Source organism: Streptomyces sp. NPDC020875 (genome assembly GCF_040641415.1).
Classification (GTDB): Bacteria; Actinomycetota; Actinomycetes; order Streptomycetales; family Streptomycetaceae; genus Streptomyces.
The window spans coordinates 1-57,671 of the sequence record NZ_JBFADP010000050.1 but is presented as its reverse complement, the minus strand read 5'-3'; the positions used below and the strand labels follow the sequence as shown (position 1 = coordinate 57,671).

The window sequence follows — 57,671 nt, the reverse complement described above, 5'->3', positions numbered from 1 at the left end:
ACGGCCTGCGGGCCGTCGTGGGCTTGTCGCGCAGTTCCGCCCCCTACGCCTTCGGCGGTGGGGGGACCCCCAGCGCCACCTGGGGTGCCCTCCTCGTCGTCCTTGTAGGGAGGCGGGCCCCTTCCCAGGGGCGGGGCCGGGGAGAGCATTTTAGGGGCGCGGGGAACTGCGCGACCAGCCACAGGCGGGCCGCAGGCCGCCGACAACATCAGGCTGCCGGGCGCGGCCCGGGTCTTTCGGCGATGCCGTGGAGGGCCAAGGCGCTGGGGGTCCCCCCATTGCCGGAGGCATAGGGGGCGGAACTGCGCGACAAGCCACGACGGTGGTGCGGACCGCCGACAACATCAGGTTGCCGGGCGGGACCCGGGTAGTTCGGGCGGTGCCCCGGAGGGGCGAGGCGCTGGGGGATCCCCTTCGGCAATGGCGCGGCCCGGGAGAAGGCGTCGCGGCGCCTCGCGTGAGGGCCTAGAGAAGGGTCGGGATCTCCGACAGGGAGACCGCGCGGCGTTCCGCGCGGGAGCGTTCGCACGCCTCCGCGACGCGGAGTGCCTCCAGGGCTTCCCGGCCGTCGCAGGGGTTGGGCGCCTCACCCCGGGCCAGCCGGAGGAACGCGGTCAGTTCCGCCTCGTACGCGGGGGCGAACCGCTCCAGGAAGCCGGGCCAGGGGCGTTCCGGGGCCCCGGGGCCTCCCGGTTCCACGGATGTCAGGGGTGTACGGTCCGTCAGGCCCACCGCGATCTGGTCCAGTTCGCCCGCCAGTTCCAGTCGTACGTCGTAGCCCGCGCCGTTCATCCGGGTGGCCGTCGCCGTCGCGAGGGTGCCGTCGTCGAGGGTGAGTACGGCGGCGGCCGTGGCCACGTCGCCCGCCTCGCGGAACATCGGGGGGCCCGCGTCGGATCCGGTGGCGTACACCTCGGTGATCTCCCGCCCGGTCACCCAGCGGATGATGTCGAAGTCGTGTACCAGGCAGTCCCGGTACAGGCCGCCGGAGAGCGGCAGATATCCGGCGGGCGGCGGCGCCGGGTCGGACGATGTCGCCCGGACCGTGTGCAGCCGCCCCAGCCGTCCCGTGCGCAGCCGCTCCCGCGCCGCCGCGTAGCCCGCGTCGAAGCGCCGCATGAAACCGAGCTGGAGCTGGGTGCCCGCAGCGGCGACCGCTTCGAGGGCCCGGATCGTGCCGGGCAGGTCGAGTGCGATCGGTTTCTCGCAGAACGTCGGCAGGCCCGCCCGCGCGGCGCGGGCGATCAGCTCGGCGTGCGAGGCGGTGGCCGAGCAGATCACCACCGCGTCCACGCCCCAGGCGAAGATCTCGTGCGGGCCGGGTGCGGCCGTGGCGCCGACGCTCCGCGCCACGGCGGCCGCCCGTTCGGTGTCCGTGTCGGCCACGACCAGGGATCCGACCTCCGGGTGACGGCCGAGTACCTCCGCGTGGAAGGTGCCGATACGTCCGGTACCGATGAGTCCGATGCGCATGCGCCAAAAATGGGGCCGGGCGCCGACGCTGTCAAGACTTTGTCCTGACAACCGGACTTCACGACTTCCCGTCAACTTGAGAGCCGATTACGCTCGCCCCGTGCCCAAGCAGCCCGGTCCGGAGACGGACCCGAACCCGTCGCTTCAGCTGAGTGTGGACCGCACCAGCCCGGTCCCCCTCTATTTCCAGCTCTCCCGGCAGCTGGAGGCCGCGATCGAGCGGGGCGCGCTCACCCCCGGCACCCTGCTCGGCAACGAGATCGAGCTGGCCGCGCGGCTCGGCCTGTCCCGGCCCACGGTCCGCCAGGCCATCCAGTCCCTGGTCGACAAGGGGCTGCTGGTCCGCAGGCGCGGCGTCGGCACCCAGGTGGTGCACAGCCAGGTCCGCCGCCCGCTGGAGCTGAGCAGTCTGTACGACGATCTGGAGGCCGCGGGCCAGCGGCCCGCCACCGTCGTCCTCGCCCTGACCGGCGGCCGGGCCACGGACCGGGTCGCTGCCGCGCTCGGGGTCGCGGAGGGCGGCGAGATCCACTCGGTCGAGCGACTGCGGTACGCCCATGGGGAGCCGATGGCGCTGCTGACCAACGCCCTGCCCGCCGGGCTGCTGGCCCTGGACGCGGCGAGCCTGGAGGCGACCGGTCTGTACCGGCTGATGCGGGCCGCCGGGATCACCCTGCACAGCGCCCGTCAGACGGTGGGTGCCCGGGCGGCCACCGAGGCCGAGGCCGAGCTGCTGGGGGAGCGGCCGGGGGCGCCGGTGCTGACCATGGAGCGCACCACGTTCGACGACACGGGGCGGGCGGTCGAGTACGGCTCCCATATCTACCGGGCCTCCCGCTACTCCTTCGAGTTCCAGCTGCTGGTCCGTCCCTGAGCGGCGGCCGGGGCCGTCCCAAAGCCCCCGGGGCCGGTGCCGTACCCCCGCATGTCAGCCCGGTAAGAATGTTCGGACAAAGTCTTGACGGGGTCGCGTCATCATCGTAGAAACTCACCCAGCCGCAACGGGGCGGCCCGGGAGAGAAGGCGGGACCCACCATGCGCAGCCATCGCACGGCAGCGGCACTGCTCGCCGCGAGTGCCCTGCTCGTCACCGCCGGATGCAGCGGCTCCGGGGGCAAGGACGCCGATGAGAAGGCCGACGGCGGCGGAACGACCGCCGGCACCCCCCGGATGAAGATCGCGATGGTCACCCACTCCGGCGAGGGCGACACCTTCTGGGACATCGTCCAGACCGGCGCGAAGGCCGCCGCGAAAAAGGGCAATGCCGAGTTCCTGTACGCCGCCAACAAGGAGGGCAAGGAACAGGCGCAGCTCGTCCAGACGTATATCGACCAGAAGGTCGACGGCATCGTGGTCACCCTGGCCAAACCGGAGGCCGTCCGGGACGTGGTGAGGAAGGCCGTCGCCGCGGGCATTCCCGTGATCACCATCAACTCCGGCGGCGAGTTCTCCCGAGCCTTCGGCGCCCTCGCCCATATCGGGCAGGACGAGTCCGTCGCCGGTGAGGCCGTCGGCGCGGAGCTGACCGCACGGGGGAAGAAGAAGGCCGTCTGCGTCATCCACGAGCAGGGCAATGTGTCCCAGGAGGCCCGCTGCGCCGGGCTGCGGAAGACCTTCACCGGCAGTGTCGAGAACCTTCAGGTGGAGGGCGTCAACATGCCCGCCACGACCTCCACGGTGCAGGCCAAGCTCCAGGCCACCCCCGGGATCGACGCCGTCGTCACCCTCGGCGCCCCCTTCGCCGCCGCGTTCGTCCAGGCGAAACGGGCCGCGAAGTCGTCGGCCGAGATCGACACCTTCGATCTCAACGCGGAGGTGATCAAGCAGCTCAAAGCCGGGGAGATCGGCTTCGCCGTCGACCAGCAGCCCTATCTCCAGGGCTATCTCGCGGTCGACCAGCTCTGGCTCCACCGGGTCAACCGCAATGTCACCGGCGGCGGGAAACCCGTCCTCACCGGCCCCGCCCTGGTGCGCCAGAACGACGCCGACGCGCTGGCGGAGCTGACCGCCGCCGGGACCCGATGACCGCCCCGGCGTACCCGATGCCCACCCTCCGACCTGCCGTGACCCATACTTGGGCGGCTGGGGCACGACATTTCGCCCCGCCGCCGCGCCACCGGGCGCGGCGGACCGGCGGACGAGTGGTACGGCGAGAAGGGCACGGGGTCGTGGCAAGGGCAAGGACAGGGGTACGCGCGCTCGGCGCGTTGCTGGCGGCGGTGCTCGGGGCGTCCCTCGTCGGCTGCAGCAGCACCGGCGGCAAGCGCGCGGCGGACGCCCGCAAGGCCCAGGCCGAGGCGGCCGGGAAGGCCACGGTCAGCACGCCCCGCTGGACCTTCGCCATGGTCACCCACTCGGGCGACGGCGACACGTTCTGGGACATCGTCCAGAAGGGGGCCCAGGAGGCCGCCGAGAAGGACAACATCAACTTCCTCTACTCCAAGAACGACGAGGGCCAGCAGCAGGCCCAGCTCGTCCAGGCCGCCATCGACAAGAAGGTCGACGGCCTGATCGTCACCCTTGCCAAGCCCGACGCCATGAAGGACGTGGTGAAGAAGGCCGTCGCCGCCGGAATCCCGGTGATCACCATCAACTCCGGATCGGCCCAGTCGAAGGAGTACGGCGCTCTCACCCATATCGGGCAGGACGAGACCATCGCCGGTGAGGCCGTCGGCGAGGAGCTGAACGAGCGGGGCCGCAAGAAGGCGGTCTGCGTCCTGCACGAACAGGGCAACGTCGGCCATGAGCAGCGCTGCGCCGGGACGCGGAAGACCTTCGACGGCGAACTGCAGAACCTCTACGTCGACGGCACCAACATGCCCGACGTCCAGGCGTCCATCGAGGCCAAGCTGCAGACCGACCGGGCCATCGACGCCGTCGTCACCCTCGGCGCCCCGTTCGCGGACACCGCCGTTCGGGCCAAGGAGAGCGCCCGCAGCAAGGCCGAGATCGACACCTTCGACCTCAATCCGAAGGTCGCCGCCGGACTGAAGGACGGCACCCTCGGCTTCGCCGTCGACCAGCAGCCCTACCTCCAGGGGTACGAGGCCGTCGACCTGCTCTGGCTCTACCGCTACAACGCCGACGTCCTCGGCGGCGGACGGCCCGTACTCACCGGGCCGCAGATCATCACCGAGGACCAGGCGGCTCAGCTGGAGGACTACACGAGGCGGGGGACCCGATGAGCTCGACCGCGCCACCACCGGCGGACCTCGCGAAGGGGCCCGCCGGGGACGAACGGCTGCTGCGGACCTCACCACTGCGCCGGCTGCTGGGCCGCCCCGAGCTGGGTTCCGTCGTCGGCGCCGTCGCCGTCTTCGTCTTCTTCTCGATCGTCGCCGACTCGTTCCTCCAGACGTCCAGCTTCTCCACCGTGCTGTACGCGGCGTCCACCATCGGGATCATGGCCGTCCCGGTCGCCCTGCTGATGATCGGCGGCGAGTTCGACCTCTCGGCGGGCGTCCTGGTCACCAGCTCCGCCCTGGTCTCCTCGATGTTCAGCTACCAGATGACGGCCAATGTCTGGGTCGGCGTCCTGGTCTCCCTGCTGGTCACCCTGGCGGTCGGGGTCTTCAACGGATTCCTGCTGACCCGGACGAAGCTGCCCAGCTTCATCATCACGCTCGGTACGTTCCTGATGCTGACCGGGCTGAATCTGGGCTTCACCAAGCTGATCACCGGCCGGGTCTCCACCGACTCCATCAGCGATATGGAGGGCTTCGCCTCGGCGAAGAAGGTCTTCGCGTCCGAGCTGGTCATCGGGGACGTCAGCCTGAAGGTGACGATCCTGTGGTGGCTCGGCCTGGTCGCCGTCGCGACCTGGGTCCTGCTGCGGACCCGCTTCGGCAACTGGATCTTCGCCGTCGGCGGCGGCGCCGACGCGGCCCGCGCGGTCGGCGTCCCGGTGATCAAGACCAAGATCGGCCTCTATATGGGCGTCGCCTTCGCCGCCTGGATCTCCGGCCAGCACCTGCTCTTCTCCTTCGACGTGGTGCAGTCCGGCGAGGGCGTCGGCAACGAGCTGATCTACATCATCGCGGCCGTCATCGGCGGCTGTCTGATCACCGGCGGCTACGGCTCCGCCATCGGCTCCGCGGTGGGCGCCTTCATCTTCGGTATGACCAGCAAGGGCATCGTCTACGCGGAGTGGAACCCCGACTGGTTCAAGTTCTTCCTCGGGGCGATGCTGCTGCTCGCCACCCTGCTCAACGCCTGGGTACGGAAGAGGGCGGAGGCCACCCGATGAGCCCGCTGAACGCCAATCCCGATCCCGATGCCGCCCCCGGCACAGGGGACGACCGGCCGCCGCTGGTCGCCCTCGACCGGGTCAGCAAGTACTACGGCAACATCCGGGCCCTCGAAGGGGTGTCCCTGGAGGTCAGGGCCGGGGAGATCACCTGCGTCCTGGGCGACAACGGCGCCGGGAAGTCCACCCTCATCAAGATCATCGCCGGGCTGCACCAGCACGACTCCGGCACGTTCGCCGTCGAGGGCGAGGAGACCCGGCTGGTCAACCCCCGCGACGCCCTCGACCGGGGCATCGCCACGGTCTACCAGGATCTCGCCGTGGTCCCCCTGATGCCGGTCTGGCGGAACTTCTTCCTCGGCTCCGAGCCGGTGAAGGGCTCGGGACCGTTCCGCCGGCTCGACGTCCGGACCATGCGCGAGACCACCCGGTCCGAGCTGCTGCGGATGGGGATCGACCTGCGCGACGTCGACCAGCCCATCGGCACCCTCTCCGGCGGCGAGCGGCAGTGCGTGGCGATCGCCCGCGCCGTCCACTTCGGGGCCAAGGTCCTGGTCCTCGACGAGCCCACGGCGGCGCTCGGCGTCAAGCAGTCCGGAGTGGTCCTCAAGTACGTCGCCGCCGCCCGTGACGCGGGCCTGGGCGTCGTACTGATCACCCACAACCCGCACCACGCCTATCTGGTCGGCGACCGGTTCGTGCTGCTCAAGCGGGGCACCATGACCGCGAGCCACACCAAGGACTCGGTCACCCTGGACGAGCTGACCCGGCAGATGGCGGGCGGCTCCGAGCTGGACGACCTCCGGCACGAACTGGAGCGCCCCGGCCCCGGCGACCCGCCGGAGGAGTGACGTACGACCCCGGGCGGGGCCGCTGCCCCGCCCGGACGGCGGCGGTACGCGGGCCCGCGAACGGCCCGCTCCCGAGGGGCGGCCCCCCCCGGGGGTGCCGTGAAAGAATCGGTACGGCGGACCGTTCCGCCACCCGCAGTGACCCCTTGACCCCGAGCACCCGCAGGGACATGAGCACCTACCGCGATTTCGCGCACCGCGGCTCCGCCCGCGCCACCGTCCTGCGTACCGTCGGCACCCGTGAGCGGCGCTCCCATCTGACCGCCCCCCGGGTCCCCACCGTCGGGATCGACATCGGGGGTACGAAGGTGATGGCGGGCGTCGTCGACGCGGACGGCGTCATCCTGGAGAAGGTCAGGACCGAGACCCCGGACAAGTCGAAGAGTCCCAAGGTCGTCGAGGACGTCATCTGCGAACTCGTCCTCGACCTCTCCGACCGGCACGATGTCCACGCCGTCGGGATCGGTGCCGCGGGCTGGGTCGACGCCGACCGCTCCACCGTCCTGTTCGCCCCGCACCTCGCCTGGCGCAACGAACCCCTGCGGGACGCCCTCTCCGCCCGGCTCGCGGTCCCCGTCCTGGTCGACAACGACGCCAACACCGCCGCCTGGGCGGAGTGGCGGTTCGGCGCCGGGCGCGGCGAGGACCATCTGGTGATGATCACCCTCGGTACCGGGATCGGCGGCGCCATCCTGGAGGACGGCCGGGTCAAGCGGGGCAAGTACGGCGTCGCCGGAGAGTTCGGCCATATGCAGGTCGTCCCGGGCGGCCACCGCTGCCCGTGCGGCAACCGGGGCTGCTGGGAGCAGTACAGCTCCGGCAACGCCCTGGTCCGCGAGGCCCGGGAGCTGGCCGCCGCCGACTCGCCCGTCGCCCATGTACTGATCGACCGGGTCGGCGGCTCCGCCGCCGACATCACCGGCCCCCTGATCACCGAGCTGGCCCGCGAGGGCGACGCCATGTGCGTCGAGCTCTTCCAGGACATCGGCCAGTGGCTCGGCGTCGGGATCGCCAATCTCGCCGCCGCCCTCGACCCCTCCTGCTTCGTCGTGGGAGGCGGGGTCAGCGCCGCCGACGATCTGCTGATCGGACCCGCCAGGGACGCGTTCCGCCGCCATCTCACCGGCCGCGGCTACCGGCCCGAGGCCCGGATCGTCAAGGCCCAGCTCGGTCCCGAGGCCGGTATGGTCGGCGCCGCCGACCTGGCCAGACTGGTCGCCCGCCGCTTCCGCCGGGCCAACCGGCGCCGGGTCGAACGCCATGAACGGTACGAGCGGTACGCCCAGGCCCTGCGGAACTCCGGCACGGGCCGACCCCCGCGCGAGGTCTGATCCGGGCCCGCCCGCACCCTCCCGATGATCTTGATTTTCCGGGCTTTCACGCATGTGTCGGTGGCGAACCGTAGACTTCAGGTCCGCCCACCCACCAGGAACCCGCAGTCATGAGTGTCGTACCCAGACCGACCCAGCGGCCGGACGAACCGGCCTTCCGGCCGCCCGAGGGCCGCCGCCGCATGATCGTCCGGCGTGCCGTGACGCTGCTCGTCATCCTGCTGCTGATCGGCGTTCCGGCGGGCTATCTGGTGGTCTCCGCCGAGCAGAGCCGGGCCAGCGGACGGGACAAGGTCGCGGAGTCCTCCGGCAAGGGCCTGCGGGAAGCCTGGCCCTCCCAGATGAAGCGCCGGATCTTCGAGGTACCCGTCCCGGACAACGCCTGGAGCGTCGCGTACTACGAGACGAGCAACTGGAAGACCAGCAGGCTCTACGTCCAGTTCAGCACCACCACCGACGGGCTCGACCGGTTCCTCGCGGACATCGGCGCCGACCGGTCCGCCCTCCAGCCCGGCGTCCCCGCCATCAGCGCCAAGGACGCCGCCACCGCGGGCTGGCGCTTCACCCCCGGCGAGCGGGAGTGGACCGGACTCACCCATCTGCGCGACTCGCCCCGGCCCGACCAGCACATCGTCGTCGACACCACCCATCCCTACGCCGTCGGCGTCTACGTGGTGTCGACCACCACCCCCTGAATCACTCCCCGAACCACCCGCCGGGGTGAGAGGAGGGGGGTCGCCCACCGCCGCCCCGGGCGGTCACTACGGTGGACCGGGTGAGTGAGACGCAGACCCCCGACCAGAGCCCCGAGCAGAGCACGGAACCGAGCCCGAGCCCCGGGGACCACCCCGGCGCCGACCCGGAGCCGGGCCCCGGCCGGAGCCCTGAGCACGGCGCTGAATCCGGCCCCGACCCGAGCCCCGCCCCGCTCCCCGCCTCCGGCGCGGAAACCGGCGCGGAACCGGGCCCCGACCGGAGCCCCGAGGAGGCTCCGCCCACCCTCCAGTACCGGATCGACGGACCCGACGACGCGCCCGTACTCGTCCTCGGCCCGTCCCTGGGCACCACCTGGCACATGTGGGACCGGCAGATCGCCGAACTCTCCCGCGAGTGGCGGATCCTCCGCTACGACCTCCCCGGCCACGGCGGCGCCCCCGCCCTGCCCGCCGAATCCGTCGGCGAACTCGCCGACCGGCTGATCGCCACCCTCGACGGCCTCGGCGTCCAGCGGTTCGGCTACGCGGGCTGCTCCATCGGCGGCGCCGTCGGCCTCGATCTGGCCCTCCGCAGGCCGGACCGGGTCGGGTCGCTGGCGCTGGTCGCGGCGTCACCCCGGTTCGAGACCGCCGACGAACTCCGCGGCCGGGGTGTGATCGTCCGGACCAACGGGCTCGACCCGGTGGCGCTGGCCGCCCCCGAAGCCTGGTTCACCCAGGGCTTCGCCGCAGCCCAGCCCGCGATCGTGGAATGGGCCGTCCAGATGGTCCGCACCACCGACCCCGCCTGCTACATCGCCGCCTGCGAGGCGCTGGCCGCCTTCGACGTCCGGACCGAGATCGGCCGGATCTCCGTCCCCGCCCTCGTCCTGGTCGGCTCCGAGGACCAGGTCACCGGCCCCGCCGAGGCCCGCACCCTGGTCGCCGGGATACCGGACGCCCGGCTGGCCCTGGTCCCCGGCGCCGGTCACCTCGCCCCCGTCGAGCAGCCCGCCGCCGTCACCGACCTGCTGGTACGCCACTTCTCCTCGGTACCGCAGGACACCCTCACGGCCATCCCCCTCCAGGCCGTGGCGGCCGTCGCCCCGGCCGGCGCCCCGCCCGCCGACCCCGAGACCGGCCCCGCGCCCGGCACACCGGAGGAGACCGGGCGCCCCGACCCGTACGAACCCGGCCTGCGGACCCGCCGGGAAGTCCTCGGCGACGCCTATGTCGACGGCGCCACCGGCGACGGCGAGCACTTCGCCGCCGACTTCCAGGAGTTCGTCACCCGCTACGCCTGGGGCGAGGTCTGGAACCGCGACGGCCTGGACCGCCGGACCCGCAGCGCCGTCACCATGACGGCACTGGTCGCCCAGGGAAGGCCGGAGGAGTTGGGCGCGCACGTCCGGGCCGCCCTGCGGAACGGACTCACCCCCGACGAGATCAAGGAGATCCTGCTCCACACCGCCGTGTACTGCGGCCTGCCCGCCGCGAACGCCGCGTTCAAGGTCGCGGGAGCCGTCGTACGGGAGGAGACCACGCCCCGGCCGTAGCAGGATGGGCCCATGAGGCTCACCAAGAAGAAGCACTCCTGCGTACGGCTGGAGAAGGACGGCGCCACCCTCGTCGTGGACCCCGGCGCGTTCTCCGAGGAGGACGCCGCCACGGGGGCGGACGCGGTGCTGATCACCCACGAGCACCCCGACCACTACGACGAGGGACGCGTCCGCGCCGCCCTGGCGGCCGGGGCCGAGGTCTGGACCCTGCGGAGCGTCGCCGACACCCTGAGCGCGGCGTTCCCCGGGCGGGTCCGGACCGTCGGCCACGGCGACACCTTCACCGCGGCGGGCTTCGAGATCGAGGTACACGGCGAACTGCACGCCGTGATCCACCCGGATCTGCCGCGCGTCACCAATGTCGGCTTCCTGCTCGACGGCACCGTCTTCCACCCCGGGGACGCCCTGACCGTCCCCGAGCGGCCCGTCGACACGCTGATGCTGCCGGTGATGGCGCCCTGGAACAAGCTCTCCGAGGTCGTCGACTACGTCCGCGAGGTACGCCCCCGGCTGACGATCGACATCCACGACGCGCTGCTCACCGACCTGGCGCGGCCGATCTACGACGGCCATCTGGCGAATCTGGGCGGCGCGCCCCGCGAACGCCTCTCCCCGGGCGCCGCGCACCTCTTCTGACCGGCCCGCCGGGGCGGGGCCGGGGCGGCTCACGGGGAGGCGGGGGCTCCGGCGGCGGGAGCGATTAGGGTGGCGGGTATGCGCATCGCGACCTGGAACGTCAACTCCGTCACCGCCCGGCTGCCCCGCCTCCTCGCCTGGCTGGAAGCCACCGGCACGGATGTGCTCTGCGTCCAGGAGACCAAGTGCACCGCCGAGCAGTTCCCCGCCGCCGAGCTGCGCGAACTGGGGTACGAGTCCGCGGTGCACGCCGACGGCCGGTGGAACGGTGTCGCGCTGATCTCCCGGGTCGGCCTGGACCAGGTGGTCCTGGGGCTGCCGGACGGACCGGAGTACGACGGCGCCGCCGAGCCCCGCGCGGTCTCCGCGACCTGCGGCCCGGTCCGGCTCTGGTCGGTTTACGTACCGAACGGGCGCGAGGTCGACCATCCCCACTACGCGTACAAGCTGCGCTGGCTCGACGCGCTGCGGACCGCCGTCGCCGATGACGCGGCCGGGAGCCTGCCCTTCGCGGTGCTCGGCGACTACAACATCGCGCCCGCCGACGACGACGTATGGGACCTGTCCGCCTTCGAGGGCGCCACCCATGTCACCGAGCCGGAGCGGGCGGCCCTGGCCGGGCTGCGGCAGACCGGGCTGACCGATGTGGTGCCCCGGCCGCTGAAGTACGACCACCCGTACACCTACTGGGACTACCGTCAGCTCGCCTTCCCGAAGAACCGCGGCATGCGGATCGACCTGGTCTACGGCAACGCGCCGTTCGCCGCCGCGGTGAAGGACGCCTATGTGGACCGTGAGGAGCGCAAGGGCAAGGGCGCGTCGGACCACGCCCCCGTCGTGGTGGACCTCGACGTCTGAGTCCGCCCGGAAGGACCGGGGGGAACAGATGAGCGGTCGCACCTTCTTCCGGGGGGTGCGCCGATCTCCCGGTGATATCGCGGGGATCTTCGGCGCGCGGCGGCTGTCCCCGGCTCGGGGAAGGTGCCAGTCTCGGTGGTATGAACATCCCTTTCCTGGACAGCTGGCTCAAGCGGCAGGGTTCCGGTTCCCGGGGCGGCCTCGACGACCCCGTGCGCGCGTCGGCGATGGCCGAGTTGTTCGCGGAGTGCGAGCTGCTGCGGGTGCGGATCGGGCGGATGGGTCTCGAACTGGACGACACCCCGGCCTCCTTGGCCGCCCTGGACCAGTTGCCGCCGCGCTGGCGGGACGATCCGGATGAACTGCCGTGGATCGGCAACGACGCGGGGCTGTATCTGGGTACGGTGATCGTACGGACGGTCCCGGGCGCGGAGTGGCACGTCTGGCCCGCCGGGCAGCCGGTGGTGCGGCTGGCGTCCGGCCGGGAGATCGGGGTCGTGGAGGCGGGGCTCGACTGGGCGGTGCACGGGGCGCCCGAGCTGTCCCGGGTCTATGCCGAGGCCGCCGAGGCGTGATACCGCCCGCCCCCGGTGTTCCGGCCGCGGTGGAGCGCCCGTACGGCCGCCCGGGACGACTGCGCCGCCCCGGCTCGTACATGAGCTGATATATAGCCAATAAATACGGCTTATGCCCTTTTTATGCGTGTCGCGCGCGAAGTCCCTTTCCGGGGTGGATAGTTTGCGCAGACCTCGACACAGCAACCAGTGGGTAGGGCAGCGTATGGCCGTCGTCGATCCTTTGATCGAGCTGCGGGACGTCAATAAGTACTACGGGCAGTTGCACGTCCTGCGGGACATCAACCTCTCCGTCGGCCGCGGGGAGGTGGTGGTGGTCATCGGCCCGTCCGGCTCGGGCAAATCCACCCTGTGCCGGACGGTGAACCGGCTGGAGACCATCGAGTCCGGAACGATCACCATCGACGGTGAGCCGCTCCCCGAGGAGGGCAAGGGGCTCGCCCGGCTCCGTTCCGATGTCGGCATGGTGTTCCAGTCGTTCAACCTCTTCGCCCACAAGACGGTCCTGGAGAACATCTCCCTCGCCCCCCTCAAGGTCCGCGGGCGGCGCAAGGAGGAGGCCGAGCGGCGCTCCCGGGAACTCCTCGACCGGGTCGGACTCGCCTCCCAGGCGGACAAGTACCCGGCGCAGCTCTCCGGCGGCCAGCAGCAGCGGGTGGCGATCGCCCGGGCGCTGGCGATGGAGCCCAAGGTGATGCTCTTCGACGAGCCGACCTCGGCCCTCGACCCCGAGATGATCAACGAGGTGCTGGAGGTCATGCAGCAGCTCGCCCGGGACGGCATGACCATGGTTGTGGTCACCCACGAGATGGGCTTCGCCCGCTCCGCCGCCAACCGGGTCGTCTTCATGGCCGACGGCAGGATCGTCGAGGACCGGGCCCCCGAGGACTTCTTCACCCATCCGGAGAGCGACCGGGCGAAGGACTTCCTCTCCAAGATCCTCAAGCACTGACCGGGGGACCGTCGATGCCGCGCACCCGGAAGATTCCCACCGCCCACCGCCCGCCCCGCCCGGCCACCGGGTCCCGCCCCCGGCGGGACCGGCGGCGGACGACCCGCGCCCTGACGGCGCTCCTGCTCGCCCTGACCGCCGTCGCCGCCACCGCCTGCGGCAAGGAGGGCAGCCCGCCCGTCAAGGGCCCGCAGACCGACCGACTCCCCGTCTACCGGGTCAACACCGGATTCCAGCTCCCCGAATCCCCGACCTGGCGGCGGGCGAAGAGCCGCGGCCATCTCACCGTCGGCGCCAAGGAGGACCAGCCCTATCTCGGTGAGAAGGACCCGGCGACCGGCCGCTACTCCGGCTTCGACATCGAGATCGCCAGAATGGTCGCCGCCTATCTCGGCTTCGACCCGGCGGGCATCCACTTCCGCACCATCGCGTCCGCCAACCGCGAGACGGCCCTCCAGAACGGCCAGATCGACTACTACGTCGGCACCTACACCATCAACGACAAGCGCAAGAAGCTCGTCGGCTTCGCCGGTCCCTACTACCTGGCGGGCCAGTCCCTGCTGGTGCGAACCGACGAGAACGACATCCACGGCCCCCAGGACCTGGCCGGGAAACGGGTCTGCTCCGCCACCGGCTCCACCCCGTACCAGCGGATCAAGGCGGACTATCCCAAGGCGACCCTGGTCGGCTACGACACCTACTCGGTCTGTGTGGACAATCTGCTCACCTATCAGGTCGACGCCGTCACCACCGACGACGCCATCCTGATCGGCTATGCCGCCAAGGTGCCCGACGAACTGAAGATCGTCGGCAAGCCCTTCTCCGAGGAGCCGTACGGCATCGGCGTACCCCGGAACGACAACGCGCTCCGGTTCGCCATCGACGACGCCCTCGAAGCCGGTGAGAAGAGCGGCGAGTGGAAGCAGGCGTACGACGCCACCCTCGGCCTCTCCGGGGTCCCGGCGCCCACGCCGCCCCCGATCGACCGCTATCCGGCGAGCTGAGGAGGCCCGGCGCATGGACGTACTGACCGACAACATCGACCTCTACTGGCAGGGCTTCCTCGGCACCGTCGAGCTGACCTTCTACTCCTCGGTACTCGCCCTCGTCCTCGGTTTTCTGATCGCCGCGTTCCGGGTCTCCCCGGTCGGCTCGCTGCGGGCCTTCGGCACGGTCTGGGTGACCGTACTCCGCAACACCCCGCTCACCCTGCTCTTCTTCGCCGTCGTCCTCGGACTGCCCCGGTTCGGCATCGTGCTGCCGTTCCAGCTCTTCGCGATCCTCGCCCTCGGCTGCTACACCTCGGCCTTCATCTGCGAGGCCCTGCGCGCCGGGATCAACACCGTCCCCAAGGGACAGGGCGAGGCCGCCCGCAGCCTCGGCATGTCCTTCGGCCAGACCCTGCACACCGTGGTACTGCCCCAGGCGTTCCGCTCCGTCATCCCGCCCATCGGCTCCACCCTGATCGCCCTGGCCAAGAACTCCGCGATCGCGGGCGCCTTCAGCGTCACCGAACTCCTCGGCACCTACAAGACGCTGAGCGAACTGGGCTACAACATCATCTGGACCTTTGTCTGGATCGCCGTCGGATATCTGATCATCACCCTGTCCATCAGTGCGCTCTTCAACGTGCTGGAGAAGCGTTACGGAGTCGCCAGATGACCGATTCCACCGCCCTCTACGACATTCCGGGGCCCCGTACCCGCAAACGGCACCGGCTCTACGGAATCGGCGCCACCCTCGCCATCGCCGCACTCGCCGGCTGGATCGTCTATCTGCTCTTCGACACCGGGCAGTTCACCGCCGAGAAGTGGACCCCGTTCGAGTACAAGGGCATCCAGGAACTCCTGCTCCAGGGGCTCGGCAACACCCTCAAGGCATTCGCCTACGCGGCCGTGCTCTCCCTCGTCCTCGGCGGCGTCCTCGCCACCGGACGGCTCTCCGAACACCGCGCGGTGCGCTGGATCGCCACCCTCCTGGTGGAGTTCTTCCGCGCGATGCCCGTACTGGTGATGATCTTCTTCATCTTCGTGGCGCTGAAGGTCCAGCCGCTGCCCGCCCTGGTCGCCGGACTGACCCTCTACAACGGCTCGGTGCTCGCCGAGGTCTTCCGGACCGGCGTCAACGCCGTCGACCGCGGCCAGCGCGAGGCCGCGTACGCCCTCGGGATGCGCAAGACCCAGGTGATGACCCATGTCCTGGTGCCCCAGGCGGTCCGGGCGATGCTGCCCGCGATCATCAGCCAGCTCGTGGTCGCCCTCAAGGACACCTCACTCGGCTATCTCATCACCTACGAGGAGTTCCTCCACGCGGGCAAGCTGATCGCCTCCAACCTCGACTACGACCTGCCGTTCATCCCGGTCGTGATGGTGATCGCACCGATCTACATCGGGCTCTGCATGCTGCTCTCCTGGTTCGCCAACTGGGTGGCCCGGCGGCAGCGCCGCAATCCGAAGACCGAGGGCGTGGACATCGCCCCGGCCGAACCGGGGAGTCTGCTGACCACGGGCCCCCAGGGCCCGCCACCCCCGCCCGACCGGGCGTAGGTCCGAGGCGGCGGCTCATGGAGCACCGAAACCCGGCCCCGGTAGGGCCCCGGCGGCAGCCGGTGATCACTTCTCGCCCGTCGGACCCGGCACGGACCCCGTGCCGACCGGCCTCGGGGGCGGGGAGAAGGTCAGCTGCGGCCGGGGCGGGGCGGGCGGGGCCCGTGCCCGGTGAGCCGCCGCCCGGGCCGCGGCCGGTCGTACCGGAACCGGTCGTACCGGGTGTCACACCGGTCCGGCCGCGTCCGCCTCCACCGCCGGGCGCGGCGTCCGCGCCGATTCGGTGACATCGGCCACCAGCTCGACCACATCGGGGCCGTACGCCGCCGAGTCCACCACCTTCAGCAGCAGACAGAACGACCCCTTGCGGTGGGCTCCGGCCAGCTCCCGGTGATGCCGGGCCAGATAGCGGGCCGCCGCCTGGTTGGCGATCGCCAGCTGACCGCAGAGCAGAAAGACCGGCCGCCCCTCCTCACCCGGCGTCAGCCGGGCCAGCAGCACGTACTCGGAGACCCCGTACTCGGCCCGGTACACCTCCGTACCGATCCGGAACGCGCCCCGGTCCGGGCCCGGTTCCGCCGACATGTCCATCGCGACCCCGGGCAGCAGACTCCGCAGATGGGCCGCCATCCGCTGGTTCGACGTCGGCCCGCCGACACAGAACTCCGCCTGCTCGCCCACCCCTTCCCTGGCCTCGTCGTGCCAGACCACCCGGGCCCGCGCCCCGCAGTCCTTGATCAGCGCCGCCAGCTCCAGCAGGGCGAACACGTCCCGCCGCTTCACCGAACCGTCCCGCCCGGCCTCCCGGTTGACGACCAGCAGCGCGTCCGAGTTCGCCGGAAGCCCGAAGAAGTCCTGGGTACGGCGGAGCGACCGGCGCCAGCGGTAGGTGCGGGCCACCCAGCCGACCAGGGCGCTGATCCCCGCGGCGACCAGCCCGAGGACGATATTGCGTATGTCGTCGTTCATGTCGGCGCATGCTACTTCCGTCCGGGCCCGCCCGGGATCCGCGCGGACCGCCCGCCGCCGCGCGGTGCGCTCCTGACGGGGGTGGTACGGGGCCGCTAGGTTGTCCGCACTGGCGTCGACTGGAGGTTCGTTCGGATGCGTCGTACCACCACCCGGAACATCGCGCTGCTGGCCGCGGCGGCGGCCGTCGTCACGATCGGCGCCGCCGCGCCGCCCGCCGATCCGCCCGTACGACACCCCGGTTCACCCGGCGGACCGCCGGTGAAGACCCCGGTCGCCACCGGATACGGCGGAGCCGTCGCCAGTGTCGACGCGGACGCCTCCGCCGCCGGGATCGAGATCCTGCGGCGCGGCGGAAACGCGGTGGACGCGGCCGTCGCCACCGCCGCCGCCCTCGGCGTCACGGAACCGTACTCGGCGGGCATCGGCGGAGGCGGCTACCTCGTCTACTACGACGCCCGGACCCGGACCGTGCACACCGTCGACGGCCGGGAGACCGCGCCCCGCTCCGCCGACGCCTCCCTCTTCCTGGAGAACGGCCGCCCCATCCCCTTCGACCAGGGCCAGACCAGCGGACTGGGCGTCGGCACCCCCGGCACCCCCGCCACCTGGGAGACGGCCCTGCGCGCCTGGGGCAGCCGGCCACTGGCCCGGCTGCTGAAGCCCGCCGAGAAGCTGGCGCGGGACGGCTTCACCGTCGACGCCACCTTCCGCGCCCAGACCGAGGCCAACCAGGCGCGGTTCGCCGACTTCCCGGCCACCGCCGAACTCTTCCTGCCCGGCGGGCAGCTGCCCGTCGTCGGCACCACCTTCAAGAACCCCGACCTGGCCCGGACCTACCGCGAACTCGCCGACGACGGCGTCGGGGCGCTCTACCGGGGCGATATCGCCGAGGACATCGTCGCCACCGTCCGCAAGCCGCCGGTGGCGCCCGGCGCCACCCGGATCGTCCGCCCCGGTGATCTGACCCCGCGCGATCTGCGGTCGTACAAAACGATCCGGCGCGCCCCCACCAAGAGCGAGTACCGGGGTCTCGGCGTCTACGGCATGGCACCCTCCTCCTCCGGCGGCACCAGCGTCGGCCAGGCGCTCAACATGCTGGAACGCACCGACCTGGGGCGGGTGTCACCGGCCGGGTATCTGCACCGGTTCGTCGAGGCCAGCCGGATCGCCTTCGCGGACCGGGGCCGCTGGGTCGGCGACCCGGCGTTCGAGGACGTTCCCGTCAAGGGCCTGCTGTCGCAGCGGTTCGCCGACAGCCGGTCATGCCTGATCAAGGACGACGCGGTCCTCACCAGCCCGTTGGCGCCCGGCGACCCCCGTAACCCGGTTCCCTGCGGCACGACCGGGACGGCGGCGCCGACGGTGCGCGACGTCGAGAGCACCACCCATCTGACCACCGCCGACCGGTGGGGCAACGTCGTCGCGTACACCCTCACCATCGAATCCACCGGCGGCAGCGGGATCACCGTCCCGGGGCGCGGGTTCCTGCTCAACAACGAACTGACGGACTTCAGCTTCGCCCCGGCGAACCCGGCCGTCCACGACCCGAATCTGCCCGGCCCCGCGAAGCGGCCCCGCTCCTCCATGTCCCCGACGATCGTCCTCGACGACGACCGGCGGCCGGTGCTGGCCCTCGGCTCCCCGGGCGGCGCGACCATCATCACCACCGTCCTCCAGACCCTGACGGGCCGACTGGACCGGGGTCTGCCGCTGGTGGAGGCGATCGCCGCGCCGCGCGCCAGCCAGCGGAACCAGACCACGACCGAACTGGAACCCGGACTCTGGAACAGCCCGCTCCGGGCCGAACTGGAGCGGATCGGGCACGGATTCCGGCTCAACCCCGAGATCGGCGCCGCGACCGGTATCGAACGCCTCCCGGACGGCCGCTGGCTGGCGGCGGCGGAGAAGACCCGGCGCGGGGGCGGTTCGGCGATGGTGGTCCACCCGAGCGACGGCAGGCCGTAACGAGGGCCGTTCGGGGCGCTGGTCGCGCTGGGCGCGCCGCTCGGGGTGGCCGTGGTGACTGTGACGGTCTTACGGTCCGCGATCCGGACCCCGTCCCGAACGGGCGTACTCCATCCGGTTCCAGGTCACGGCGGCCCGCCCCGGGCAACCTCCGTCCGCCCCGGCCCACTTGGCCGGGGCGGCGGCACAACCCGGCGCGGAGCGGGGGGATCGGTCGCGACCGGGAGCGGGTAAGGACGCTTTTCCGCGCGGAAACCGCACAGAAAGGCGACCATTCCCATGCATGTTCGCACCTTCGCCGCCCTCGCCACCGCCTCCGGGGCGGCCGTCCTGGCGGCTGCAGCGGCCCCCGCCGCGCCCGCGGCGGCGAGTTACGCGACCCCGCCGTCCGCGGGGTCCCGGTCCGCGGCGGCGGACGACGGCGGGGTGGTGGCGATGGGCGCGACGGGAGCGGGCGCGGTTCCTGTCGTGGCCGCGGGGGCAACGAAGACGGTCGAGGCCGTGGAGTCCGCGCGAGCCGTGGGAGCGGACGAACTGCGCGCCCGGACGGCGGGCTGCGACCGGGTGTCCAAGGGGAGTTACGCCAAGGACGCCGGTGCCGAGGCGACCGTACCGGTCTGCGGGGCGAAGGGCGCGGTGTACTGGAAGGCCGATCTGGACGTCGCCTGCGACGGACTTGAGGGCGCGATCTGCAACCGCGAGAACGACCCCTGGTATCTGCCCGATACCGCCGTCCGCCAGTCCGACGGGCGCCCGCTGGACGCGGAGACCCTGCCGTATGTGGTGGTACCCACGCCGGGACCGATCTGGAAGTACTACGAATCGGGGATCCGGGGCGGGGGAATCGTCGCCGTCGTCCACGGCGACCGGGTCGGATACGGGGTGGTCGGCGACACCGGCCCCGCGAAGATCATCGGGGAGGCGTCGTACGCGATGGCCCGGGCGCTGGGGATCGACGCGGATCCGGTCGACGGGGGAGTGCCGTCGGGCGTGACGTACATCCTCTTCACCGGCTCCGAGGCGGACCCGGTGGAGAGCCGTACGTCCGCGACGACCCGGGGCGAGGCGCTCGCCCGCGCGTTCCTCACGCCGAATTGACCCCCCGCCCCGAAGCGCGTCGCCCCTCCAGGGGTGCGCCCCGCAACCCGGGTCCGCCCGGCGGCCTGATGTTGTCGGCGGTCTGCGACCCGTCTGTGGCTTGTCTCGCAGTTCCCCGAGCCCCTGGGTTGCCCTCCTCGTCGCCCTTGCAGGAAGGCGGGCCCCTTTTGCCCAGGGGCGGGGCCGGGGAGAGGCTTTTAGGGGCGCGGGGAACTGCGCGAACAGCCACGACGGTGGTGTGGACCGCCGACAACATCAGGCCGCCGGGCGGGACCCGGGGTTGTGGGCCTCACCGGGAGGGCCAAGGCGCTGGGGGTCCCCCCATTGCCGAAGGCATAGGGGGCGGAACTGCGCGAGCAACTACGGCCGGTCCGCAGACCGCGAACGACAGCAGGTCGCCGGGCGCGGCCCGCGAAGGGTGGCGGGAGGCTTCCGGCTAGGGGAGCGTCAGGACGCGGGGGCCCGTGGGGGTGATCGCGACCGTGTGTTCCGAGTGCGTCGCGCGGCTCGTGTCGAGTGTGCGGATCGTCCAGCCGTCGCGCGCCGTGTAGGTGTCGTCCGCGCCGGAGGCGATCAGCATGGGCTCGATCGCGATCACCATTCCCGCCCGTAGCCGCATTCCGCGCCCCGCGCGTCCCTCGTTGGGCACGTCCGGGCCCTCGTGCATGGAGCGGCCCACGCCGTGGCCGCCGTAGCCGTCGGGGATGCCGTAGCCCGCGTCCCGGCAGACCCGGCCCACCGCGTGGGCGATATCGCCGATCCGGTTGCCGGGGACGGCGGCCGCGATGCCCGCCGCCAGGGCTTTCTCGCCCGTGGCGATCAGTCGGGTGTCCTCGGGCCTGGCCCGTCCCACGGTGAAGCTGACGGCCGCGTCGCCGACCCAGCCGTCGAGGATCGCGCCGCAGTCGAGGCTGACGAGGTCGCCGTCGCGCAGCCGGTAGTCGTCCGGTATGCCGTGGACCACGGCGTCGTTGACGGAGACGCACAGCACCGCGGGGAAGGGGACGGGCGCCCAGGCGGGCCGGTAGCCGAGGAACGGGGAGCCCGCGCCCGCCTCGTCGAGGACGGTCCTGGCGACCCGGTCCAGCTCCCGTAGTCCGACGCCGACCGCCGCCGCCGCGCGGGCCGCGGCCAGGGCTCGTCCCACGACGCGGCCCGCGGCCCGCATCGCCTCGATGGACTCTTCCGTCTTGATCTCAACCATGCCAATTACTATACCGGTATTTTTGTTGGTCGCGGTATTAGAATGACGGCATGGTCCGTACCCCCCTGACTCCAGAAGAGCGTGAACGCGGCGAGCGGCTCGGCCGGCTCCTCCGCGAGGCGCGTGGTTCCCGCAGCATGGCCGACGTGGCCGCCGAGGCCGGGATCTCCGCCGAGACACTGCGCAAGATCGAGACCGGCCGGGCGCCCACCCCCGCCTTCTTCACGGTCGCCGCGCTCGCCGCCGCCCTGCGGCTGTCGACCGACGACCTGGCCGGCGCCTGTGTCCTGACCCCGACGACGTAGCCGACCTGCGGGACGGTCCCGGAACCGCCCCGACGCCTATCCGGCTGCCACCGCGAGCTGGATCCGGCGGTGCCGGGGCGCGTCGACCGCCTCGTCGACCAGCGCCCGGGCGAGATCGTCGTGGCAGATCCGGCCGCCGGGGATCACCGTCCCCTCGGCGGTGCGGTAACGGCCGGTGCGCGGATGGCCCGACGACAGGTCCGGCGGGCAGACCATCAGCCAGTCCAGGCTGCCCGCTGCCGCGCGCAGCAGTTCCCACTCCGCCGCGTGCCCCCGGGAGAAGACCCGGGCGGGTTCCGGGAAGCCGGCGTCGTCCATCAGCCGCACCCCGGGCGCGGTCTCCAGGGTGGAGGTCACGCCGAGTGTCACGAACCGGCCGACGCCCGCTGCCGTCAACCCCGCCACCAGCGCCTTCGCCGCTGCCACGAAGAACTCCTCGGACGGTACGCCGAGCCGGAACGTCGTATTGATCGCGACCCGGTGGCCCGTCGCGGTCGCGGTGACCGAGGCATGGTCGGTGACGTCTCCCCGGACCACCGTCACCGCGTCCGAGCCGAGCCCGAAGGCCCGGTCCGGGTCCCGTACCACCGCCGTCACCCGGTGGCCCCGGGTCACCGCCTCGGTGACGACCGCGCGCCCCACCCGGCCCGCGGCCCCGTAGACGACGAGGTCCGCTGTCTTCTTCTTGTGCGTCGATTCGCTCATGGGCCGGACGCTAGGACGGCACCCGCCGGTTACCGCAACGGTACCGGCCCCCGCCGGGGGCGCTTTCCGGCCACCGCCCGGTCGGGCCGGTGACAATGGGGCCATGGACACGAAGGAGACGAGGGACGCGACGGGCACCCCCGAGGGGGAGACCGTACGGCCGCCGCTGCCGCGCGAACTGTTCGCCGACGGCTGCTCCGAGCCCGAGCGGCGGCCCCTGCGCTTCGGCGACAAGTGGTCGGCGATGGTCCTGCGCTGCCTCCAGGACGGCCCGCGGCGCTTCACCGAACTGCGCCGCCCGCTGTACCGGGTGACGCCCAAGGTCCTCACCGAGACCCTGCGCGCGATGGAGCGCGACGGCATCGTCAGCCGTACCGCCTACGACGAGAATCCGCCGCGCGTCGAGTACGCCCTCACACCGCTGGGCCGGTCCCTGGTCGGACCGCTCGACGCCGCCTGCGCCTGGACGCGCGAACACGGCACGGATCTGCGCCGGGCCCGGGACGCGTACGACCGGGCCCGTGAGGGCGGCGCGTAGGCTCGGCGGTGTGACCGCAGCCGATGACATCGCCGCCGCCCGCTACATCAGCCTCACCACCTTCCGCCGGGACGGCACCGGGGTGGCCACCCCGGTCTGGTTCGCCGAGGACGGCGGCAGGCTCTACGTCTGGACCAACAAGGAATCCTGGAAGGTCAAGCGGCTCGGCCGCGACCCCCGGGTCACCGTCACCGTCTGCGACGTCCGGGGGCGGATCGCCGACGGCGCGGCCCGGTCCGGCGGTACCGGCGAACTCCTCGACGCCGAGGGTACGAAGCGCGCCCGCGACCTCGTCGCCCGCAAGTACGGCTGGCAGTTCCGGCTCGTGGACTGGCCCGCCCGGCTGGCGCGGCGCGGCGCCAGGCCCCACCAGGGCATCGCCGTCACCCTCGGGGAAACCCCCGGCGACGGAGCGGACACCCCGCCGTCCGGGTGAAACATGATCGACTCAGCGGGTCGGCGGCAATGGTCTTGCCCCGCTGTGTGACGGGGCTTACGTTCTCCATCTACGTTCCGCGTCTACGTGCGTAGAGGCGATGCGCCGATGCCGGGTGCCCGCCCGGCCGAAGGAGCAGCCCATGGCCACAGTCGTACGCGCCGCACTCGTCCAGGCCACCTGGACCGGCGACACCGAGTCGATGATCGCCAAACACGAGGCGTACGCCCGTACCGCCGCCGAGCGGGGCGCCCGGGTGATCGGGTTCCAGGAAGTCTTCAACGCTCCCTACTTCTGCCAGGTGCAGGAGCCGGAGCACTACCGCTGGGCGGAGCCGGTGCCCGACGGGCCGACCGTACGGCGGATGCGGGAGCTGGCCCGGGAGACCGGCATGGTGATCGTGGCCCCGGTCTTCGAGATCGAGGGCCCCGGCCTCTACTACAACACCGCCGCCGTGATCGACGCCGACGGCAGCTATCTCGGCAAGTACCGCAAGCATCACATTCCGCAGGTCGAGGGGTTCTGGGAGAAGTACTACTTCCGCCCGGGGAACGCGGGATGGCCGGTCTTCGAGACCGCCGCGGGCCGGATCGGGGTCTATATCTGCTACGACCGCCACTTCCCCGAGGGATGGCGGCAGCTCGGTCTCGCCGGGGCCCAGTTGGTCTACAACCCGTCCGCCACCTCGCGCGGTCTCTCCGGCTATCTCTGGCGGCTGGAGCAGCCCGCGGCGGCCGTCGCCAACGAGTACTTCGTCGCCGCCATCAACCGGGTCGGCCGGGAGGAGTACGGCGACAACGACTTCTACGGCACCAGCTACTTCGTGGACCCCCGGGGGCAGTTCGTCGGTGACGTCGCCGACGACACGGCGGAGGAGCTGGTCGTCCGGGACCTCGACTTCGGTCTGATCGACGAGGTGCGGCAGCAGTGGGCCTTCTACCGCGACCGGCGCCCCGACGCCTATGAAGGGCTGGTACGGCCGTGAACCGCGCCCAGGGCCGGGCCGCCGGTCCCACGCGCCCGGGTACCGGTGCCGCGCCCCCGGCCGCCGGGAGGGCCGGTGCCGGGGGTGCGGCCGCGCCGGGACGGCCCGCCGCGAATCCGCTGTACGACCGTCACCGCGCCGTACTGCCCCGCTGGCTGGCCCTCTACTACGACGAGCCGATCGAACTGAGCCACGGCGAGGGCCGGTACGTCTGGGACACCGAAGGCAACCGGTATCTGGACTTCTTCGGCGGCATCCTCACCACCATGACCGCCCACGCCCTGCCCGAGGTCACCCGGGCGATCGGCGAACAGGCGGGCCGGATCGTGCACTCCTCGACGCTCTATCTCAACCGGCCCATGATCGAGCTGGCCGAGCGGATCGCCGCCCTCTCCGGCATTCCCGACGCCCGGGTCTTCTTCACCACCTCCGGTACCGAGGCCACCGACACGGCCCTGCTGCTGGCCACCGCCCACCGGGGGTCCCCGCAGATCCTCGCCATGCGCAACAGCTACCACGGCCGGTCTTTCTCCTCCGTCGGCATCACCGGTAACAGCGCCTGGTCACCGACCGGGCTCTCCCCGCTCCAGACCCTCTACGTCCACGGCGGCGTCCGCACCCGGGGCCCGTACGCCGATCTCACCGACGACCGCTTCATCGCGGCGTGCGTGGCCGATCTGGAGGATCTGATCGGCCAGGGCAGACCGCCCGCCGCCCTGATCGCCGAACCGATCCAGGGCGTCGGCGGCTTCACCTCGCCGCCCGACGGGCTGTACGCCGCGTTCCGCGAGGTCCTCGACCGGCACGGGGTGCTCTGGATCTCCGACGAGGTCCAGACCGGCTGGGGCCGGACCGGTGACCACTTCTGGGGCTGGCAGGCCCACGACCGCAACGGCCCGCCCGACCTGGTCACCTTCGCCAAGGGCATCGCCAACGGGATGTCCGTCGGCGGAGTCGTGGCCCGGGCCGGGATCATGGACTCGATCGACGCCAACTCCATCTCCACCTTCGGCGGCTCGCCCGTGACCATGGCCGCCGGTCTCGCCAACCTCTCCTATCTGCTGGAACACGACCTCCAGGGCAATGCCCGCCGGGTCGGCGGACTGCTGATCGAGCGGCTGCGCGGGATCACGGCGGGGCTGCCCGCGGTCCGGGAGGTACGCGGCCGCGGTCTGATGATCGGGATCGAGATCGTCCGGCCCGGTACCGGCATCGCCGACCCGGCCGCCACCGCCGCCGTACTGGAGGCCGCCAGGGCGGGCGGACTCCTCGTCGGCAAGGGCGGCGGCCACGACACCAGCGTGCTGCGGATCGCGCCGCCGCTGACGCTCACCGTCGCCGAGGCGGAAGAGGGCGCGGCCGTGCTCGAACAGGCCCTGCGCGAAGTCTGACGCCCCGTCCGCGCCCCGTCCGCACCCGTCACGTACCAGAGGAGCGCACCGGTCATGAGCAGCAACCGCACCCTGATCCGCGGCGGACTGGTGATCACCGCGGCCGAGGAGACCCATGCCGACGTCCTGATCGAGGACGGCCGGATCGCCGCACTCGCCGCCCACGGCTCCGCCGCCGCCGAGGCGTGGACCGCGGACCGGATCGTGGACGCCACCGGGAAGTACGTCGTCCCGGGCGGCGTCGACGCCCATACCCACATGGAGATGCCGTTCGGCGGCACCTTCGCCTGCGACACCTTCGAGACCGGGACCCGGGCCGCCGCCTGGGGCGGCACCACGACGATCGTCGACTTCGCCGTCCAGTCCGTCGGCCACTCCCTGCGGGCCGGACTCGACGCCTGGTACGCCAAGGCCGACGGCAACTGCGCCGTCGACTACGCCTTCCACATGATCCTCTCCGACGTCACCGAGCAGTCCCTCAAGGAGATGGACCGGCTGGTGGAGGAAGGCATCACCTCCTTCAAGCTCTTCATGGCCTATCCGGGCGTCTTCTACAGCGACGACGGCCGGATCCTGCGGGCCATGCAGCGGGCCGCCGGCAACGGCGGGCTGATCATGACGCACGCCGAGAACGGCATCGCCATCGACGTCCTGGTGGAGCAGGCGCTGGCGGCGGGCCGGACCGACCCCCGCTACCACGGTGAGGTCCGCCGAGCCCTGCTGGAGGCCGAGGCCACCCATCGGGCGATCCAGCTCGCCCGGGTCGCGGGCGCCCCGCTGTACGTCGTCCATGTCTCCGCCGAGGAGGCCGTGGCCGAGATCACCGCCGCCCGGGACAAGGATCTGCCGGTCTTCGGCGAGACCTGTCCGCAGTACCTGTTCCTGTCGACGGACAATCTGGCGGAGCCGGACTTCGAGGGCGCCAAATACGTCTGCAGTACGCCCCTGAGGCCGCGCGAGCACCAGGCGGCGCTCTGGCGGGGCCTGCGGACGAACGATCTCCAGGTGGTCTCCACCGATCACTGCCCGTTCTGCTTCACGGGCCAGAAGGAACTCGGCCGGGGCGACTTCTCGAAGATCCCGAACGGGCTGCCGGGGGTGGAGCACCGGATGGACCTGCTCCACCAGGCGGTCGTGGACGGGCACATCAGCCGCCGCCGCTGGATCGAGATCGCCTGCGCGACCCCGGCCCGGATGTTCGGTCTCTATCCCCAGAAGGGCACCATCGCGCCCGGTTCGGACGCCGATGTCGTCCTCTACGATCCGCACGCCGAGCAGGTCATCTCGGCCGCGACGCATCACATGAACGTGGACTACTCGGCGTACGAGGGCACACGGGTGACCGGGCGGGTGGAGACCGTGCTCTCGCGCGGCGAGATCGTCATCGACCAACGCCGGTACACCGGCCGGGCCGGTCACGGGGCGTTCGTCCCCCGCGCCACCTGTCAGTACCTGTAGGGCGTTTCGTCCCGGCACCGGCATTTCCCAGCAAGGAGCGATGTATGGACTTCGGCCTCGTTCTGCAGACCGACCCGCCCGCGTCCCGGGTCGTGGACCTGATGAAGCGGGCCGAACGGAACGGCTTCCGCTACGGCTGGACCTTCGACTCGGCCGTGCTGTGGCAGGAGCCGTTCGTCATCCACAGCCGGATCCTGGCCAACACGCAGAAGCTGCGGGTCGGACCGATGGTCACCAACCCGGGCACCCGTACCTGGGAGGTCACCGCCTCCACCTTCGCCACCCTCAACGACATGTACGGCAACCGCACGGTCTGCGGTATCGGGCGCGGGGACTCCGCGATGCGGGTCGCCGGCCGGGCCCCCAACACCCTGGCCCGGCTGGGAGAGGCCGTCGAGGTGATCCGTGACCTGGCCGAGGGACGCGAGGCGGAGGTCGACGGCAAGCCGCTGCGGATCCCGTGGATCAAGGACGGGAAGCTGCCCGTCTGGATGGCCGCGTACGGACCGAAGGCGCTCGCCCTGACCGGCCGCAAAGCCGATGGATTTATCCTCCAACTGGCCGACCCCTACCTCACGGAGTGGATGATCAAGGCCGTACGGCGGGCCGCGACCGAGGCGGGCCGCGACCCGGCGTCCCTCACCGTCTGCGTGGCCGCCCCCGCCTACGTCACCGCCGACGGATCGCCCGAGGCCCTGGCCCACGCCCGCGACCAGTGCCGCTGGTTCGGCGGGATGGTCGGCAACCACGTCGCCGACCTGGTCGCCCGCTACGGCGAGCACTCCTCGATGGTCCCCGAGGAGCTGACCGAGTACATCCGGGCCCGCCGGGGCTACGACTACAGCCACCACGGCCGCGCCGGGAACCCCTCCACCGACTTCGTCCCGGACGAGATCGTCGACCGGTTCTGTCTCCTCGGCCCGGTCGAGGCCCATATCGAGAAGCTGCGCGCCCTGCGGGACCTCGGTGTCGACCAGTTCGCGATCTACGACATGCACGACGCCCGCGAGGCGACCATCGACGCCTACGGCTCCGACATCATCCCGCTGTTCGGCTGAGCCCGGCGCCCTCGGCGGGTGGCCGCCTCGTCGTACGGCGTACTCGGCCGTTCCACCGTCAGCCGCCGGATCTCCAGGCAACGGCCGGCGTAGTAGGTCGCGAGTTCGTGATTGTCGAGATAGTCGCCGAACCCGACGCGAAAGGCGAGCGTCAGCTCGACCGGCGAGGGTTCGGCGTCGAACGGACGGCCCGCCCGGATGGCGTCGAGGACATCCGGCATCGCGTACTGGAACCGCAGACCGCGGCGGATGTAGTGCGGCAGACCGTCGATGCCGCGTACCTCGGCGTCCCCGGCCTCCGCTCCGGAGTAGATCGGCCGGGTCGCGCCGTCGTACCGGAAGATCTCGTTCAGCAGCGGTCTGTGCCGCTCGGGCACCTTCGGCAGGATCGCCTCCTCCCACCACCGCCGGAAGACCGGCGCGAACCGGGGGTCGGCGTAGAGCCTGTGCAGCGACTCGACCACCAGTCCGGAGTCGGTGAACTCGCGGCCGTGACCGAGCAGCTCGGCCACGGCGGGATCGGCCGAGTCCTGGCACCAGTCCGAAAGGAGCAGCAGTACGGCGCTCTGGGTGAGCCCGGCCAGCTCCCGCAGCGGCACCCAGATATGCCGGAAGTACATATTCTCGCTCATCAGCCGGGCCCAGAACATGAACCGCTGCATCATCGTGTTCTCCGCGACCGTGACGGTGCGGTTGGCGAGAACGTACTCGAAGTCGTCGTTGTCGCCGCGCACGGTGACGAAACCGTGCTCCTCGCGATTCTCCGTATAGCTCGTATTGGGCAGCAGCAACAGGGGATAGACGGCGATCCGGGAGACATGCTCGGAGAGTCGGTCGTAACCCGTCAGGAAGGAGTCGACCGTCTCACCCGGCGCGCCCCAGATCAGCTCGGCGTAGGCGTCGAGTCCCTCCGCCGCGAGCCAGGCCGCGAGGTCCCGCCACTCGTTGAGCCGCATATTGCTCCGGCCCATGTCGCGCAGCGCCGTGTCGTCCAGGGTCTGCAGCGCCACGGTGAACGAGCTCTGGAACCCCTCGGCCTTCATCCGGCGGATGATGTTGTGGAACGTCTTGGACTTGTTCTTCGCCCACGACGTCTCCAACGACTGCGGGAACCCGTATTTCTCGCGTGTTCTGACGAGGTCCTCGACGAACTCCGCGTCCGGCTGCCGCATACCGAAATTCGAGTCGCACAACACCACCGTCGGAATCCGGTGGAAGCCGAAGACATCGAGTTCCGCGCGCAGCCGCTCGCGGGAGAAGTCACGCATCCGCTGACCGACCGCGCCACCCCAGTAGCAGAACGAGCACTTGTACGGACAGCCCCGGTTGGTCTCCATCAGCGCGACGTCGTAGCGGAACCGGCCGTGGTGGTCCAGCATCGGAATGGCCCCGGTGAGAAAGGGCGACGGAATGCTGTCCAGATCGTCGATGCGCGGTGGTTCGGCGGTGGTGTGGACCGTGCCTTCCTCGTCGCGGTACGAGATTCCCGGCACCCGCGCGAGATCGTACGGCGACTTCTCCTCCAGGACGGCGAGCAGCAGATCGCGGAAGGTGAACTCGCCCTCGCCGTTGGCGACGACATCGACCTCGGGGAAGCGTCGGAAGACCCGCTCCGCCTGGTGCGCGACATGCGTTCCGCCGAAGACGACCCAACCGTCCGGGCGGATCGACTTGTAGGTCTCGGCGAGCGCGCCGAACTGATTGAAGTTCCAGCCGAAGACCGAGAACGCCAGCACGTCCGGTACGACGCCGGAGAAGAGGGTGCGCGCCATCGAGCCGAGTGATTCCCCGCCGCGGAAATTCTGTATTCCCACGTCGAACTCGGGGCCCACCACGGGATCGGCCTGTGCCGCGGCCGTCAGATACCCGGCGGCCAGCGGCATCGATTCCTTGGGCATGTCCCAGGCGCCCTGCTGCACGATCAGCGCGCGGCCGCGCTTCTCCCGTGAACGCGGTCGTGGTCGTGGAAAAGGAAGGCTGGACTGACTCACTGTTCTGCCCCTATGCGGTCAGGCCCCCGGGTACCCGCGGGCGATCGCCCGCCGTACATCGTGTGAGATCCGCTGCTCCGACGGTGTCCGCCCGGTGTCCGCCGGTGGCTCACCCGGTCGCGTCGTCCATGGCGCGGCGCGGGGAGGCCGGACGCGGGTCGGTCCAGTTCTCCTCGACGTGGGCCGGGCACGCCGCCCGGCCGTCCGGGCCGTCCGGACGCGTGGCGGGCTCGCTCGGTCCTCGTTGCGGGGACGCCCCGGCCCGCCCGTGCGGGAGGGCCGGGGCGGTTGCATCAGATGCGGTAGCCGAGGCTGCGCAGCTGCTGGCGGATCGCCTCGTCGTCGACCGTGACGGTGCCGCTGGTGGCGGCGGTCGAGTCGGCCGGAACGAGGGCGACTTGCTCCTCACGAAGGGTCTCGTTCACTGGTACTCCTCTCCTCATTTCGGTGTTCATCCTTGCCCGGTGGGACAAGCTCGGTGCCGCCCTTAGGGTGGCGTCATGGACGGCGACATGGATGACCTGGCCTACGACGCGACCGGTACGCCGACAGTTCGGCTGCGCCGATGGGAACGGTGCTGGCCGGCGGACGACCCGCATGCCAACTTCAAGGCTGAGGTGGTCGATTACGGGCTCCTCGATCCGCTGGAGACCGTGCGCGGGATGTCCCGGAACCTCGACATCCCGGTCGGTGCGATCGCCCGGTACGTACTGGCGAAGTGGGCCACCGGCGGCAGCGGCGGCCTGCTCGAACTCGGGCCGGTGATGGTGCCGCGGCTGTGGGAGCCGATCGCGGCCGCGGAGGAGGCCGATTCGGACGAGCAGCGGCTCGCTGCGTACCACCAGCTCCGGCAGATGATCTCCTGGCTGAAGGTGCCGCTGGACGACCCCACCGTGTACCCGCCCCAGTAACCGGCCGAGTGACCGGCTCTCAGTGGTCACGGCGCACCACCCCGGTCACACAGCCGATCCCGCCGGCCGCCCGCAGGTACTCGCCGATGCCGATCTCGTCGACGGCGATACCCGCCCGCTCCAGCGTCCGCCGGATTCCCGGGCAGCCCGCGGGCATCAGGACCCGCCCCGGCGCGAGTACCAGCAGATTCATGCCACGCCCCACCAGCAGCTCCTCGTCCGGTGGCAGGGCGATCACCCGGTAGCCGTACTCGGCGAGCAGCGCCGTCAGCTCCGGCGGGCACGCCGCCCGGTGGACGACCGCGGTGGACGAGTCGAGGAACACCACCGTCCCCAGCAGATGCTGTACGCCCGGCCCCAGCGGCACCGTCACCACCCGTGCGCCCAGTCCCGCGACCGCCGACGCGACCTCGGCCGCGCCCGCCGCGTTCGTCCGGAACCCGGTACCGACGAGCACCGTCGACGGGTCGATCCACAGCGCGTCGGCGCCCTCGAACACGGCGGTCCCGGACACCGTCCGCAGGATCGGGAACCCGGCCCCGGCCAGGGCGAGCGCGGCATGCCGCTCCTCGCCCGCCCGCTGCGCCGACGCCATCCGCGCCAGCACCGCCCCGGCCGGGGTCATCCAGAACAGGTCCCGGGCGAACACCACGTTCGGCGTCGCGTCGGGGGCCGTCAGACGGACCTCGACCCCGTGGTCCCGGAGGCGGTCCGCCAGGGCTTCGTACTGCGCCCGCATCGCGGGGAGGTCAACCGCCCCGAGCATGAGGGAGGCCCCGGGCCGTCGTACCCCGGCGATGCTGTCCGGCGGGCGGACCAGCAGTACCGACCGCAGCGCGGCGGTCTCCGACCGGTACCCGCACGGCTCCCACACCCCTCCGGCCGCGACTTCGTCCGTATGCGACGCCATCCGGGGGACCCACCCCGGGCCGCCGTGGGTGCTCGGCTCAGATCCAGTGATCGTCATGGGCGTAACCAAGCCTCTCCGCCATCGCGAGGACATCGGCGCTCAGAGCGGACCGGATCTCCCCTTCCCGCACCCGCCACCGGCCGGGGCGCGGTGCGGCGGTGGCCACGGTGGCGGCGATGCCGTCGGTCGTGGCCCGCCTCAGCGGCCCGTCGAACGGGATTCCCAGCCAGTCCGCGATCCGCTCGACGGCGTCCACCCGGGCCTGCGGACCGCTGATCAGGTCCTCGAAGCGCACCGTGTGATCCGCCCCGTGCGCGAGCACCGCACGATGGTTCGACAGCCACTGGTGGGCGCAGACCCGGGGCAGGTCGGCGGCGGTGTACCCGGACCAGCCGGGTGGCAGATCGAACTTCCACCAGTGCCGGTCGGCCGGCCGTACGTCGGCGTATCCGGTGATCCGCAGCGGCTCGTCCAGCCGGTAGGCGTGGAAGCCGTGGTGCAGCCACCCGTCGACCAGCCCGTTGACGGAGGCGGCCGGGTTCCTGGTCAGATGCAGCACCCGCAGCCGCGCGTCGGGGAACACCGCCCGCAGGAAGCCGAGCCGGTAGGCGTTGCCCGGTGTCTTGATCACCAGTGGTCTGGTGGCGAGATCGTGTTCGTTCGCGGGCCGCCACGGGCGGGGCAGGACGAAGGGCGGCTCTTCGAGCAGTACGTCACCGGGAGGCCCGGCCGGTCGTGGTCCCGGTGACTGCCCGGGAAGGTCGTAGTACCAGGGGTTCACGCCGGTCATACCGATCAGCGCCCGCGCGAACCGGGGGAGATCACGGTCCAGTACCGCCTCCGCGGTCCGCACCAGGTCGACGGGGTCGAGGCCCAGCTCCGGCCACTGCATGACCAGCCGCCATGCCGCGTCCGCCGCCAGGTTCTCCACGCCGGTGCCGGGAGAGCCCGCGTCCAGTGCCAGTTCCGCCTCGAACAACGCCCGGGACCGGGGCGGCAGCGTATGCCAGTGCGCCGCGTCCAGCGCGTCGGATCCGGTGCCGCTGTGCGGGTGGTCGAGGCCGACCAGCCGGAGCAGCGGATTCAGCTCGGCGCGCAGATGCAGCAGATGCGGCGAGGACCGCAGCAGCTCGGCGAGCATGCTCGACCCGCCCCGCGAACTCGACGCGAGGACGACCAGGTCGCGAACCTTGGTACGGAAGTGCGGCACCGGCGTGCCCCGCAGCGGCCGCAGCAGCTCCAGCCCGCGGACGACCTCGTCGACCGGGCGTTCCACGGTGCGGCTAGGCATGGAGGGGTTTCCGTACCGAGTACACACACCACCGCCACCGGTCGCGGACCGAACCGTCCGGCAGCACCTCGAACGGGTGGACGTCGCGGACCTCGCGCGGCGCGTCGTAATAGAGGCGGTAGATCTCCTGCCGGTTGGCCGGGGTCGTCTCATGGGTGTCGATCCACCGGTCGATCGACTCCCACAGGAAGTACTCCTCCATCCGTACGTCGGTGAATCCGCCGCCGGTGAGCAGCGCCCGGAAGTCCTCCTCGCGGAACATCTGGTACAGCAGCGGCTGCTTCTTCTTGAAGACCCGGAACATCCAGAACGCGTCCACATCCGCGTACGGCACGATCTGTCCGACGATGAACTGTCCGCCCGGCCGCAGCACCCGGTAGATCTCCGACACCGGCCGCTCCGGCTGGGGCAGCAGGTGCAGCACCTCACGGGTGACCACGAGATCGAAGCTGGCGTCGGGGAACGGCAGGTCGTAGACGGTGCCCTGGTGTACGACATCGAGCCGGGTGGACGCGAGCGCGGCCATCTCCGGGGTGAGGTCCAGCCCGACCATCTCGCCGACCCGGCCGCGGAACGCGCCGCCGACGACCCCGCTGCCGCAGCACACGTCCAGCATCCGGGCGTCCGGCGGCATCGCGCACAGCTCCGCGTGCTTGCCGAGCAGATCGTCGTCGGTGAGCCAGGCGCACGAGTCGTGCCAGTCCTTCGAGCGGATCCCGAACTGCCGCTGGTAGACCGCGTAGTCGACCTCGACGGCCCGGGTCCGGGAGCGGGCCGTCCGCCCGGCCAGCCGGGCGGCGAGCCTGGCCCGGCTCGCGTCGACGGCCCGTTCGGCGATCCGGCGGGCCAGCTCGGGGTCGGCCGCCAGCGCCCGCCGCACCTGCTCGGTGACGACGTCGAACACCCGGGCGCCCGCGTCCTCGTTGCGCAGGGTGCGTTTGGTCTGGCCGTCGAACCGCGCGTCCGGGATCCGGATCGCGATCACCGCGGTCAGCCCCTCCAGGATGTCGACCACGGTCATCTTGTCGGCGGCCGGGCCGAGGTGCTCGGCCACCACCCCGGCCAGCGCGCTCCGCAGGGCGTCCACATGCGACCCGCCCAGGTCGGTGCGGATGGTGTTGACGTAGCTGAAGATCTGCTCCGCGTACCCCTCGGTCCACTGGACGGCGGCGTCGATCACACAGCCGTCCCCGGCCCAGGTCACGGTGGCGGGCTCGGCGTGCACCTTCTCCGCGTCGCGGGCGCGGTACGCGAGCAGGCCCCGTACCCCGGTCGTCTCGCACAGCGACTCGTGCCGCCCGGTGCGGTGGTCGGTCAGTTCGATCCGCAGCCCCGGGTGGAGGTAGGCGATGTCGAGCAGCCGGGTGTGCAGCAGGTCCGCGTCGAGCACGCGGGAGGAGAAGATCTCCGGGTCCGGGCGGAACCGCACCCGGGTGCCGCGGCGGTCGCTGTCGCCGATCCGCTTGAGCGGGGTCTCGACCGAGCCCCGGGTGAACGACTCGCCGTGGTGCGCGCCGTCGCGCCACACCTCCAGCCGCAACCACTCCGACAGCGCGTTCACACAGGCCAGGCCGACGCCGTGCAGCCCGGCCGAGGTCGCGTACGAGGAGTGGTCGAACTTGCCGCCCGAGTGGAGTGTGGTCAGCACCAGCTCGCACGCCGGGATACCGGCCTCCGGGTGCGGGTCGGTGGGGATGCCCCGGCCGTCGTCGGTGACCGAGCAGGAGCCGTCCTCGTACAGCTCCACCGAGATCGCGCCGCAGTGACCGGCGGCGGCCTCGTCGACGGCGTTGTCGACCAGTTCGAGCACCAGGTGGTGGGCGCCGTCCGGGCCGGTCGACCCGACGTACATCGACGGGTTGCGGCGGACCGCCTCCAGCCCGGAGTAGACGGTGATCGCCTCGGCGGTGTAGTCGGTGGTCATGGCGCTCCGTTCCCGGCGAACCGCGGCTCGGTCAGCCCGGTGAGGGCCTGCTCCAGCCGGTCCACGTGCGTCTTCTTCAATGTGCACAGGGTCTCCAGCCAGCTCGCCACATCGGCCACACCGTCCGTGTGCGCCCGGGCCGCCAGGCCCGGGTAGCGTTCGGTGGCCTCCCCGAGGTCGCCACTGATCGCCGCGGCCAGGTTGCGGCGGGTGTCGCCGAGCGCGTGACCGGTCCCCGGGTCGTCGCCGCCCAGCAGGTCGCGCAGGACGTCCAGGTGTCCGTGGGCGGCGCAGGCCACGCTCTCGGCCAGCTCGCCGAAGACCCGGGCGGCCTCGGTGTGACCCTCGATCCCGGCGACCTGAGCGAAGTAGGTGTACCGTGCCGCGGTGGCCGCCTCGGTGAGGAAGGCGGCCCGTACACCGTCGGCGAGTGACTGGTCCGGTGCCATGTCAGATCCTCGTTCCCGAGGCGACGACGAACAGCATGTGGTCGGTGATCCGCCCGTCCGCCTCGGTCACCGAGTGCCGCGCCCGGAACGCGGGTGACGCCCTTCCGTAGAGGTCCCGGATGGCCTTCCGGGCGTCATCGCCGATCGCGCCGTTGTCTGCCCACACGTCCACGTCCTCCACCGATACGTATCGCTGTGACCGCACCGGGTCGCATCCCGCTCCGGTGAGCAGGTCCTCGACGTCGCCGGGGCGGAAGAAGTGCCGCCGGGCCGGGTTGCGCAGCCGCAGGATCTCGAAGTACTCGTCGCGGTCGTCGTCCCCGTAGGCGCACAGATGGGTCAGTACGATCCGCCCGCCCGGCCGGGTCACCCGCGCCATCTCCCGTACCGCGTCCGGCAGTGTCATGAACTGGATCCCCTGACGGCAGACCACCAGGTCGAACGTGCCGTCGTCGAACGGCAGCCGCTCCGCCGGGGCGATCACCAGCTCGTCCAGCGTGTCGCGGGCCTGTTCGGCCATCTCCGGGGTGATGTCGACCCCGACCAGCCGCGCCACCCGCCCGGCGAACAGCCGCGACACCAGTCCGGTACCGCACGCCACGTCCAGGACCGCGTCACCCGGCCGGGGCTCCGCCGCGGCGAGCATCAGCTCGCCGAGCGCGTCGTCGGTACACCAGGAACTGGACCGGTCATAGGTGCCCGCCCGGTCGGCGAAGTGCGTACGGACGGTTCCCGTTTCGTTCATCTGCTCTCCCCTGCCTGAACCAGAACGCTGACCGGCGTGGCGCCGCGGCGCAGCCGGCGGACGGTGGCGTCGCGCCGCCAGCGCCGGAAGTGGTTGCGGTCGGTGCCCAGCGATCGCGCCTCCACCGCCAGCCGTACCGCGAATCCGCGCAACGCGACACCGAGCGCACCGGGAACCGGTTCGTCCAGGGAGGCCGGGTCGAACGGGTAGCCGAGCGGCTCCATCACCCGCGCGGCCACGCTCTCCACCTGCCGCCGCTCCCGGTCGGACAGCCCCTGCTGATGGGAGCCGATCCGGGCCGTGGTGATCGGATCGCCCGCCGTGCGCCAGGACGCCGACAGCGACGCCGTCACCCGGGCGTTGCCGCCGAGGTGGTGCGCCAGCATCGCGGGCTCGACCGCCTCACCGATGAAGTCGCAGATCGCCGCGATCTCCCGGTCCGGCGAGGACACCAGGTCCTCGTACCGCACCAGGTGCACCACTTCCGGCCCCCGGCGTTCCAGGGCCGCGCGGGCGAGTTCCTGTTCGGCCTTCCACCGCAGCGCCATCCGGTACGGATGGCAGTGGCCGAACACCGCCCGCTTCGCCGACGCGGCGACATCCCGGGGATCGCGCACCAGCCACAGGAACCGGGCGTCCGGGATCTCGGCCAGCACCGTGTCGACGTGCTCGACCATGAACGTGCTCTTGCAGCCCCACCGCGCCGCGCCCTCCGCGACGCGGTACTGGTCGTAGATCGCCGACACCACGCCGAAGAGGGACGGGCGGGCCGCCGCGGTCACGGCGGCCCGGTCGATCGCATGGGGCCACGGGTGGATGTGGTGCCGGAGCAACCGCAGCGCGTCGCCCGTCATCGCCTCGACGTCACCGTCGTACGGGATGCCGGACAGGTACCGCATGAAGTGGGGCGGGTGCGGGACCGCGATCCGTGAATGCGCGTCCAGCACCAGCCGCAGCAGATTCGACCCGGAGCGCTCGGTCCCGATGATCAGGATCGGGCCGTCCTGAGGGGACACCGGTCAGACCCCGGCCGAGAGCTTCTTCGCGCCGCAGTCCATCAGAACGCTTCCGACCCCGGCCACCTCCGCGTCGGCCACCTTGTCCAGGGTGTACTTCTCGGAACCGGGGACCAGCGGCGCGGCGGCGGAGCTCCAGTCCGCGCGCCAGCCCGTCCCGGCGTACGACGTCGACCGCTCGGTACCGTCGGCCGGCTGCGGGTGGAAGTACTGGAAGTGCTCCGGCCAGTGCCGGAAGTCCATCACGGGGCCGGGCTGATAGGCGTCGTACACCCGCTTGTACGCGTCCCGGCAGACCCGCTCGGGCAGCCCGCTCACATTCAGGAACTCGTCCTCGTGCAACGCCTGTTCGATCGACAGCCAGTTCAGATGGTCGATCTCGGAGCGGATCACCTTGTTCCGCACCGCGTCCTGATACACCGTCGTACCGGGCATGGCCGACAGATACTTCACCCGGGTCACATGGTTGTACTGCTCGGCGAACTGCACCATGTGGGAGAGGGACTCCTCGGTCTCGTTCGGCAGACCGACGATCAGCAGCGAACCGAACCGCACCCCGCCCTCGAACGTGGTGCGCATCGCGCGGACCGTCAGGTTCTCACTGCTCCCCTTGCGGGCCTCGCGCAGCACATCGGTGCCCAGCGACTCGACGCCGTACAGGATGATGTCCGCACCCGCCTCCCGCATCGCGTCGATGCGCGGTACGTCCATATCGGCGCACCGGGTCAGACAGGTCCACCGCAGATCGTGCTGGGAGATCACATCGCACATCTCGATGGTCTGGCCGCGGTGCGAGCTGAACGTCAGATCGACGAAGAAGCAGAAATCCACCCCGTACTGAGTCTTCAGCCAGTCGAGATCGCGGTCCATCTTCTCCGGCGACTTCGCCCGGACCTGCGGGGTGGTGCGGTAGCAGAACGAGCAGTCCATCTTGCAGCCGCGGCTGTAGGACGAGATCACCTGCGGCTGCATACCGAGCGGCGACCGCGACTGGGGCCACAGGTCGAGCCGCATCCTGGGCAGCGCGTCGAGATCCATCATCTGGCCGCGCGGCGGGGTCCGGCGGGCCTTTCCCTTTTCGTCCCGGTAGCAGATTCCCTTGATGTTCGGGAGATCCTGCTGCCATGAGCCGCGGACGTAACTCTCCATCACTTCCAGGATGGTGATCTCGCCCTCGCTGATCACCGCGATATCGCAGGCGGTGTCGGACATGAATATCCCGGGAACGGAAGTGACGAGCGAGCCGCCGCAGATGATCGGGATGTCCGGGTGCGACTCGCGGACCATCGCCATCAGCGCGCGGCAGAACGGGAAGTTGTCCTCGAACGTGCAGATGCCGAGCACATCGGTGCCCTCGACGATCTGGTCGTACGCCGCCTGGAGCGGGTTCAGGGTGTAGCGGACGTCGATGATGCGTACCGGGTATCCGGCGTTGTGCAGCACGGTCGAGATGTAGGTCGCGCCCTCGTAGGGAGAGGTGAGGAAGAACTCCCAGCCGCGCGGCATGGTGAACGGCGAGGGCCCGACGACGAGCGTGAACCTCGGCATCGTGGGGTCGGTCGGCACCGGTTCGGTGTCCTGGTTGCGCATTTGATCGATATAGCGCTGGTCGACGGTGCCGTTGGCGTCGGCATACAGCTCCAGGGCCAGGGACAACTTGCGCGCCATGTGAATTCTCCCTCGCGTCACGGTCGTGGACGCTCTCCGCCAGGTAACTGTAGGGGCGGGATGTGCTGTTCAACACGGGTGTTCATTCCGCACTGTTCGCCGTTGCCGTACGCCGGGAGCCCGTTGTTAGCCTTCGGGGCCGCTGGCGTCGACAGAGGAATACAGAGGAATCCCGGTGACCACACAGCCGAACATCCTGTTCATATCCCTGGACACCGTGCGCGCGGACGTGGCCTATTCGGGGAAGTACCCCGGGGTGGAGCGGCTGCGCGCGGGCGGGGTCAGCTTCACCCAGGCGATCTCGTCCTGCCCGCTGACGCCGGTCAGCCACGCCACGGTGTTCACCGGCCTCCAGCCACCCCGGCACGGGGTCAGACACCTCTTCCGCGAATCGCTGGACAAGCGGGTACCGACCCTGGCCGAGTGCCTGTCGGCGGCCGGCTACACCACCGGCGCGGTGGTGTCCTGCCCCGGCCTGAACCAGTGGTACGGCATCGACCGCGGGTTCGACTTCTACGACGACGAGATCCCGCTGCTGCCGGACGGCCGGGACCCGCTGTCGGTCGGCGATGTGAAACTGCGCGGGCTGGCACTCAAGCGCGCGCCGGTGGTGGTCGAACGCGCCACCCGCTGGCTCCAGTCGCTGGACGGCGAGGAACCGTTCTTCCTGTTCGCGCACTTCTTCGACGCGCACTGGCCGTACGAGCCGCCGGAGGACGTCGGCGTCGAGGTGGCGAACCCGTACGAAGGCGAGGTCGCCTATACCGACCACTACGTCCAGCTGCTGCTGCGCCGGATCGCCGAGATGGGCCACGACATCGAATCGATGCTGGTGGTGTGCTTCTCCGACCACGGCGAGGACCTGGCCGGGTGGTACCCCAACGACCACGCCGGAGACCTCGGCCACCCGTACGAGGAGGGCCACGGCTGCCTGTTGTTCGACGCGACCCAGCATGTGCCGCTGATCATCAGCGGCCCCGGGGTGCCGGCGGGGATGAGCGTGGACAGCCAGGTGCGGCTGGTCGACATCATGCCGACGGTGCTCGACCATCTCGGGATGGAGCCCCGGTCGTCCGACGGCGCCTCGCTGACCGAGTTCTTCGCCAGTGGTACCGGGGCGTCCCGCGAGGCGTACTCGGAGACCTACTTCCCGCAGGAGCGGGCCGCCGCCTCGGACGAGTACCCGGACCTGAAGGCGCTGCACGCGGTCCGGGCCGACGGACGGAAGGTGATCTGGGAGGCGGACGGGCGGCAGGTGTGGGCCTACGACCTCGCCGCCGACCCCAACGAACTCGGCGGGCGGGTCCTCGTGTCGGATGAGGACGCGTGACGTCCAAAGCGGTCCCGGCGCCTCGTTCGGCCCGCCGGGTGCTGGTCGCGAGCACGATCGGCACCGCCATCGAGTGGTACGACTTCTATCTGTACGCGACGGCGTCCGCGCTGGTCTTCGGCCCGCTGTTCTTCCCGGGGTCGTCTACGGCTGGCGGTGTGCTCGCCTCGTTCGCCACCTACGCGGCCGGGTTCGTCGCCCGCCCGCTGGGCGGCCTGCTGTTCGGCCACTTCGGCGACCGGGTGGGCCGTAAGGCGATGATGGTGTGGACCCTGCTCGTCATGGGCATCGCCACCTTCGGCATCGGCCTGCTGCCCACCTACGAGACGGCCGGGGTCCTCGCACCGGTCCTGCTGGTGACCCTGCGTGTCGCTCAGGGCATCGGCATCGGCGGCGAATGGGGCAGCGCGGTACTGCTCAGCACCGAACACGGCCCGCCCGGACGCCGGGGCTTCTTCAGCAGCTGGCCCGCGATGGGCTTCGCGGTGGCGCTGTTCGGCAGCAACCTGACCTTCGTACTGATCTCCAAACTGCCCGAGGATGACTTCCTGACCTGGGGATGGCGGCTGCCGTTCCTCGCGTCGAGCGTCCTGGTCGGGATCGGTATCTGGGTCCGGCTCGGGGTCGAGGAGACCCCCGAGTTCGTCCGCGCCCGGGCGGAGAACCGGGCCACCCGGGTACCCGTGATCACGGTGCTGCGGCAGTGGCCGCGCCGGGTGGTGATCGGCATCCTCGCCTCGCTCGGCACCGGGTCGGTGATCGCCATGTTCACCGTCTTCCTGGTGGCGCACGCGGCCAAGTCCGGGCCGGACGTGCGGTCGGCCGTACTGACCGGACTGATGATCGCGGCCCTGGGCGAGTGCGTGACACTGCCGGTGTTCGGCGCGCTGTCCGACCGGTACGGCCGCAGACCGGTCATGATCTTCGGCTACGCGGTCGCGGTGGTGGCGATGATCCCGGCGGGCGCCTGGCTGTCCTCGGGCGACCCGACGCTGATCGCCCTGGTCTTCATCCCCGCCCTGACCATCGCCCACGGCGCGATCTACGGGAGCCTGGCGGCGTTCCTGGTGGACCTGTTCCCGACCATGGTGCGGTTCTCCGCGATCGCCGTGACCTACCAGGTGGGCGTCACGTTCTCCAGCTTCCTGCCGTTGATCGCGGTCGCCCTCACCGGCGGCACGTCCGCGCTGGTTCCGGTGATCGCGCTCTTCGCGGTGGTCGAGCTGGCGGCGGCGATCGCCGTGGCGTGCGCGCCGGACTCACGCGCTGACCCGGACCTGGCCCCGGAGCCGGCCCGCGAGCGCCGACCAGTCGGCAGCGCAGTCCATGGCGAGATCGGCGACGACCGGTGACCAGCGCTGCGGGACGGCGGCGGCGAGACGCTCCCACTGCGCGGCGTCGAGGGTGTTGGCGTCGAGCAGCCGCAGCAGCGCCCGGCCGGTCTCGGAGAACCGCAACGAGGGATCGGCGCGCAGCGAGAGCAGGAACCGGGCCCGCTCGGCGCGCGACGTACCGTCGGTGCCGATGTCCCCGCCTTCGCTGTCACCCGGTGCGTCGTTATCCGAGCGGGGTCCGGAAGAAAGGCGATGCCGCGCCGGAATAGGATCGTCGCCGCGGCGCATTCTTTCCCGGACATCCCGGGCGGTGCCGACCGATATTCCGGCGATTCGGGCGATCTCCCGCAAGGAGAGATCTGGATTGTTCGAGATCGCCCGACTCGCAATCGTACGGCCATGAGAGGCATCGAGTGGACGGACTTTCCCGTCGCGGCCGAGGCGGGTGTTCAACTGGGTCGCTTCCCCGGTTGAACATCGCCGGATCGCGGCCACCGTCTTGGTGGACAGCCCGGCCGTCGAGGCGATCAGACGGTCCGACAGGTGCGGATGGGACGCGAGGATCCGGGCGGCGGCCGCGGTGCGGTCGGCCAGCGTCAGCGGTAACCCCTGGGTCACATTGGCGCTGACGGCCACCATGAAGGCGTCCTCCTCGGTGCCGTCGACGAACCGTACGGCGATGCTGGTGTCGCCGCGCAGCTTGGCCGCGCGCAGCCGGTGCACACCATCGACGACCTGCATGGTCGGCCGGTGCACCAGGATCGGTGGGAGATCGTCCGAGCACTGCGCGAGCGCGCTGACATGGTCGGGACTGGCACCGGCCACCCGCACGAGACGGGTTTCGGTCAACTGGTCGACCGGCACGAACGCCGGTGGCGGGTCCATCGATCGCGTACCCCGCGGTGTCGGTGGCGGTGTCGGTATCTCTGTTCTGCTCATCCGAACTCCTCCAGATGGGCCAACCCACTTTTGCGCACGACTCGGCCGCGCTCGGCGGCGCGTAACTGATCAGGTCTCGGGAAGCGGCTACAAGATACTGGCCGGATCATGGCGCCGAACAGACCGGCGGGACAGAAATTTCCATGAGCAAGTTCTCATAATTTCATTGCGTTCTGTGCATCGGCTGAGCGCCGAAGTAATCGCTTGTCGACCTCGTTGACACCGATCCGCGTCATGAGACAGAGTTCCCCCCGTTCCCCTAATGGATTTCCGTGGGTCACGGAGTGTGAAACCGCAGTGGACGCGCGATTGGATAAGGCGAATCCCTTACCGGCCGAGACAATGGTGGGGATGTTCCGGCACCGGGTCGCCCGGGAACCGGAGTCGATCGCGGTGGTCGCCGCCGACGGCACGCTCTCCTACCGTGAGCTGGACGCCCGCGCCGCCGCGGTGGCGGGCGGTCTGCGCGACCGCGGGGTCGGACCGGACGACATCGTCGCCGTCGCGATCCCACGCGGCACGGACCTGGTGGTCGCCGTCGTCGCGGTACTCGCCGCGGGAGCCGCGTACCTGCCGGTCGACACCGCCCAACCGCCGGACCGGATGGCCGCCGTACTCGCCGACGCCCGCCCCGCCCTCGTGCTGACACCGGGGGACCTGCGGGCGCTGGAAACCGCGGCGCGACCCTTCGTCCCGCCGGCGGATCCCGATCCGGCCTGTGCCGCCTATGTCATCTACACCTCCGGCTCGACCGGAAAGCCCAAGGGCGTGGTCGTTCCCCATACCGGAATCGCCCGGCTCGTGGAGGCGCAACGGGAACGCTTCGGTGCCGGACCGGGAGCCCGGATCCTGCAGTACGCGTCGGTCGGTTTCGACGTGGCCGTCGCCGATCTGTGCATGGCGCTGCTCACCGGGGCCACGCTCGTTCTCGCGCCGCCCGAGGGCCTGCCGCCCGGTGAACCGTTCGCCCGGTTCGTCGCCGAACACGGCGTCACCCATGTGTGTATGCCGCCGAGCGCGCTGGCCGGCCAGCCGGACATGGCACTGCCCTCGGTCGCCTGCCTGATCGTCGCCGGGGAGGCGGTGAGCCCGGAACTCGTCGCCCGCTGGTCCGCGGGCCGCCGGATGATCAATGCCTACGGCCCGACCGAGACGACCGCCTGCGCCACCATGAGCGCGCCGCTCACCGGCGGCCCGGTGGTGCCGATCGGGGCCGCGATCCCCGGTACCGAACTGCGGGTGCTGGACGAGAAGTGCGCCCCGGCCGCCGAGGGCGAGCTGTACATCGGCGGCGCCGGGGTCGCCCGCGGCTATCTGGGCTGCCCCGGGCCGACCGCGCAGCGGTTCGTCGCCGACCCCTGGGGTCCGCCCGGGTCGCGGATGTTCCGCACCGGCGACCTGGTGCGCGTACTGCCCGACGGTGATCTGCTGTTCCTCGGCCGGGCCGACGACCAGGTGAAGATCCGCGGCCACCGGGTCGAACCGGCCGAGGTGGAGGCCGCGCTCGGCGCCCACCCGGCGGTGGCGCGGGCGGCGGTCGTCGCCCACTCCGGACCGCTCGGCGCCTACCTCGTGGGCTATGTGGTGCCGCGCGGGGCGAGCGTGCCGGACCTGCGCGCGTACCTCGCCCGGCGGCTGCCGGCCCATCTCGTCCCGGACATGATCGAGGCGGTGGCGGACTTCCCGCTGACTCCCAACGGAAAGCTGGACCGGGCCGCGTTCGCCGAGCCCGCGCCACGGGCGTCGGGCGGGCTCGCCGACGACCTCGCCCGGTTGTTCGCCGAGGTGCTGTCGGTGGATTCGGCCGCGCCGGACGACGACTTCTTCGCCCTCGGCGGCACCTCCCTCATGGCCACCGCGCTGGTCAGCCGGATCCGGGTCGAACTCGCCGTGGAAGCGTCCGTGGCCACCGTGTTCGACGCCTCGACCCCGGCCGACCTGGCGAAAGCCCTGTCCGCGGCGGACCACACGGACCGCACGGACCGGGCGGACCCGATGGACCCGATGGCCTCGGTGGACTCGACCAGGGGCCGGATATGAAGGTCGTCATCGTCGGGGCGGGGATGGCCGGAACCATGCTCGCGATCCGGCTGGCCCGCCGCGGCCACCGGGTCGACGTACTGGAACGGCGCGGCGACCCGCGCGGCACCAGCGGCCCGGACGCCGCGTCGATCAGCGTCGGACTCTCCGAACGCGGCCGGGCGGCGCTGCGCGACATCGGCCTGCTGGAGGAGGCCCTGGCCGGATCGGTTCCCATGCGCGGCCGGATCGTCCACCACGGCGGCCGGGTCACCTACCAGCCCTACGGCGCGGACGACACCGAGGTACTGCACTCGATCCGCCGCCACGACCTCAACATCACCCTGCTCGACGCCGCCGAATCGGTTCCCCGGGTACGGCTGTGGTTCGGGCACCGCGTCACCGGCCTGACCGGTACCGAGGTACGGACCCCGGACCGGACGTTCCCGGCGGATCTCGTCGTGGGCGCGGACGGCGCGTACTCGACGGTCCGCGCGCATCTGAACCGCCGGGCGGGCGCCGAACTCCACCAGACGCACCTGGAATGGGGCTACCGGGAGTTCACCATCCCGGCCGTCGACCGGCCGGAGGCGCTGCACATCTGGCCCGGCGGCCGGGGACTCGTGGTGGCCCACCCCAACCCGGACGGCACGCTGACCGGCACCGTGTTCCTGCCGTTCGACGGCGCCACCGGATTCTCCGGGCTGCGCGACCCGGCGCGGGCCGGGGCTTTCCTGGCCGAGGAGTTCGGCGATCTGACCGATCTGGTGCCGGACCTGGTCACCCAGTTCCTCGCGCACGAGCCCGGCAGCCTGGTCTCGGTCCGCACCGCGCCGTGGCAGCACGACCGGGTCGTCCTCGTCGGAGACGCCGCGCACGCCGTGTTCCCGTTCTACGGCCAGGGGATGAACGCCGCGTTCGAGGACTGCGCGGTGCTCGACGAATGCCTCGCCGAGTACGCCCCGGACGACGCGCTCGCCGCGTTCGAGGCCCGCCGCCGCCCGCATACCGACGTCCTCGCCGAACTGTCCGCGGCGAACTTCGTCGAGCTGCGCGACCGGGTACGGTCCCCGGTGTTCCTGGCCCGCAAACGGATCGACTTCGCGCTCGGCCGCCTGTTACCGGGGTGGCGGACGCTGTACGCGATGATCAGCCACAGCAGCCTCCCGTACGGCGACGCGCTCGCCCGGGCCCGCCGCCAGGACCGCCTCCTCGGTGGACTCGCCGGGCTCGGCGGAGTCGCGTTGCTCGCTGCGGCGTGGCGGAAGCGGAGCGGGAGATGATGCTGAGCCACCCGGCGGGTGACGTCACGCTGTTCGAGCCGGATCACCCGGATCTGCCCGCCGCCGCCGAGGTGGTGCTGGCATGGGCGCGGTCCTACTTGTGCCGGCCGCACCCCGATCTGGGGCGGAGCGGCGACGTCTGTCCGTATACGGCCGTCGCGCTGGAGCGGGGCGGGCTCTTCCTCGCCGTCCACCCCGGGCGGCCGGACCTGCGGGCAGTGATGACCGCCTACCGCGACTGGTTCCCCGATCTGCCGCCGCGTGAGGGGCCGCAGGCCAGATACCGGACGGTCCTGGTGGTGCTGCCGGACGTGACGCCCGGGGAGATCGACCGCACCCAGCGGGAGCTGAAGGCCGGATTCGTGGAACGCGGCCTGATGATCGGCGAGTTCCATCCGGGGCCGCCGGACGCGCGCGGTCTGTGGAACGCGGACTTCCGGCCGATGCGCAGCCCGCTGCCGCTGCTGGCGGTGCGCCAGATGGTGGCCGCCGACGCGCCGTTCCTGCGCGGGGACCCGGCGCATCTGGCGGCGTACCGGAGCCGGTTCGGCGACCGGGGAGCGTACCGATGACGGTCCCGCTCCCGCCCGGGGCCCGGCGGCTGTGGTTCCTGGAGGCGCTCGCCGACGGCGCCCCCCTGCACAACAACCCGGCGGTGTTCCGGCTGACCGGCACCGTGTCGGTGGCCGCGCTCCGGCGCGCGGCGGATCTGGTGGTGGCCCGGCACCCGATACTGCGCACCACCTTCGCCGAGGCCGACGGCGAACCGGTCGGCCGGGTGGGCCCGGTGGCCGCCGCGGATGTCGTGGTGCGGACGGTGCCGCCCGCAGACGCGGACGCGGCAACAGACACAGCCACGGCCGCGTCCGCGGACACCGAACGGGACGCGGACGCGGCGGCCGAGGCGTTCGCGGTACGGGCCGCACGGGAGCCGTTCGACCTGCGCACCGGGCCGCTGTTCCGGATCCGGCTGGGCCGGATCACCCCGACCGACCACGTACTGGTGATCAATACGCACCACGCGGTCGTCGACGGTATGTCGCTGTCGGTGCTGTGCGCGGAGATCGGCGCCCTGTACGCCGACCCGGACCGGACGCTGCCGGATCCCGGAGCGCCGCCGGACGCCGCCGACGCCGACCCGGCCCGGCGTGCGGCCGAGCTGGACGGCGCGCCGGACCTGCTCACCCTGCCCACCGACCGGCCCCGTCCGCGGATGCGTTCCTTCCGGGGGGAGTTGCGCCGCCACGCCGTCCCCGAGGGGCTCACCGCCCGGGTCGACGCGCTCGCCCGCGCCACCCGCGCCACCCGGTTCGTCGTGCTCCAGGCCGCGTACGCCGCCGCGCTGGGCACCACGGCGGGTCAGGACGACGTCGTGGTCGCCACCCTGGTGTCCGGGCGGCCGGGGCCGGAGTTCGCGGGCGTCGTCGGCATGTTTGTGAACCCGGTGCCGATGCGGGTGCGGATCGGCGGCGATCCCACGTTCCGCGAGCTGGTGGCCGGGGTCCGCCGCGCGGTCGTGGCGGGACTCGGCGGCGCGGAAGTCCCGTACGACCGGCTCGTCGAGGCCGTCGGTGCCTCCCGCGACCCCAGCCACGCGCCGCTGTGCCAGGCGCACCTCGTGATGCAGGACCCGCCCGAACTGGTGCTCCCCGGTGTGCGGGTCGACCGGATGCCGCCGGACAAGGGCACCGCCGATGTCGACCTGACCCTGATGGTGGAGTCCGGCGGCGCGGAGATGGCCGTGGTCACCGAGCACGACACGGAGCTGTTCGACGGTGCGACCATCGACGGTTTCGCCGGGCGGCTGCTGGCCCTGCTGGACCGGGCGTGCGCCGACCCCGACCGCCGGTTGTCGGCGCTGACGTCGTCGGACGCGTTGTCGGCGGGGGCTTCGGCGACGGTCCCGCCGGTGGCCGGGCGGGCCGGTGCTCCGGCGCCGTCGACCGTGCCGGAGCTGATCCGGTTCGGCGCGGACGGCCTCGCGGTGGGGGAGTTGTCCTACGCCGAGCTGGACCGCCGTTCGGCGGCGCTGGCCTCGGTACTGCGGGCGAAGGGCGCCGGTCCCGAGGCGTGGGTCGCGGTGGACCTGCCGCGCGGTACGGATCTGGTGGTGGCCGTCCTCGGGATCTGGCGGGCGGGCGCGGTGTACGTACCGGTGGAACCGTTGTGGCCCGAGCCGAGGCGCCGGGCCGTCACCGGGGCCGCCCGTGTCGTGCTGACCGAGATCCCGGACCTGCCGGACGAGTTCGAGCCCGTCGACCCCGGGATCACCCCCGAGTCACTGGCGTATGTGTTCCACACCTCCGGGTCGACCGGCCGCCCGAAGGCGGTGGGCGTGCCGCACCGCGCGGTCGCCGGAATGCTGGCCCGGTCGACGGCGCTGGTCGGACTGGGCGCCGGGGACGTGGTGGCGGCCATGACCTCCCCGGCGTTCGACATCTCGGTCTGGGAACTGATGGCGCCGCTGACGGTGGGCGCCCGGGTGGCGGCGATACCGCCCGAGACCGTGGTGGACGGCCCGGCGCTCGCGCGGCGGCTGCGGGCCGAGGCGGTCACGGCCGTCCAGGTCACCCCGTCGGTGTGGGCGGTACTGGCGGCGGCCGGGGGCGTACCGGAGTGCGTACGGATCCGGGTGTCGATCGGGGAGGTGCTGACACCGGAGCTGGCCGGGGCGCTGGCCGGGGCCGAGCTGTGGAATACGTACGGCCCGACGGAGACGACGATCTGGTCGACCGCCGGACGGGTCCGCCCGGGCAGCCGGTTCGGTATCGGCGACCCGCTCGACGGAGTGGCCCTGCGTCTGCTGAACGCGGGTCTGCGGCCGGTCGACGACGATGTCGTGGGCGAGGTGTACCTGGGCGGATTCCCGCTGGCGCGCGGCTATCTCGGCGCGCCCGGCCGGACGGCGACGAGGTTCGTCGCCGACCCGTTCTCGCCGGTCCCGGGCGCCCGTATGTACGCCACGGGCGATCTGGCGCGGCGCCGGCCGGACGGTGTCCTGGAGTTCGTCGGACGGGTCGACGCGCAGCTCAAGGTGCGCGGTCACCGGGTGGAACCGGCCGAGGTGGAGGCGGCGCTGCGGGCGGATCCGGAGATCGCCGACGCCCGGGTGACCGGGGACGGCGACCGCCTGGTGGCCTATGTCGTCCCGGCCTCCGGGCCGCCGGGCTGGCCGGGGGTGCGGGAGCGGCTGAGCCGGGTCCTGCCCGCCTATCTGGTGCCGTCGGCGCTGGTGTCCGTGGCCGCGTTCCCGCTGACCAGCGCCGGAAAGCTGAATGTACGGGCGCTGCCGCCACCGGCGGAGGAGGCCGTCGCCGCCGAACCCCGTCCGGGTCTGGAGACCACGATCGCGGAGATCTTCGCGGCCCTGCTGGCCCGCCCGGTCGACCGCGACGACGACTTCTTCCTCTGCGGCGGCCACTCCCTGGCGGCGGTGCGGGCCGTCGCCAGGATCGGGGCGTCGGCCGGTGCGGAGGTGACGATCAGGACCCTGATGGCCAACCCCACCGTCGCCGCCCTGGCCGCCGCGATCGAAGCGGACCGGGGCGATCCCGGGCCCCCGGACAGCACGGAGAGCCCGCACACCCCGGACGTTCCGGATGCTTTTGAGCCGGTGCCCGCGTCGCCGGGACGGCTGTCCGGCCCGCAGCACGGACTGTGGATCATCAACCAGGCGGGCCGGGACGACGGCGCCTACGTCGTCCACGCCGCGTTCCGGCTGGAGGGGCCGCTCGACGCGGCGGAGCTGCGCGCCGGGTTCGCCCGTACCCTGGCCGCCCATCCCGTCCTGCGGTCGGCGATCGCCGTCCAGGACGACACCCCGTGGCTGAGCGCGGCGCCCCCCACGGACGAACTGCCGGACCGGGCGTGGCGCGTCACCGACCTGAGCGCCCGTACGGACCCGTGGCCGGAGGCCGAACGGCTGGCCGCCCGGGACGCCGACGAGCCCTTCGACCTGACCCGACCGCCGCTGGTACGCGCCCATCTGATCAGAACCGCCCCCACGACCCATCTCCTCGCGGTCACCGCCCACCACATCATCTGCGACGACATATCGATGTCGGTCCTGCTGAGGTCCCTGGCCGCCGGTCCGGCCGCCTCGCCCCCGGCCGGTGCCACGGACGCCCGGGTGCCGGGGGCCGCGCCCGGCACCGGCGTACCGGAAGTACCGACCGCCGCGGGTCCGCGGCGACGGACCACCGAGTTCTGGGCCGACGCGCTCCGCGACGCCCCTACCGTCTCCGGACCCGCGACGGACCATCCGTACGGCACGGCACCCGCGCGGGCCGGATCGCCGGACCCGGAAACCGGCCCGGCTCCCGCCCGCCGCGCGGGCGCCGCCCCCGGCGCCACCCACCGGTTCACCGTCCCCGCCGGGCTCGCCCGCGGCTTCGCCGACTGGTGCCGGGGCGAGCGGGCCACCACCTTCGCCGGTCTCCTCGCCGTCTTCGCCATCGTCTCCGCCACCCGCGACGGCGGGACCGACCTCGTCGTCGGCGCGCCGGTCAGCACCCGGCCCGCCGGGTGGGACGACGCGATCGGCATGTTCGTCACGACCCTCCCGCTACGGCTCCGTACGGACCGCCGGGCCACCCCCCGCGATCTGCTCGCCGACGCCGCGGCGGTGGTGGCCGACGCGATGGACCACGCCGACATCTCCCTGGCCGACATCCTCACCACGGTCCCCACCTCGCGGGAGGACCACCCCCTGTTCCGGACCATGCTGGTGCTCAACCGCGAGACGGCCCCCGTCACCTTCCCCGGCCTGGCCGCCACCCCGGTCCCGGTCAACCGCGCCACCAGCCGTTTCGACCTCACCCTCCACATCAGGGAGCGCGACGGTGACTGGCTCGCCCTGATCGACTACCGCACCGACCGGTACGAGGCCGACACGATCGGCGGAATCGCCGACCAGGTCCTGGCGGTCATGGCCGCCGTGGTCCGCCACCCCGGCCTTCCCCTGACCCACCTGGACCTGCTGTCCCCGGCCGACCGCGCCGTCCACACCGCCCTCGGCACCCGGTCCGAACCGGCCTCCTCCGGACAGCCGGACACCCCGGCCACCGGCCCGGCCGTCCGCAACCGGCCGACCGCCACGACCGTGCTGGACCTGATCGCGGCACAGACCGCCCGGACCCCCGACGCGACCGCCGTCCTCGACCTCGCCGCCACCCCCCTCACCTACCGCGAACTGGACCGCAGATCCTCGGCCGTCGCCGGGCGCCTGCGCGAGACGGGCATCCGGAACGAGGACCCGGTCGCGATCGCCGTCCCGTCCGGTGCCGACGCGATCGTCGCGATCCTCGGCGTACTCAAAGCGGGCGGCTGCTTCGTCCCCCTCGACCCCGCCCAGCCGCCCGCCCGCCGACACGCCCTGATTGCCGCGAGCGGCGCGAAGACCGTCCTGACCCGCGACACCCTCCCCGCCACCGGCCACCACGAACCCGTACCCGTCCACCCGTCCCAACTCGCCTACGTCGTCCACACCTCCGGCTCCACCGGCGAACCCAAGGGCGTCGAAGTACAGCACGACACCCTGCTCAACCTCACCACCGCGTTCATCGCCGAACACGGCCTCACCGCCGCGCACCGCCTCCTGATGGTCCCGCCCCCGCACTTCGACGCCGCGTTCGGCGACATCTTCCCGGTCCTCGCCACCGGGGCCACCCTGGTCGTCCACCCCGACCCCGGCGGCCTCACCGGACCGGACCTCCTCCGGCTCTGCGTCGAACACCGGCTGACCGCGATCGACACGGCGGCCCCCCTCTGGCAGCGCTGGGTCGCCGATCTCGCCGGGGAACGCCTCCCGCTGGAGCTGATGATGGTCGGCGGCGACATCGTCTCGGCGGCCACCGTCCGCGCCTGGGCGAAACACGGCATCCCCCTCCACAACCACTACGGCCCCACGGAAGCCACCGTCTGCGCGACCAGCCACCGCACCGTCGACGGCCTGGAGCACCCCACCCGGCTGCCGATCGGCCGCCCACTGCCGAACGTCCGCGTCCACCTCCTCGACCGGGCCCTGCGCCGGGTGCCCGTCGGCGTGGTCGGCGAGGTCTACATCGGCGGGACGGCGCCCGCCCGGGGCTACCGGGGGAACCCGGCCGCGACCGCCTCGGCGTTCCTCGCCGACCCGTACGGTGCCCACCCCGGCGCACGTATGTACCGGACCGGCGACCTCGCGCGGCTGAACCCGCGCGGCACGCTGGAGTTCGTCGGCCGGGCCGACGACCAGGTCAAGATCCGCGGCAACCGGGTGGAGCCGGGGGAGGTCGCGGCCGTGCTCGCCGCGCACCCGGCCGTCGCGGAGGCCGTGGTGGTGGCCAGGGGCGACCGGCTCATCGGCTATGTCGGCGCCCCGGCCGCGACCGCGACCGGCCGGTACGCGTCCGGTCCGGCCGTCCCCGGCGGGTACGCCTCCGATCCGGCCGCCTCCGACCCGCGGCCCGCCGTCCCGGACGTGTCCGGCCTGCGCTCCTTCTGCGCCGAGCGGCTGCCCGCGCATCTCGTGCCGGACACCGTGGTCGTCCTCGACGCCCTGCCCACCCAGAGCAGCGGCAAGGTCGACCACACCGCCCTCCCCGAACCCCCCACCCGCCCCACCGCCCCGGCGGATCCGCCCCGGACCGCGACCGAGCGGGCCGTCGCCGCCATCTGGGCCACCGTTCTCGACCGCTCCGACGTGGGCCGTACCTCGGACTTCTTCGCCATCGGCGGGCACTCCCTGATCGCCGCCCACGTCCTCGCCGCCGTCCGCGACCGGCTCGGCGTCACGGTACCGATGAGCACCCTGTTCACCGCCCCCACCGTGGCGGCGTTCGCGGCGGCCGTCGACCGGGGCGCCCCCGCCGAGCTGCCCACGGCCGACCGGCTGCGCGCCGACGCCGTACCGCCGAACGGGATCCGCCTCCGCCCCGTCCACCCGTCCGGCGCCCATCAGTCCGATGGTTCCCCGGGGGGACCAACGCGCCGGATCCTGCTCACCGGCGCCACCGGCTTCCTCGGCCGCCACCTCCTCGACCGGCTCCTGGCCCGGACCGACGCCCGGATCCACTGCCTCGTCCGCCGGGGCTCCATCGGCCGGCTGCCGGTCACCGACCGCGTGATCCCGGTCCCCGGCGACCTGTCCGCCCCCGGCCTCGGTCTGTCCACCGAGGACCACCACACCCTCACGACCGTGGACGCGATCTACCACAACGCCGCGGTGCCGCACTTCGCCGCGCCCTACAGCACCCTCAAACCCGCCCATGTCGACGCGACCGCCGCGATCCTGCGCCTGGCCGCGGACAGCGGCGCCCCGCTGCATCTGATCTCCACCCTCGGCGTCTTCCTCGGTACCGCCTACCACGGCCGGGTCGTCACCGAGACTGACGCTCCCACCGACCCGACCGGCCTCACCAGCGGCTACGACCTCAGCAAATGGGCGGCCGACGCCATGGCCGACGCCGCCCGCCGACACGGCCTGACCGTCTCGATCCACCGCATCGCGGCCATTGTCGGCGATACCGCCACCGGCGCCGCCGACCCGCGTTCCGCGTTCAGCCGCTGGCTCACCGGATGCATCGCCGCCGGTGCCGTCCCGGACACCCCCGAAGTGCTGGACATGGTGCCCGTGGACACCGTGGCCGCGGCGATCGTCGCGCTCTCCCAGGCCCCGGACCACTCCGGCCGGAACCACCACTACCACGGCGACGGCGGCCTCACCCGGGCCGCCGTCGCCACCGCCCTCACCTCGGCCGGTCACCCGACCGAGGTGGTGCCGTACCACCGATGGCGGGAGCGGATGCTCGCCGACCCGGCCGGGCCCTTCGCCCCGCTCGCCTTCTCCCTGCCCGAAAACCCCCGCCCGCACCCGCGGTTCGACTGCTCCCGCACCTGGGCCGCCGCGGCCGGGGCGGGAGTGGGGTTCCCCCCGGCCGACGAGCGAATGCTGCGCAGACACCTGGACTTCCTCACCGGTGCCGGCGCGCTGAACGGAAGTGGATGATCATGCCAATGTCCGAAGAAACCTCCGGCGTCCCGGCCCCGGTACTGGACCGGCTCGGCGCGGCCGGGTACCGGGCCATGATCGCCGGTGTCCGGCTCGGGGTGTTCACCGCACTCGAAGCGGGCCCGCTGTCCGTCGACGAACTGGCCACCGCGATCGGCGGCCACCCGGCCGGGGTACGCAGCCTGGTGGACGTCCTGGTGACCTTCGGCTACCTGCGGCGGGACGACGACCGCGACGACCGCGACGACAACAACACAGTCACGATCGTCGCGAACCCCGGCCCGGTCGACGCCGAACTGTTCTGGCACGAGGTCCTGTTCGAGCACTGGGCCGACATCGAGGACACCATCCGTACCGGTACGCCCCGCCGGGGCTTCTACACCTGGCTGCGCGAGCGGCCCGACACCGGGGCGAGGCTGCGCCGGATGCTCGCCGGTGCCGCCGTGGACCTCGCCGACGACATCGCCGCCGCGCTGCCCCCCGCCGCGACCGTCCTCGACATCGGCGGCGGCCACGGCGACCACGCCGTCGAACTGTGCCGCCGCCGCCCGGACGTCCGGGTCACCGTCTTCGACCTGCCCGAGACGATCACGGCCCTCCGCGCGGACGCCCCGCCGGACCGGGTGACGGCGCGGGCGGGCGACTACCTCACCGACGACCTGGGCTCCGGGCACGACCTGGTACTGCTCTTCAACGTGCTGCACGGCCACCGCCCCGAGGAGTGCCGCGAACTGTTCCGGCGCGCGGCGAAGTCGCTCTCCCCGACGGGAAGCATCGCCATCCTCGACCACGACCGCGAACCACCGGCCGGACTCGGCCCGGCCGCCGGCGGATACCTCGGCATGTTCGACCTGACCCTGTGGCAGGGCCACGGCGGCGGCGTACACCGCTATACCGACCTCGCGGCCTGGCTGGGCGAGGCCGGGCTCACCGAGACGCGGGCCGTGCCGCTGTCCGCGTCCCCGCTGGAGAAGCTGCTGATCGCGAGCCGTCCGTCGTGACCGCGAACCCGTACCCGGGCTACGCCTGGTTGCGCGAGCACGACCCGGTCTGCCCCGTCGACGACCCGAACGTCCCGGGCCGGACCTGGCTGGTCACCCGGTACGACGACGTCCGCGCCTGCCTGGCGGACCGCCGCCTGGGCAGCGGCGCCCCGGTCAACCCCGACCCGCACCCGCCCGGCCTGTCCCAGCTGGACGATCCCCGGCACGCCCGGCTGCGCAGGCTCGTCGCCGCCGCGTTCACCCCCGCCGCGATCTCCCGCCTGCGTGAACGCACCGCCCGTACCTGCGCGGACGCCGTCGACTCGTTCGCCGGGCGGGGGCACGCGGACCTCGTCGCCGAGTACACCCAGAAGATCCCGGTCGCCGTCGTCCACGACCTGCTCGGCATCCCGGAAGCCGAACGCGCGCCCGCCGCCGACGTGCTGGACATGTGGTACCGCGCGAAGTTCCGGCAGCCCCGCGACGAGGCGAAGCTGGCGGAGATGCTGGCCTACGTCCGGCGACTGGTCGCCCGTAAACGATCCCACCCGGGCGACGACCTGCCGACGCGGCTGATCGAGTCGGGCGCGCTGACCGGGGACGAGCTGGAGGTGATGGTCATGACGCTGATCGGCGCCGGTCACATCACCACCATCCAGTTCCTCGGCACCACCGTCCTGCGTCTCCTCGACCACCCGGCCCGGCGCGCCGCCCTGCTCGGCGGCGAGATCGACTGGTCCCGGGCGATCAACGAACTGCTGCGGCTCGACTCGCCCGATCATGTGGCGGAGTACCGGTACGCGGGCGAGGACCTGACGATCGCGGACGCCCGGGTGGCGGCGGGCGATGTGGTGCTGCTGTCGCTGGCGGCGGCGAACCGCGACCCGAACCGGTTCCCCGACCCCGACGCCCTGGACTTCACCCGCGACGCCCGCCCGCACCTGGCACTGGGCCACGGCGCACACGCCTGCCTGGGCAGCCATCTGCTGAAGATGCAGACGGAGATCGCCATCACCACACTGTTCGGCCGACTGCCGGACCTGGCCCTGGACATCCCGAAAGGCGAGATCGACTGGGGCTACGCCCCGACGTTCCGCGGCCCCCGGGCCCTCCCGGTGACCTTCACCCCCCGGGAGCCGGCGACGGTGTCCCCGCCGGGGGACACGACGGCGGATCCCGGGAGTCGTTAGGGAACGCGGGTCGTCCACTCCTCATGGCCGAACTTCGTCCGCACCAACTCCTCGGCCCGGGCCAGCTCCTCGTCCGTCACCGCGCCCGCCGTCAGGCCGTACCGCGCGCGGAACGAATCGATCATGCGGTCGATCACCGTCTCGCGCGGCAGACCCGTCTGCCGCCGCAGCGGATCCACCCGCTTCTTCGCGCTCCTGGTGCCCTTGTCGGAGAGCTTCTCCCGCCCGATCCGCAGTACCTCGGTCATCTTGTCGGCGTCGATGTCGTACGCCATCGTCACATGGTGCAGCACCGCGCCCGGCCCGCCGCCCGGGCCGACCATCCGCTTCTGCGCGGCCCCCGCCACCTTGCCGATCTCCGTCGCGATGTCGTTCAGCGGCTGATACCAGGCCCGGATGCCCATATCCCCGAGCGCGCCGAGCACCCAGTCGTCGAGATAGGCGTACGAATCGGCGAAGGAGAGGCCCGAGACCAGCGAATCCGGGACCGAGAGGGAGTACGTGATCGTGGACTGCGGCTCCGCGAACATGGCGCCGCCGCCGGAGATCCGCCGGACCACCGTCACCCCGTGCCGGGCCGCGCCCTCGGGATCGACCTCGTTGCGCAGCGACTGGAAACTGCCGATGATCACCGCCGGGGCGTCCCACTGCCACACCCGCAGCGTCGGCGGGCGGCGCCCGGCCGCCACCTCGGCCGTGATCACCTCGTCCAGCGCCATGTGCAGCGCCGGGGACTGCGGCGGCTCGTGGATCAGCTGCCAGTCGTAGTCCCGCCAGTCCGTGGCCTGCGCCAGGGCCCGGCGGACCGCGATCGCCACCGACTCCGACGTGAACCCGAAGAGCACCGCCGACGCGGGCAGCGCCGCGTCGATCCGGGCCGTCAGACCCGGTGTGTCCGTATCCGCCGGGGCGCCCTCCAGGGCCGTGTCGATCAGCTCGATGGCGTCGTCCGGCTCCAGGAAGAAGTCACCGCTGACCCGGACGTCCCTCAGCCGCCCGTCCTCGACCGCGAGATCGACCACCACCAGCTTGCCGCCGGGGACCTTGTACTCTCCGTGCACCGTACGCCTCCACCGCTCCCGCGCCCGATCCGGACACAACCGGACCGCGCCCTGCCATCGGGATCAACGGTCTCCCGGAGAACCTTGTTCCCGCGACCGGGGCGCGGCGGGAGGTACGGCTCAGGCGTTGACCGCCTTCGCGATCCGCGCCGCGGCCTCGGCGGGTGTGAGGCGGGTGGTGTCGACGACCTCGGCGTCGGCGTGCAGCCAGGTACGGGCCGCCTCCGCGTACGGATCCAGATACCGCATCCGGAACGGGGACGGCCCGAGCACCTCGTCCCCCTCGATCCGGCCGCGCAGGGTCTCCCGGTCGGCGTGGAGTACGAAATGCCGGACCGGGACGCCGTACGAGGCCAGCCCCGTACTGATCTCCCGCCAGTACTCCTCGACCAGCACGGTCATCGGCATCACCAGCGTGCCGCCGGTGTACTCGAGCACCCGGCGGGCGGTCTCCACCACCAGCGGCCGCCACGGCGGCCAGTGCTGGAAGTTGCCGTCCCGCCAGGCCAGTCCGGGCTTGATGTCCATCAGGGTCTCGCCGACCTTCTCGGCGTCGAGTACCCGGGAGTCCGGGAGCAGCGGCTGGAGAAGCGCCGCGGTCGTCGTCTTGCCCGCCCCGTGCGTGCCGTTGAGCCATACGATCATGCGTCCCGACCCTAGGCCATGTCTTCAAAATCCCGCCTGGCCCGCGACGCCCGGCACGCACATTCGCCGCGTTGTCGGGATTTCCCAAGTACGTCCAGTACGAGGGAAACCCTCCGCCTTGCGACTGCACGCACCGGACGCCGCGGGCCCCGCCC

The 57,671-nt window shown here is 71.9% G+C and carries 49 protein-coding genes; 33 read left to right on the top strand and 16 right to left on the bottom strand.

Annotation, left to right across the window (positions count from 1 at the left end):
• Positions 1 to 465: 465 nt before the first annotated feature.
• On the bottom strand, positions 466 to 1,473 hold the full coding sequence (locus AB0G74_RS26065; protein ID WP_361150641.1) for a Gfo/Idh/MocA family oxidoreductase: 1,008 nt from the start codon (positions 1,471 to 1,473) through the stop codon (positions 466 to 468).
• A 100-nt stretch (positions 1,474 to 1,573) separates the two neighbouring features.
• Between AB0G74_RS26065 and AB0G74_RS26060 the strand changes: the two genes are divergently transcribed.
• The 15 genes from AB0G74_RS26060 (at position 1,574) to AB0G74_RS25990 (ending at position 15,722) form a co-directional block, all read left to right on the top strand.
• Complete coding sequence (locus AB0G74_RS26060) at positions 1,574 to 2,347, top strand: GntR family transcriptional regulator (RefSeq protein ID WP_361150639.1); 774 nt, start codon at positions 1,574 to 1,576, stop codon at positions 2,345 to 2,347.
• 161 nt (positions 2,348 to 2,508) lie between these two features.
• The gene (locus tag AB0G74_RS26055; RefSeq protein WP_361150636.1) at positions 2,509 to 3,498 is read left to right on the top strand and encodes a substrate-binding domain-containing protein; all 990 of its coding nucleotides are present in this window, start codon (positions 2,509 to 2,511) and stop codon (positions 3,496 to 3,498) included.
• 182 nt (positions 3,499 to 3,680) lie between these two features.
• Positions 3,681 to 4,658: a sugar ABC transporter substrate-binding protein gene (locus AB0G74_RS26050; protein WP_361150667.1), complete on the top strand. Its 978-nt coding sequence runs from the start codon at positions 3,681 to 3,683 to the stop codon at positions 4,656 to 4,658.
• A complete protein-coding gene (locus AB0G74_RS26045; RefSeq protein ID WP_361150634.1) occupies positions 4,655 to 5,719 on the top strand; it encodes an ABC transporter permease in 1,065 nt (354 codons plus the stop codon). Before AB0G74_RS26050 ends, AB0G74_RS26045 begins: the two co-directional genes overlap by 4 nt.
• Positions 5,716 to 6,570 carry an ATP-binding cassette domain-containing protein gene (locus tag AB0G74_RS26040; RefSeq protein ID WP_361150632.1) on the top strand — a complete coding sequence of 285 codons (855 nt, stop codon included), beginning with the start codon at positions 5,716 to 5,718 and terminating at the stop codon, positions 6,568 to 6,570. Before AB0G74_RS26045 ends, AB0G74_RS26040 begins: the two co-directional genes overlap by 4 nt.
• Positions 6,571 to 6,740: 170 nt before the next feature.
• Positions 6,741 to 7,901 carry an ROK family glucokinase gene (locus AB0G74_RS26035; protein WP_361150630.1) on the top strand — a complete coding sequence of 387 codons (1,161 nt, stop codon included), beginning with the start codon at positions 6,741 to 6,743 and terminating at the stop codon, positions 7,899 to 7,901.
• 110 nt (positions 7,902 to 8,011) lie between these two features.
• Positions 8,012 to 8,596: a hypothetical protein gene (locus AB0G74_RS26030; protein ID WP_361150627.1), complete on the top strand. Its 585-nt coding sequence runs from the start codon at positions 8,012 to 8,014 to the stop codon at positions 8,594 to 8,596.
• 317 nt (positions 8,597 to 8,913) lie between these two features.
• Positions 8,914 to 10,152: an alpha/beta fold hydrolase gene (locus AB0G74_RS26025; RefSeq protein ID WP_361150664.1), complete on the top strand. Its 1,239-nt coding sequence runs from the start codon at positions 8,914 to 8,916 to the stop codon at positions 10,150 to 10,152.
• Between the two features lie 12 nt (positions 10,153 to 10,164).
• The gene (locus AB0G74_RS26020) at positions 10,165 to 10,791 is read left to right on the top strand and encodes an MBL fold metallo-hydrolase (protein WP_361150625.1); all 627 of its coding nucleotides are present in this window, start codon (positions 10,165 to 10,167) and stop codon (positions 10,789 to 10,791) included.
• Between the two features lie 78 nt (positions 10,792 to 10,869).
• Positions 10,870 to 11,649: an exodeoxyribonuclease III gene (locus AB0G74_RS26015; RefSeq protein WP_361150623.1), complete on the top strand. Its 780-nt coding sequence runs from the start codon at positions 10,870 to 10,872 to the stop codon at positions 11,647 to 11,649.
• Between the two features lie 140 nt (positions 11,650 to 11,789).
• Positions 11,790 to 12,224 carry a DUF6278 family protein gene (locus AB0G74_RS26010; RefSeq protein ID WP_361150621.1) on the top strand — a complete coding sequence of 145 codons (435 nt, stop codon included), beginning with the start codon at positions 11,790 to 11,792 and terminating at the stop codon, positions 12,222 to 12,224.
• Between the two features lie 205 nt (positions 12,225 to 12,429).
• Positions 12,430 to 13,176, top strand: coding sequence for an amino acid ABC transporter ATP-binding protein (locus AB0G74_RS26005; protein ID WP_358827744.1), 747 nt, complete (start codon positions 12,430 to 12,432; stop codon positions 13,174 to 13,176).
• 14 nt (positions 13,177 to 13,190) lie between these two features.
• Positions 13,191 to 14,180 carry a glutamate ABC transporter substrate-binding protein gene (locus tag AB0G74_RS26000; protein ID WP_361150619.1) on the top strand — a complete coding sequence of 330 codons (990 nt, stop codon included), beginning with the start codon at positions 13,191 to 13,193 and terminating at the stop codon, positions 14,178 to 14,180.
• 13 nt (positions 14,181 to 14,193) lie between these two features.
• Complete coding sequence (locus tag AB0G74_RS25995; RefSeq protein WP_361150616.1) at positions 14,194 to 14,838, top strand: amino acid ABC transporter permease; 645 nt, start codon at positions 14,194 to 14,196, stop codon at positions 14,836 to 14,838.
• Positions 14,835 to 15,722 carry an amino acid ABC transporter permease gene (locus tag AB0G74_RS25990; RefSeq protein WP_361150614.1) on the top strand — a complete coding sequence of 296 codons (888 nt, stop codon included), beginning with the start codon at positions 14,835 to 14,837 and terminating at the stop codon, positions 15,720 to 15,722. The genes AB0G74_RS25995 and AB0G74_RS25990 overlap by 4 nt, the downstream gene beginning before the upstream one ends.
• A 225-nt stretch (positions 15,723 to 15,947) precedes the next feature.
• Here the strand turns inward: AB0G74_RS25990 and AB0G74_RS25985 are convergent, their stop codons facing one another.
• The gene (locus AB0G74_RS25985) at positions 15,948 to 16,691 is read right to left on the bottom strand and encodes a hypothetical protein (protein ID WP_361150612.1); all 744 of its coding nucleotides are present in this window, start codon (positions 16,689 to 16,691) and stop codon (positions 15,948 to 15,950) included.
• 135 nt (positions 16,692 to 16,826) lie between these two features.
• On the opposite strand from AB0G74_RS25985, the gene ggt reads away from it, so the two are divergent.
• Positions 16,827 to 18,659, top strand: coding sequence for a gamma-glutamyltransferase (ggt, locus tag AB0G74_RS25980; RefSeq protein ID WP_361150609.1), 1,833 nt, complete (start codon positions 16,827 to 16,829; stop codon positions 18,657 to 18,659).
• A 279-nt stretch (positions 18,660 to 18,938) separates the two neighbouring features.
• A complete protein-coding gene (locus AB0G74_RS25975) occupies positions 18,939 to 19,757 on the top strand; it encodes a glycoside hydrolase family 75 protein (RefSeq protein WP_361150606.1) in 819 nt (272 codons plus the stop codon).
• A gap of 436 nt (positions 19,758 to 20,193) precedes the next feature.
• Here AB0G74_RS25975 and map read toward each other — a convergent pair whose 3' ends face one another.
• Positions 20,194 to 20,961, bottom strand: a complete 768-nt coding sequence (gene map / locus AB0G74_RS25970) for a type I methionyl aminopeptidase (protein ID WP_361150604.1) — start codon at positions 20,959 to 20,961, stop codon at positions 20,194 to 20,196.
• A 50-nt stretch (positions 20,962 to 21,011) separates the two neighbouring features.
• Between map and AB0G74_RS25965 the strand changes: the two genes are divergently transcribed.
• Entirely contained in the window at positions 21,012 to 21,266 is a 255-nt protein-coding gene (locus AB0G74_RS25965) for a helix-turn-helix transcriptional regulator (protein WP_361150601.1), read from the top strand.
• A gap of 36 nt (positions 21,267 to 21,302) precedes the next feature.
• On the opposite strand, the gene AB0G74_RS25960 is transcribed toward AB0G74_RS25965, so the two are convergent.
• Entirely contained in the window at positions 21,303 to 21,971 is a 669-nt protein-coding gene (locus AB0G74_RS25960) for an NAD(P)H-binding protein (protein ID WP_361150599.1), read from the bottom strand.
• Positions 21,972 to 22,074: 103 nt separating this feature from the next.
• Between AB0G74_RS25960 and AB0G74_RS25955 the strand changes: the two genes are divergently transcribed.
• From AB0G74_RS25955 to AB0G74_RS25930, 6 genes are all read left to right on the top strand, one after another.
• Positions 22,075 to 22,509, top strand: a complete 435-nt coding sequence (locus tag AB0G74_RS25955) for a helix-turn-helix domain-containing protein (RefSeq protein ID WP_361150597.1) — start codon at positions 22,075 to 22,077, stop codon at positions 22,507 to 22,509.
• A gap of 10 nt (positions 22,510 to 22,519) precedes the next feature.
• Positions 22,520 to 22,945, top strand: coding sequence for a PPOX class F420-dependent oxidoreductase (locus tag AB0G74_RS25950; protein ID WP_361150594.1), 426 nt, complete (start codon positions 22,520 to 22,522; stop codon positions 22,943 to 22,945).
• 142 nt (positions 22,946 to 23,087) lie between these two features.
• Positions 23,088 to 23,930 (top strand): nitrilase-related carbon-nitrogen hydrolase, encoded by an 843-nt coding sequence (locus AB0G74_RS25945; protein WP_361150591.1) that lies wholly within the window; start codon positions 23,088 to 23,090, stop codon positions 23,928 to 23,930.
• A gap of 119 nt (positions 23,931 to 24,049) precedes the next feature.
• A complete protein-coding gene (locus AB0G74_RS25940; RefSeq protein ID WP_361150660.1) occupies positions 24,050 to 25,321 on the top strand; it encodes an aspartate aminotransferase family protein in 1,272 nt (423 codons plus the stop codon).
• Between the two features lie 54 nt (positions 25,322 to 25,375).
• On the top strand, positions 25,376 to 26,779 hold the full coding sequence (hydA, locus tag AB0G74_RS25935) for a dihydropyrimidinase (RefSeq protein WP_361150588.1): 1,404 nt from the start codon (positions 25,376 to 25,378) through the stop codon (positions 26,777 to 26,779).
• Positions 26,780 to 26,823: 44 nt separating this feature from the next.
• Positions 26,824 to 27,837: a TIGR03842 family LLM class F420-dependent oxidoreductase gene (locus AB0G74_RS25930; protein ID WP_361150586.1), complete on the top strand. Its 1,014-nt coding sequence runs from the start codon at positions 26,824 to 26,826 to the stop codon at positions 27,835 to 27,837.
• On the opposite strand, the gene AB0G74_RS25925 is transcribed toward AB0G74_RS25930, so the two are convergent.
• Together AB0G74_RS25925 and AB0G74_RS25920 are read right to left on the bottom strand one after the other, a co-directional pair.
• Positions 27,804 to 29,756: a KedN5 family methylcobalamin-dependent radical SAM C-methyltransferase gene (locus tag AB0G74_RS25925; protein WP_361150657.1), complete on the bottom strand. Its 1,953-nt coding sequence runs from the start codon at positions 29,754 to 29,756 to the stop codon at positions 27,804 to 27,806. The genes AB0G74_RS25930 and AB0G74_RS25925 overlap by 34 nt on opposite strands.
• Positions 29,757 to 30,121: 365 nt before the next feature.
• On the bottom strand, positions 30,122 to 30,253 hold the full coding sequence (locus AB0G74_RS25920; protein WP_361150583.1) for a hypothetical protein: 132 nt from the start codon (positions 30,251 to 30,253) through the stop codon (positions 30,122 to 30,124).
• 75 nt (positions 30,254 to 30,328) lie between these two features.
• On the opposite strand from AB0G74_RS25920, the gene AB0G74_RS25915 reads away from it, so the two are divergent.
• Entirely contained in the window at positions 30,329 to 30,739 is a 411-nt protein-coding gene (locus AB0G74_RS25915) for a DUF6027 family protein (protein WP_358827727.1), read from the top strand.
• Between the two features lie 19 nt (positions 30,740 to 30,758).
• Here AB0G74_RS25915 and AB0G74_RS25910 read toward each other — a convergent pair whose 3' ends face one another.
• Genes AB0G74_RS25910 through AB0G74_RS25880 form a run of 7 tightly spaced genes read right to left on the bottom strand, consistent with a single transcriptional unit; the run spans position 30,759 to position 38,742 of the window.
• On the bottom strand, positions 30,759 to 31,649 hold the full coding sequence (locus AB0G74_RS25910; protein ID WP_361150580.1) for an arginine deiminase family protein: 891 nt from the start codon (positions 31,647 to 31,649) through the stop codon (positions 30,759 to 30,761).
• A gap of 37 nt (positions 31,650 to 31,686) precedes the next feature.
• Positions 31,687 to 32,940 carry a sulfotransferase gene (locus AB0G74_RS25905; RefSeq protein ID WP_361150577.1) on the bottom strand — a complete coding sequence of 418 codons (1,254 nt, stop codon included), beginning with the start codon at positions 32,938 to 32,940 and terminating at the stop codon, positions 31,687 to 31,689.
• Positions 32,933 to 34,864, bottom strand: a complete 1,932-nt coding sequence (locus tag AB0G74_RS25900; protein ID WP_361150574.1) for a methyltransferase domain-containing protein — start codon at positions 34,862 to 34,864, stop codon at positions 32,933 to 32,935. Before AB0G74_RS25900 ends, AB0G74_RS25905 begins: the two co-directional genes overlap by 8 nt.
• Complete coding sequence (locus AB0G74_RS25895) at positions 34,861 to 35,313, bottom strand: rubrerythrin family protein (protein ID WP_361150572.1); 453 nt, start codon at positions 35,311 to 35,313, stop codon at positions 34,861 to 34,863. Before AB0G74_RS25895 ends, AB0G74_RS25900 begins: the two co-directional genes overlap by 4 nt.
• Before the next feature lies 1 nt (position 35,314).
• The gene (locus tag AB0G74_RS25890; protein ID WP_361150569.1) at positions 35,315 to 36,058 is read right to left on the bottom strand and encodes a methyltransferase domain-containing protein; all 744 of its coding nucleotides are present in this window, start codon (positions 36,056 to 36,058) and stop codon (positions 35,315 to 35,317) included.
• A complete protein-coding gene (locus tag AB0G74_RS25885) occupies positions 36,055 to 37,074 on the bottom strand; it encodes a sulfotransferase (RefSeq protein ID WP_361150567.1) in 1,020 nt (339 codons plus the stop codon). The genes AB0G74_RS25890 and AB0G74_RS25885 overlap by 4 nt, the downstream gene beginning before the upstream one ends.
• 3 nt (positions 37,075 to 37,077) lie before the next feature.
• Positions 37,078 to 38,742, bottom strand: a complete 1,665-nt coding sequence (locus AB0G74_RS25880) for a radical SAM protein (RefSeq protein WP_361150565.1) — start codon at positions 38,740 to 38,742, stop codon at positions 37,078 to 37,080.
• 175 nt (positions 38,743 to 38,917) lie between these two features.
• Between AB0G74_RS25880 and AB0G74_RS25875 the strand changes: the two genes are divergently transcribed.
• Together AB0G74_RS25875 and AB0G74_RS25870 are read left to right on the top strand one after the other, a co-directional pair.
• Positions 38,918 to 40,072: a sulfatase-like hydrolase/transferase gene (locus AB0G74_RS25875; RefSeq protein WP_361150563.1), complete on the top strand. Its 1,155-nt coding sequence runs from the start codon at positions 38,918 to 38,920 to the stop codon at positions 40,070 to 40,072.
• Positions 40,069 to 41,424 carry an MFS transporter gene (locus AB0G74_RS25870; protein ID WP_361150560.1) on the top strand — a complete coding sequence of 452 codons (1,356 nt, stop codon included), beginning with the start codon at positions 40,069 to 40,071 and terminating at the stop codon, positions 41,422 to 41,424. The genes AB0G74_RS25875 and AB0G74_RS25870 overlap by 4 nt, the downstream gene beginning before the upstream one ends.
• Here the strand turns inward: AB0G74_RS25870 and AB0G74_RS25865 are convergent.
• Positions 41,332 to 42,291 (bottom strand): ParB N-terminal domain-containing protein, encoded by a 960-nt coding sequence (locus AB0G74_RS25865; RefSeq protein ID WP_361150558.1) that lies wholly within the window; start codon positions 42,289 to 42,291, stop codon positions 41,332 to 41,334. The genes AB0G74_RS25870 and AB0G74_RS25865 overlap by 93 nt on opposite strands.
• 396 nt (positions 42,292 to 42,687) lie before the next feature.
• Between AB0G74_RS25865 and AB0G74_RS25860 the strand changes: the two genes are divergently transcribed.
• From AB0G74_RS25860 to AB0G74_RS25835, 6 genes are read left to right on the top strand one after another with little or no spacing between them, the layout of a single operon-like run.
• The gene (locus AB0G74_RS25860) at positions 42,688 to 44,385 is read left to right on the top strand and encodes a non-ribosomal peptide synthetase (protein WP_361150556.1); all 1,698 of its coding nucleotides are present in this window, start codon (positions 42,688 to 42,690) and stop codon (positions 44,383 to 44,385) included.
• Complete coding sequence (locus AB0G74_RS25855; RefSeq protein ID WP_361150553.1) at positions 44,382 to 45,647, top strand: NAD(P)/FAD-dependent oxidoreductase; 1,266 nt, start codon at positions 44,382 to 44,384, stop codon at positions 45,645 to 45,647. The genes AB0G74_RS25860 and AB0G74_RS25855 overlap by 4 nt, the downstream gene beginning before the upstream one ends.
• On the top strand, positions 45,644 to 46,219 hold the full coding sequence (locus AB0G74_RS25850; protein WP_361150551.1) for a DUF6875 domain-containing protein: 576 nt from the start codon (positions 45,644 to 45,646) through the stop codon (positions 46,217 to 46,219). Before AB0G74_RS25855 ends, AB0G74_RS25850 begins: the two co-directional genes overlap by 4 nt.
• Entirely contained in the window at positions 46,216 to 53,634 is a 7,419-nt protein-coding gene (locus AB0G74_RS25845) for an amino acid adenylation domain-containing protein (protein ID WP_361150549.1), read from the top strand. Before AB0G74_RS25850 ends, AB0G74_RS25845 begins: the two co-directional genes overlap by 4 nt.
• Before the next feature lie 8 nt (positions 53,635 to 53,642).
• Positions 53,643 to 54,638, top strand: coding sequence for a methyltransferase (locus AB0G74_RS25840; RefSeq protein ID WP_361150548.1), 996 nt, complete (start codon positions 53,643 to 53,645; stop codon positions 54,636 to 54,638).
• Positions 54,635 to 55,810, top strand: coding sequence for a cytochrome P450 (locus AB0G74_RS25835; protein ID WP_361150546.1), 1,176 nt, complete (start codon positions 54,635 to 54,637; stop codon positions 55,808 to 55,810). The genes AB0G74_RS25840 and AB0G74_RS25835 overlap by 4 nt, the downstream gene beginning before the upstream one ends.
• Here the strand turns inward: AB0G74_RS25835 and AB0G74_RS25830 are convergent.
• Both AB0G74_RS25830 and AB0G74_RS25825 read right to left on the bottom strand, forming a co-directional pair.
• The gene (locus AB0G74_RS25830; RefSeq protein WP_361150543.1) at positions 55,807 to 56,871 is read right to left on the bottom strand and encodes a lipoate--protein ligase family protein; all 1,065 of its coding nucleotides are present in this window, start codon (positions 56,869 to 56,871) and stop codon (positions 55,807 to 55,809) included. The two genes, AB0G74_RS25835 and AB0G74_RS25830, sit on opposite strands and share 4 nt — an antisense overlap.
• Positions 56,872 to 56,991: 120 nt before the next feature.
• Positions 56,992 to 57,516, bottom strand: coding sequence for an AAA family ATPase (locus AB0G74_RS25825; protein WP_361150539.1), 525 nt, complete (start codon positions 57,514 to 57,516; stop codon positions 56,992 to 56,994).
• Positions 57,517 to 57,671 lie beyond the last annotated feature (155 nt).

Coding starts and splice junctions, on each gene's coding strand:
- AB0G74_RS25825 (WP_361150539.1), bottom strand. CDS start 57,516: ATGATCGTATGGCTCAACGGCACGCACGGGGCGGGCAAGACGACGACC.
- AB0G74_RS25905 (WP_361150577.1), bottom strand. CDS start 32,940: ATGCCTAGCCGCACCGTGGAACGCCCGGTCGACGAGGTCGTCCGCGGG.
- AB0G74_RS25990 (WP_361150614.1), top strand. CDS start 14,835: ATGACCGATTCCACCGCCCTCTACGACATTCCGGGGCCCCGTACCCGC.
- AB0G74_RS25840 (WP_361150548.1), top strand. CDS start 53,643: ATGTCCGAAGAAACCTCCGGCGTCCCGGCCCCGGTACTGGACCGGCTC.
- AB0G74_RS26000 (WP_361150619.1), top strand. CDS start 13,191: ATGCCGCGCACCCGGAAGATTCCCACCGCCCACCGCCCGCCCCGCCCG.
- AB0G74_RS25845 (WP_361150549.1), top strand. CDS start 46,216: ATGACGGTCCCGCTCCCGCCCGGGGCCCGGCGGCTGTGGTTCCTGGAG.
- hydA (WP_361150588.1), top strand. CDS start 25,376: ATGAGCAGCAACCGCACCCTGATCCGCGGCGGACTGGTGATCACCGCG.
- AB0G74_RS26045 (WP_361150634.1), top strand. CDS start 4,655: ATGAGCTCGACCGCGCCACCACCGGCGGACCTCGCGAAGGGGCCCGCC.
- AB0G74_RS25850 (WP_361150551.1), top strand. CDS start 45,644: ATGATGCTGAGCCACCCGGCGGGTGACGTCACGCTGTTCGAGCCGGAT.
- AB0G74_RS25910 (WP_361150580.1), bottom strand. CDS start 31,649: ATGGCGTCGCATACGGACGAAGTCGCGGCCGGAGGGGTGTGGGAGCCG.
- AB0G74_RS25930 (WP_361150586.1), top strand. CDS start 26,824: ATGGACTTCGGCCTCGTTCTGCAGACCGACCCGCCCGCGTCCCGGGTC.
- AB0G74_RS26065 (WP_361150641.1), bottom strand. CDS start 1,473: ATGCGCATCGGACTCATCGGTACCGGACGTATCGGCACCTTCCACGCG.
- AB0G74_RS25985 (WP_361150612.1), bottom strand. CDS start 16,691: ATGAACGACGACATACGCAATATCGTCCTCGGGCTGGTCGCCGCGGGG.
- AB0G74_RS25865 (WP_361150558.1), bottom strand. CDS start 42,291: ATGGACCCGCCACCGGCGTTCGTGCCGGTCGACCAGTTGACCGAAACC.
- AB0G74_RS25995 (WP_361150616.1), top strand. CDS start 14,194: ATGGACGTACTGACCGACAACATCGACCTCTACTGGCAGGGCTTCCTC.
- map (WP_361150604.1), bottom strand. CDS start 20,961: ATGGTTGAGATCAAGACGGAAGAGTCCATCGAGGCGATGCGGGCCGCG.
- AB0G74_RS26055 (WP_361150636.1), top strand. CDS start 2,509: ATGCGCAGCCATCGCACGGCAGCGGCACTGCTCGCCGCGAGTGCCCTG.
- AB0G74_RS25915 (WP_358827727.1), top strand. CDS start 30,329: ATGGACGGCGACATGGATGACCTGGCCTACGACGCGACCGGTACGCCG.
- AB0G74_RS25895 (WP_361150572.1), bottom strand. CDS start 35,313: ATGGCACCGGACCAGTCACTCGCCGACGGTGTACGGGCCGCCTTCCTC.
- AB0G74_RS26030 (WP_361150627.1), top strand. CDS start 8,012: ATGAGTGTCGTACCCAGACCGACCCAGCGGCCGGACGAACCGGCCTTC.
- AB0G74_RS25955 (WP_361150597.1), top strand. CDS start 22,075: ATGGACACGAAGGAGACGAGGGACGCGACGGGCACCCCCGAGGGGGAG.
- AB0G74_RS25945 (WP_361150591.1), top strand. CDS start 23,088: ATGGCCACAGTCGTACGCGCCGCACTCGTCCAGGCCACCTGGACCGGC.
- AB0G74_RS26015 (WP_361150623.1), top strand. CDS start 10,870: ATGCGCATCGCGACCTGGAACGTCAACTCCGTCACCGCCCGGCTGCCC.
- ggt (WP_361150609.1), top strand. CDS start 16,827: ATGCGTCGTACCACCACCCGGAACATCGCGCTGCTGGCCGCGGCGGCG.
- AB0G74_RS25860 (WP_361150556.1), top strand. CDS start 42,688: ATGGTGGGGATGTTCCGGCACCGGGTCGCCCGGGAACCGGAGTCGATC.
- AB0G74_RS25960 (WP_361150599.1), bottom strand. CDS start 21,971: ATGAGCGAATCGACGCACAAGAAGAAGACAGCGGACCTCGTCGTCTAC.
- AB0G74_RS26005 (WP_358827744.1), top strand. CDS start 12,430: ATGGCCGTCGTCGATCCTTTGATCGAGCTGCGGGACGTCAATAAGTAC.
- AB0G74_RS26035 (WP_361150630.1), top strand. CDS start 6,741: ATGAGCACCTACCGCGATTTCGCGCACCGCGGCTCCGCCCGCGCCACC.
- AB0G74_RS25900 (WP_361150574.1), bottom strand. CDS start 34,864: ATGACCACCGACTACACCGCCGAGGCGATCACCGTCTACTCCGGGCTG.
- AB0G74_RS25890 (WP_361150569.1), bottom strand. CDS start 36,058: ATGAACGAAACGGGAACCGTCCGTACGCACTTCGCCGACCGGGCGGGC.
- AB0G74_RS25880 (WP_361150565.1), bottom strand. CDS start 38,742: ATGGCGCGCAAGTTGTCCCTGGCCCTGGAGCTGTATGCCGACGCCAAC.
- AB0G74_RS25965 (WP_361150601.1), top strand. CDS start 21,012: ATGGTCCGTACCCCCCTGACTCCAGAAGAGCGTGAACGCGGCGAGCGG.
- AB0G74_RS25855 (WP_361150553.1), top strand. CDS start 44,382: ATGAAGGTCGTCATCGTCGGGGCGGGGATGGCCGGAACCATGCTCGCG.
- AB0G74_RS26020 (WP_361150625.1), top strand. CDS start 10,165: ATGAGGCTCACCAAGAAGAAGCACTCCTGCGTACGGCTGGAGAAGGAC.
- AB0G74_RS26010 (WP_361150621.1), top strand. CDS start 11,790: ATGAACATCCCTTTCCTGGACAGCTGGCTCAAGCGGCAGGGTTCCGGT.
- AB0G74_RS26040 (WP_361150632.1), top strand. CDS start 5,716: ATGAGCCCGCTGAACGCCAATCCCGATCCCGATGCCGCCCCCGGCACA.
- AB0G74_RS25975 (WP_361150606.1), top strand. CDS start 18,939: ATGCATGTTCGCACCTTCGCCGCCCTCGCCACCGCCTCCGGGGCGGCC.